Source organism: Bradyrhizobium sp. SZCCHNRI20481, assembly GCF_032485055.1.
Taxonomy (GTDB): Bacteria; Pseudomonadota; Alphaproteobacteria; order Rhizobiales; family Xanthobacteraceae; genus Bradyrhizobium.
This window is the reverse complement of sequence record NZ_JAUEUE010000006.1, coordinates 342246-398641: the sequence shown is the minus strand read 5'-3', so window position 1 is coordinate 398641 and position 56396 is coordinate 342246. Positions and strand designations below refer to the sequence as shown.

The 56396-nt window shown below is 66.4% G+C and carries 52 protein-coding genes and 1 tRNA gene (2 of these 53 cut by a window edge); 23 read left to right on the top strand and 30 right to left on the bottom strand.

Features of this window, described 5'->3' with window-relative positions:
* Together hpf and ptsN are read left to right on the top strand one after the other, a co-directional pair.
* A protein-coding gene (hpf, locus tag QX132_RS12630) for a ribosome hibernation-promoting factor, HPF/YfiA family (protein ID WP_315741249.1) crosses the window boundary here: on the top strand, positions 1 to 427 show its 3' portion. It extends 176 nt beyond the left edge of the window; 427 of the gene's 603 nt are visible here — the last part of the coding sequence; its start codon lies off the left edge, out of view; its stop codon occupies positions 425 to 427.
* Between the two features lie 328 nt (positions 428 to 755).
* Positions 756 to 1217, top strand: a complete 462-nt coding sequence (gene ptsN, locus QX132_RS12625) for a PTS IIA-like nitrogen regulatory protein PtsN (RefSeq protein WP_315716874.1) — start codon at positions 756 to 758, stop codon at positions 1215 to 1217.
* Here the strand turns inward: ptsN and QX132_RS12620 are convergent.
* From QX132_RS12620 to QX132_RS12575, 10 genes are all read right to left on the bottom strand, one after another.
* Positions 1178 to 2176 (bottom strand): sulfotransferase domain-containing protein, encoded by a 999-nt coding sequence (locus QX132_RS12620; RefSeq protein ID WP_316161341.1) that lies wholly within the window; start codon positions 2174 to 2176, stop codon positions 1178 to 1180. The genes ptsN and QX132_RS12620 overlap by 40 nt on opposite strands.
* A gap of 186 nt (positions 2177 to 2362) precedes the next feature.
* Complete coding sequence (locus QX132_RS12615; RefSeq protein ID WP_316161340.1) at positions 2363 to 2869, bottom strand: GNAT family N-acetyltransferase; 507 nt, start codon at positions 2867 to 2869, stop codon at positions 2363 to 2365.
* 169 nt (positions 2870 to 3038) lie between these two features.
* On the bottom strand, positions 3039 to 3302 hold the full coding sequence (locus QX132_RS12610) for a DUF1150 family protein (protein ID WP_009026315.1): 264 nt from the start codon (positions 3300 to 3302) through the stop codon (positions 3039 to 3041).
* Positions 3303 to 3360: 58 nt separating this feature from the next.
* Positions 3361 to 3786, bottom strand: a complete 426-nt coding sequence (locus QX132_RS12605; protein WP_006613108.1) for an Hsp20 family protein — start codon at positions 3784 to 3786, stop codon at positions 3361 to 3363.
* A 134-nt stretch (positions 3787 to 3920) separates the two neighbouring features.
* Complete coding sequence (locus QX132_RS12600) at positions 3921 to 5000, bottom strand: sn-glycerol-3-phosphate import ATP-binding protein UgpC (RefSeq protein ID WP_316161338.1); 1080 nt, start codon at positions 4998 to 5000, stop codon at positions 3921 to 3923.
* A 111-nt stretch (positions 5001 to 5111) separates the two neighbouring features.
* A complete protein-coding gene (ugpE, locus tag QX132_RS12595; RefSeq protein WP_315758163.1) occupies positions 5112 to 5960 on the bottom strand; it encodes a sn-glycerol-3-phosphate ABC transporter permease UgpE in 849 nt (282 codons plus the stop codon).
* Positions 5960 to 6841 (bottom strand): sn-glycerol-3-phosphate ABC transporter permease UgpA, encoded by an 882-nt coding sequence (gene ugpA / locus QX132_RS12590; RefSeq protein ID WP_315741244.1) that lies wholly within the window; start codon positions 6839 to 6841, stop codon positions 5960 to 5962. Before ugpA ends, ugpE begins: the two co-directional genes overlap by 1 nt.
* Before the next feature lie 49 nt (positions 6842 to 6890).
* A complete protein-coding gene (gene ugpB / locus QX132_RS12585) occupies positions 6891 to 8210 on the bottom strand; it encodes a sn-glycerol-3-phosphate ABC transporter substrate-binding protein UgpB (RefSeq protein WP_315758162.1) in 1320 nt (439 codons plus the stop codon).
* Positions 8211 to 8420: 210 nt separating this feature from the next.
* Positions 8421 to 9623, bottom strand: a complete 1203-nt coding sequence (locus QX132_RS12580) for a CaiB/BaiF CoA-transferase family protein (RefSeq protein WP_316161336.1) — start codon at positions 9621 to 9623, stop codon at positions 8421 to 8423.
* A 151-nt stretch (positions 9624 to 9774) separates the two neighbouring features.
* Complete coding sequence (locus QX132_RS12575; RefSeq protein ID WP_315741241.1) at positions 9775 to 10200, bottom strand: organic hydroperoxide resistance protein; 426 nt, start codon at positions 10198 to 10200, stop codon at positions 9775 to 9777.
* A 170-nt stretch (positions 10201 to 10370) separates the two neighbouring features.
* On the opposite strand from QX132_RS12575, the gene QX132_RS12570 reads away from it, so the two are divergent.
* On the top strand, positions 10371 to 10832 hold the full coding sequence (locus QX132_RS12570) for a MarR family transcriptional regulator (RefSeq protein WP_315741240.1): 462 nt from the start codon (positions 10371 to 10373) through the stop codon (positions 10830 to 10832).
* Between the two features lie 7 nt (positions 10833 to 10839).
* Here the strand turns inward: QX132_RS12570 and QX132_RS12565 are convergent, their stop codons facing one another.
* From QX132_RS12565 to QX132_RS12555, 3 genes are all read right to left on the bottom strand, one after another.
* On the bottom strand, positions 10840 to 11091 hold the full coding sequence (locus QX132_RS12565) for a GIY-YIG nuclease family protein (protein ID WP_316161333.1): 252 nt from the start codon (positions 11089 to 11091) through the stop codon (positions 10840 to 10842).
* Positions 11092 to 11338: 247 nt separating this feature from the next.
* A tRNA-Ala gene (locus tag QX132_RS12560) sits at positions 11339 to 11414 on the bottom strand.
* An 81-nt stretch (positions 11415 to 11495) separates the two neighbouring features.
* The gene (locus QX132_RS12555) at positions 11496 to 11900 is read right to left on the bottom strand and encodes a TIGR02300 family protein (RefSeq protein WP_315741238.1); all 405 of its coding nucleotides are present in this window, start codon (positions 11898 to 11900) and stop codon (positions 11496 to 11498) included.
* Between the two features lie 151 nt (positions 11901 to 12051).
* On the opposite strand from QX132_RS12555, the gene aroA reads away from it, so the two are divergent.
* The 12 genes from aroA to QX132_RS12495 all read left to right on the top strand — a co-directional run bounded on the left by aroA (position 12052) and on the right by QX132_RS12495 (position 24051).
* A complete protein-coding gene (aroA, locus tag QX132_RS12550; protein WP_315798614.1) occupies positions 12052 to 13389 on the top strand; it encodes a 3-phosphoshikimate 1-carboxyvinyltransferase in 1338 nt (445 codons plus the stop codon).
* The gene (gene cmk, locus QX132_RS12545; protein ID WP_316161331.1) at positions 13386 to 14024 is read left to right on the top strand and encodes a (d)CMP kinase; all 639 of its coding nucleotides are present in this window, start codon (positions 13386 to 13388) and stop codon (positions 14022 to 14024) included. Before aroA ends, cmk begins: the two co-directional genes overlap by 4 nt.
* 248 nt (positions 14025 to 14272) lie before the next feature.
* A complete protein-coding gene (gene rpsA, locus QX132_RS12540; RefSeq protein ID WP_315741235.1) occupies positions 14273 to 15982 on the top strand; it encodes a 30S ribosomal protein S1 in 1710 nt (569 codons plus the stop codon).
* A gap of 218 nt (positions 15983 to 16200) precedes the next feature.
* Positions 16201 to 17181 (top strand): signal peptide peptidase SppA, encoded by a 981-nt coding sequence (gene sppA / locus QX132_RS12535; protein WP_316161329.1) that lies wholly within the window; start codon positions 16201 to 16203, stop codon positions 17179 to 17181.
* A 169-nt stretch (positions 17182 to 17350) separates the two neighbouring features.
* Positions 17351 to 17668, top strand: coding sequence for an integration host factor subunit beta (locus tag QX132_RS12530; protein WP_315716888.1), 318 nt, complete (start codon positions 17351 to 17353; stop codon positions 17666 to 17668).
* A gap of 77 nt (positions 17669 to 17745) precedes the next feature.
* The gene (locus QX132_RS12525; RefSeq protein ID WP_315750462.1) at positions 17746 to 18138 is read left to right on the top strand and encodes a lipopolysaccharide assembly protein LapA domain-containing protein; all 393 of its coding nucleotides are present in this window, start codon (positions 17746 to 17748) and stop codon (positions 18136 to 18138) included.
* 77 nt (positions 18139 to 18215) lie between these two features.
* Positions 18216 to 18875 carry a phosphoribosylanthranilate isomerase gene (locus QX132_RS12520; protein ID WP_315778429.1) on the top strand — a complete coding sequence of 220 codons (660 nt, stop codon included), beginning with the start codon at positions 18216 to 18218 and terminating at the stop codon, positions 18873 to 18875.
* Positions 18872 to 20095, top strand: a complete 1224-nt coding sequence (trpB, locus tag QX132_RS12515; RefSeq protein WP_316161327.1) for a tryptophan synthase subunit beta — start codon at positions 18872 to 18874, stop codon at positions 20093 to 20095. The genes QX132_RS12520 and trpB overlap by 4 nt, the downstream gene beginning before the upstream one ends.
* The gene (trpA, locus tag QX132_RS12510; protein ID WP_316161326.1) at positions 20092 to 20928 is read left to right on the top strand and encodes a tryptophan synthase subunit alpha; all 837 of its coding nucleotides are present in this window, start codon (positions 20092 to 20094) and stop codon (positions 20926 to 20928) included. Before trpB ends, trpA begins: the two co-directional genes overlap by 4 nt.
* A 94-nt stretch (positions 20929 to 21022) precedes the next feature.
* Positions 21023 to 21961 carry an acetyl-CoA carboxylase, carboxyltransferase subunit beta gene (accD, locus tag QX132_RS12505; RefSeq protein WP_315741229.1) on the top strand — a complete coding sequence of 313 codons (939 nt, stop codon included), beginning with the start codon at positions 21023 to 21025 and terminating at the stop codon, positions 21959 to 21961.
* Positions 21958 to 23298: a folylpolyglutamate synthase/dihydrofolate synthase family protein gene (locus tag QX132_RS12500; protein ID WP_316161325.1), complete on the top strand. Its 1341-nt coding sequence runs from the start codon at positions 21958 to 21960 to the stop codon at positions 23296 to 23298. The genes accD and QX132_RS12500 overlap by 4 nt, the downstream gene beginning before the upstream one ends.
* 12 nt (positions 23299 to 23310) lie before the next feature.
* Entirely contained in the window at positions 23311 to 24051 is a 741-nt protein-coding gene (locus QX132_RS12495; RefSeq protein ID WP_315784858.1) for a metallophosphoesterase family protein, read from the top strand.
* Between the two features lie 2 nt (positions 24052 to 24053).
* Here QX132_RS12495 and QX132_RS12490 read toward each other — a convergent pair whose 3' ends face one another.
* The 13 genes from QX132_RS12490 to ubiE all read right to left on the bottom strand — a co-directional run bounded on the left by QX132_RS12490 (position 24054) and on the right by ubiE (position 43500).
* Positions 24054 to 25064: an ATP-dependent DNA ligase gene (locus QX132_RS12490; protein WP_316161362.1), complete on the bottom strand. Its 1011-nt coding sequence runs from the start codon at positions 25062 to 25064 to the stop codon at positions 24054 to 24056.
* 141 nt (positions 25065 to 25205) lie between these two features.
* Positions 25206 to 25526: a thioredoxin gene (gene trxA / locus QX132_RS12485; protein WP_015663255.1), complete on the bottom strand. Its 321-nt coding sequence runs from the start codon at positions 25524 to 25526 to the stop codon at positions 25206 to 25208.
* Between the two features lie 98 nt (positions 25527 to 25624).
* On the bottom strand, positions 25625 to 29098 hold the full coding sequence (gene addA, locus QX132_RS12480) for a double-strand break repair helicase AddA (protein WP_316161324.1): 3474 nt from the start codon (positions 29096 to 29098) through the stop codon (positions 25625 to 25627).
* Positions 29092 to 32238, bottom strand: coding sequence for a double-strand break repair protein AddB (gene addB / locus QX132_RS12475; RefSeq protein ID WP_316161323.1), 3147 nt, complete (start codon positions 32236 to 32238; stop codon positions 29092 to 29094). Before addB ends, addA begins: the two co-directional genes overlap by 7 nt.
* Positions 32239 to 32887: 649 nt before the next feature.
* Positions 32888 to 33031: a hypothetical protein gene (locus QX132_RS12470; RefSeq protein WP_316161322.1), complete on the bottom strand. Its 144-nt coding sequence runs from the start codon at positions 33029 to 33031 to the stop codon at positions 32888 to 32890.
* A gap of 288 nt (positions 33032 to 33319) precedes the next feature.
* Positions 33320 to 34042 (bottom strand): nucleotidyltransferase family protein, encoded by a 723-nt coding sequence (locus QX132_RS12465; RefSeq protein WP_315778422.1) that lies wholly within the window; start codon positions 34040 to 34042, stop codon positions 33320 to 33322.
* 156 nt (positions 34043 to 34198) lie between these two features.
* Positions 34199 to 34504 carry a PilZ domain-containing protein gene (locus tag QX132_RS12460; RefSeq protein WP_008963143.1) on the bottom strand — a complete coding sequence of 102 codons (306 nt, stop codon included), beginning with the start codon at positions 34502 to 34504 and terminating at the stop codon, positions 34199 to 34201.
* 348 nt (positions 34505 to 34852) lie between these two features.
* The gene (gene tsaE, locus QX132_RS12455) at positions 34853 to 36382 is read right to left on the bottom strand and encodes a tRNA (adenosine(37)-N6)-threonylcarbamoyltransferase complex ATPase subunit type 1 TsaE (protein ID WP_316161321.1); all 1530 of its coding nucleotides are present in this window, start codon (positions 36380 to 36382) and stop codon (positions 34853 to 34855) included.
* Entirely contained in the window at positions 36379 to 38886 is a 2508-nt protein-coding gene (locus tag QX132_RS12450) for a sensor histidine kinase (RefSeq protein WP_316161320.1), read from the bottom strand. Before QX132_RS12450 ends, tsaE begins: the two co-directional genes overlap by 4 nt.
* A 189-nt stretch (positions 38887 to 39075) precedes the next feature.
* Complete coding sequence (dut, locus tag QX132_RS12445) at positions 39076 to 39534, bottom strand: dUTP diphosphatase (protein ID WP_316161318.1); 459 nt, start codon at positions 39532 to 39534, stop codon at positions 39076 to 39078.
* Entirely contained in the window at positions 39531 to 40958 is a 1428-nt protein-coding gene (gene coaBC, locus QX132_RS12440; protein WP_316161316.1) for a bifunctional phosphopantothenoylcysteine decarboxylase/phosphopantothenate--cysteine ligase CoaBC, read from the bottom strand. Before coaBC ends, dut begins: the two co-directional genes overlap by 4 nt.
* Positions 40959 to 41167: 209 nt before the next feature.
* Positions 41168 to 42742: a 2-polyprenylphenol 6-hydroxylase gene (ubiB, locus tag QX132_RS12435; RefSeq protein WP_316161315.1), complete on the bottom strand. Its 1575-nt coding sequence runs from the start codon at positions 42740 to 42742 to the stop codon at positions 41168 to 41170.
* Positions 42739 to 43500: a bifunctional demethylmenaquinone methyltransferase/2-methoxy-6-polyprenyl-1,4-benzoquinol methylase UbiE gene (gene ubiE / locus QX132_RS12430; protein WP_315735623.1), complete on the bottom strand. Its 762-nt coding sequence runs from the start codon at positions 43498 to 43500 to the stop codon at positions 42739 to 42741. Before ubiE ends, ubiB begins: the two co-directional genes overlap by 4 nt.
* A gap of 105 nt (positions 43501 to 43605) precedes the next feature.
* On the opposite strand from ubiE, the gene mutM reads away from it, so the two are divergent.
* Complete coding sequence (gene mutM, locus QX132_RS12425; RefSeq protein ID WP_316161313.1) at positions 43606 to 44487, top strand: bifunctional DNA-formamidopyrimidine glycosylase/DNA-(apurinic or apyrimidinic site) lyase; 882 nt, start codon at positions 43606 to 43608, stop codon at positions 44485 to 44487.
* Between the two features lie 77 nt (positions 44488 to 44564).
* A complete protein-coding gene (locus QX132_RS12420) occupies positions 44565 to 45050 on the top strand; it encodes a cyclic nucleotide-binding domain-containing protein (protein WP_315775824.1) in 486 nt (161 codons plus the stop codon).
* Positions 45051 to 45118: 68 nt separating this feature from the next.
* Here QX132_RS12420 and QX132_RS12415 read toward each other — a convergent pair whose 3' ends face one another.
* Entirely contained in the window at positions 45119 to 45922 is an 804-nt protein-coding gene (locus tag QX132_RS12415) for a ParA family protein (protein WP_316161312.1), read from the bottom strand.
* Between the two features lie 451 nt (positions 45923 to 46373).
* Complete coding sequence (locus tag QX132_RS12410; protein ID WP_316161310.1) at positions 46374 to 47732, bottom strand: peptidoglycan-binding protein; 1359 nt, start codon at positions 47730 to 47732, stop codon at positions 46374 to 46376.
* 151 nt (positions 47733 to 47883) lie between these two features.
* On the opposite strand from QX132_RS12410, the gene QX132_RS12405 reads away from it, so the two are divergent.
* Positions 47884 to 48690, top strand: a complete 807-nt coding sequence (locus QX132_RS12405) for a molybdopterin-synthase adenylyltransferase MoeB (protein ID WP_315775821.1) — start codon at positions 47884 to 47886, stop codon at positions 48688 to 48690.
* 285 nt (positions 48691 to 48975) lie between these two features.
* On the opposite strand, the gene QX132_RS12400 is transcribed toward QX132_RS12405, so the two are convergent.
* The gene (locus QX132_RS12400) at positions 48976 to 49977 is read right to left on the bottom strand and encodes a D-glycerate dehydrogenase (RefSeq protein ID WP_315735614.1); all 1002 of its coding nucleotides are present in this window, start codon (positions 49975 to 49977) and stop codon (positions 48976 to 48978) included.
* 412 nt (positions 49978 to 50389) lie between these two features.
* Here QX132_RS12400 and QX132_RS12395 point away from each other — a divergent pair, with 412 nt between their 5' ends.
* Positions 50390 to 50875 carry an SH3 domain-containing protein gene (locus QX132_RS12395; protein WP_409997689.1) on the top strand — a complete coding sequence of 162 codons (486 nt, stop codon included), beginning with the start codon at positions 50390 to 50392 and terminating at the stop codon, positions 50873 to 50875.
* A 107-nt stretch (positions 50876 to 50982) separates the two neighbouring features.
* Here the strand turns inward: QX132_RS12395 and irrA are convergent, their stop codons facing one another.
* Complete coding sequence (gene irrA, locus QX132_RS12390; RefSeq protein ID WP_315758200.1) at positions 50983 to 51453, bottom strand: iron response transcriptional regulator IrrA; 471 nt, start codon at positions 51451 to 51453, stop codon at positions 50983 to 50985.
* Between the two features lie 449 nt (positions 51454 to 51902).
* On the opposite strand from irrA, the gene fabA reads away from it, so the two are divergent.
* From fabA to QX132_RS12370, 4 genes are all read left to right on the top strand, one after another.
* Positions 51903 to 52424: a 3-hydroxyacyl-[acyl-carrier-protein] dehydratase FabA gene (fabA, locus tag QX132_RS12385; protein WP_315735612.1), complete on the top strand. Its 522-nt coding sequence runs from the start codon at positions 51903 to 51905 to the stop codon at positions 52422 to 52424.
* Positions 52425 to 52500: 76 nt separating this feature from the next.
* The gene (gene fabB, locus QX132_RS12380) at positions 52501 to 53724 is read left to right on the top strand and encodes a beta-ketoacyl-ACP synthase I (RefSeq protein WP_316161309.1); all 1224 of its coding nucleotides are present in this window, start codon (positions 52501 to 52503) and stop codon (positions 53722 to 53724) included.
* 147 nt (positions 53725 to 53871) lie between these two features.
* On the top strand, positions 53872 to 54672 hold the full coding sequence (fabI, locus tag QX132_RS12375) for an enoyl-ACP reductase FabI (RefSeq protein WP_315735608.1): 801 nt from the start codon (positions 53872 to 53874) through the stop codon (positions 54670 to 54672).
* 224 nt (positions 54673 to 54896) lie between these two features.
* On the top strand, positions 54897 to 56396 hold the 5' portion of the coding sequence (locus QX132_RS12370) for an autotransporter outer membrane beta-barrel domain-containing protein (RefSeq protein WP_316161308.1). The gene runs 486 nt beyond the window's last position; 1500 of the gene's 1986 nt are visible here — the first part of the coding sequence; the start codon lies at positions 54897 to 54899; its stop codon lies off the right edge, out of view.

The following is a 56396-nucleotide window of genomic DNA, read 5'->3' as shown; positions in this document are numbered from 1 at the left end:
GGGCATCACGCTCGAGGCCGAATCGAACGCGCCGGACGCCTATGCCAGCGCCGACCAGGCGCTCCTGATGATCGAGAAGCGCCTGCGCCGCTACAAGAGCCGGCTGAAGGACCGCTCGGGGCGCAAATCCCACGCCGCCAATGCGGCGCTCGCCAATCTCGACGGCGCGGTGCTGGATGCGCCGAGCTACGTGATCGAGGCGCCGGCCGAGGGCGACGAGGAGATCACCGGCTACAGCCCGGTGATCATTGCCGAGAACACCACGGCGTTGAAGCGCCTGTCGGTGTCCGAAGCCGTGATGGAGCTCGATCTTTCGGGGGCACCCTGCATGGTGTTTCAGCACGGCTCCAGCGGCCGGGTGAACATCATCTACCGCCGCGCCGACGGCAATATCGGCTGGGTCGATCCGCCGGCGGTGAAGCCGTAGTCCCGCGGATGCGTTCCAGGGATCTTCCGGCGGCGCGAAAACCGGTTCCCGATCAGGCGGTTGGCCGGCCGGTTGCGACGTCACGCCACGGCAATGAATAGATGCGATCAAGCGGTTGGGGCGCTGGCGCCTTCAGGCCGCCACGCTCCGGCGATCTTTAAGGATAGGCTGCGGGAACACGCTTGCGGGTGTTGGCACGGCCGTTGCGTTGGGGTAGAAGCCCCACCCATCGGACACGGGTTAAGCCCGCCTGCCGCCTCAGCTTCTTGACGCCGGTCTGTCCCGACCTATTTCGCACCCTGACGGTTCAATCACCTCGGAACGCCCTATGCCGATTACCGATCTGGTCGCACCCGAGGCGATCGTGCCGGCTTTGAAGGTCATCAGTAAGAAGCAGGCGCTGCAGGAGCTGGCAGCGCGCGCGGCTGCGCTGACCGGGCAGAACGAGCGCAACGTGTTCGAAGTCCTGCTGCAGCGGGAGAAGCTCGGAACCACGGCCGTCGGCTACGGCGTCGCGATTCCCCACGGCAAGCTGCCGAAGCTGGAGAAGCTGTTCGGCCTGTTCGCCCGGCTGGAGCGGCCGATCGATTTCGAAGCCATGGACGGCCAGCCGGTCGATCTCGTGTTCCTGCTGCTGGCGCCGGAAGGCGCCGGTGCCGACCATCTGAAGGCCCTGGCCCGCATCGCTCGCCTGCTCCGCGACCAGGATGTCGCCAAGAAGCTCCGCGCCTCGCGCGACGCCCAGGCGATCTATTCGGTGCTGGCGCTGCCGCCCGCTTCCGCGGCCTGACGTCGTATCGCGCCGCCCTGCAACGACCGAGAAAGCCTGCTGACGAGCCTCCGCGCGGCACCGAACCCGTTCGTCCGCGCGGGCGTGTGCAACGGCGTCGGCTCGTAGCCGAACTCGACGACGAGCTCCTGGAATGCCTCGCTGCGGAGCAGGTCGAAATGATGCGGCATCATTCGCTCCTTGTAGATGCCGACCTTCCGGCCGCGTCCCGACGACGTCAGGCCGCGGCCGAGCACATCGAGCTCCGCGGCCGTCTTGCGCGGAAGTCCCAGGTAGTCGCAGATGCGGTTAAGGACAGGAAACGACGACCGCGCCACATCGTCGATCGCGAGCTCCGAATAGAGCTCTTCGAACTTGACGGTCAGGCAGGCTGGCGAGTCCAGCCAGCTCATGAACTTCTTGATGCCCGATCGGGGCAAAGAGAGGAGGGTCGATGTGATCCGGGAGGCGTCATCGGGGTGAGCGGCCGATCCGGCCGACCGCAGATAGGCGTTCCACTTCCGCATCTTCGGGTAGGCCGCCGAGTGGTAGATGAAGTCGACCCAGCTCACGACGATGTCGCGGGGGTCGCGGACGATGAACAGCATCTTGTGTTCTGGTCTGCCCAGGAGGTATTGCTCAAGATACGGACAATACTCGGTGTGCGAGGCGCAGGAGTAGCCGGAGCGCAGGGCCGACGCCCAGAGCGGGGCCGGAAGCGCGCGTCCGTAGTCGAGCGAACCGTCGGGATTCAGCTTGCTGATCGATGACGTGTAGGTGTGATAGCCGACATCGACATGACCGCCCAGCGCTCTCACGAGTTCGACCAGCAGGTACGTCCCCGCTTTCGGCACGCTGTTGCAGATGACGTAGTAAGGGCTCGGCCCCGGCGGAGGACTGTCAAGAAAGACGTGCCGGTTGGGTAGGGTCCCGAGTGCAAGTTCTCGAAAGACGCCTGCATCAAGCCGTGATCCATGCATTTGCCATCCCTACACATGCTCGTCACACAGCGGACTAGCGCGTGCCGCAACAGGGACAACTTAAGGATTGGACACCTTCGCCTTAAACCGGGTCGGATTGTATCTGGTTGTCAAATCGACCGTTACGGACATCGACGGAAACAATTTTCTCAAAAGCACTTCGGCAGCCGCTTCGTCCTTCCCCGGCTATCGCAATGATCTCGCCATGTAGCGCACCGTCTTGGCGCCGCCATGGATGCTGGCCGCCGCCAGCGGCGCGAAGCCGAGCGCAGCATGAAACGCGTCCGACTGCGGATTGGGCGGATCCAGATTGACCTCGCAGACGATGCGGTCGTGGCCCGCCGCGGTCGCTTCCCGAATCAGCTCCTCATAGAGCTGCCGCGCCAGGCCCCGGCCGCGGGCGGCCGGCGCCACCACGATGCGGTCGACATAGATGAACCGATCGTAGCGCGCGCGAAACCAGCGGTGATTGGGATTGTCATAGGCGGCGGCGTGGTCCAGCGCGATCATCAGCGCATCGGCCCCGCCAATCCGCCAGGCCCGCCATGCCTGATCGAGCAGCTGCATGAGCGTTTCGGGCGTGAGCCACGACAGCTCGGAGGCATGCGCGTTGTTGAGCGCGAGCAGTGCGTCCGCGAGCGCAGGATCTGCACGCAACCCGGCCGCGCTCATGGGTGTTGTCAGCAAGGTCATGTGCGGCGATCGTTCCGGGCAGCCCAGCAGAAAAAAGGGCCGTCCCCGTTTCCGGGGACCGCCCTCGTGTCAGTCCGTGAGCTGCATGCTCCTCATGAGCATCGCGTCTCAATGAGCATTGAGTCTCACGAGAAGCGGTCGCTGCAAGCGCTGCGGCTCGGCCTTTGCGTCAGTGGACGCTCACGGCCTGGAGTTCGTGGCTCCACGCATTCGCAATCGCTGCTTCGCGACTGTCGGTGAGCATGATCGGCGTGCCGTCGGCGGCATGCAAGGCGAACAGCTTCAGTCCCGGCGCGATGTGCGGCGCCTGCGGAAACAGTCCCGGTACGTCTTCGGAGCGGATCTGCTTCACATAAGCGATGTGGCCCTCGCCCAGGGTCGCCAGTGACTCCAGGGAGACGGGGGATTCCGACGCGACATTACCTTCAGTCATGGTCTCGACTCCTTCTGAGACTCAAGCGGTCGAGTCCGCTACTCGTTCCACCAAACCATTATTCGTGTTCATTGATAGCGATTGTCTTAACGATCCGCTCAGGCTCCGGCCTGGCCAGATCGACCGACAACAACCCGTTCTTCAGGTCCGCACCGAGCACATGCATTCCCTCCGCCAGCACGAAGGTGCGCTGGAAGTGGCGCGCGGCGATGCCGCGATGAATGTATTGCCTGGTCTTGTCGTCCTGCTGCCGGCCGCGGATGACGAGCTGGTTTTCCTCAATGGTGACATCGAGTTGGTCGCGGGTAAAACCCGCCACCGCCAGCGTGATCCGCAGACGCTCGGGCTGGCCATTGGTGCGCTCGAACCGCTCGATATTGTAGGGCGGATAACCGTCGGCACCTTTGACGACGCGGTCGAGCACGCGCTCGATCTCGTCGAAGCCCAGCAGGAACGGACTGGAGAGCGAAGGAACACGAGACATGGTTTACAAAGTCCTCTCGAAGCGACTTTGATGTATCAGGGCCCTGACGGCACCCCTTGAGCAGCAATATGGGCACGATCCGGGGCGCGTTCAAGCACCCCGAATGCGCCGGAACGGCCAGCCTGTGGAAGGGTTTAAACGGACAGCCGCTGCCGGCCGTCGGCCGAGAACAGATGCAGCTTGGCCCGCGGCGCCACGGCGCGAATCCGCGCGCCGATCTCCGGCGCGGCGGTGCCCGGCAGCCGCACGATGATGTCGTTGGCGGTCGCGGTGAGCCGACCATCGCTGCCCATATCCTGGCGCGCGCCATAGACATAGGTCTCGGCGCCGACATGCTCGATCGCCTCGACGCGGAGGTCGAGCCCGACCCCGCCCGGCGGAACGGTGTCGCCGAGCTGGAAATCCTCAGGCCGGATGCCGAGCTGGCCCGCCTCTGCGGGAACCGCGTCGGCGCCGTGCAACTGGGCGCGCACGCCATCGGTCGGCATCAGGTTCATCGGCGGTGCGCCGATGAAGGACGCGACGAAGGTGGTCGCGGGCTTCTGATAGATGTCGAGCGGATTGCCGATCTGCTCGACCTTGCCGCCGTTCATCACCACCAGGATGTCGGCGAGCGTCATGGCCTCGAGCTGGTCGTGGGTGACGTAGATCGCGGTGGTGTTGAGCCGACGCTGCAATTTGCGGATCTCGACCCGCATCGCGATGCGCAGCTTGGCGTCGAGGTTGGACAGCGGCTCGTCGAACAGGAACACCTTGGGTTGGCGCACGATGGCGCGGCCCATCGCCACGCGCTGGCGCTGTCCCCCGGACAGCTGCCGCGGCTTCCGCTCGAGCATGGAGCCGAGCTCGAGAATGCGCGCGGCGTCCTCGACGCGCGTCCTGATCTCCTTCTCCGCCATGCCGCGATTGCGCAGGCCGTAGGCCATGTTGTTATAGACGGTCATGTGCGGATAGAGCGCATAGTTCTGGAACACCATCGCGATGTCGCGATCGGCAGGCTCGATGGCATTGACGATGCGGCCGCCGATGTCGATCTCGCCCGACGTGATCGTTTCGAGCCCCGCGACCATCCGCAGCAGGGTGGATTTGCCGCAGCCCGACGGCCCGACCAGCACGCAGAACTGACCATCGCCGACATCGACATCGACGCCTTTGATGGCTTCGAAGCCGCCGGGATAGACCTTGCGGACGTTGCGGAGTGTGACGTTGGCCATGGGTTACCTAGCGAATAGCGAATGGGGAGTGGCGAACAGGGAAGGGGGACGAAGCGAGCCGTTGCGCGAACATCCCTGTTCGCCACTCGCCATTCGCTATTCGCCCCCTCGTCACTTTTCCGTCTCCACCAGCCCCTTGACGAACAGGCGCTGCATGACGACGACGACGAACACCGGCGGCAGCATCGCGAGCACGGCGGTCGCCATGACGACCGGCCACTCCGTCAGCGCGTCGGTCGTCGTGATCATCTTGCGGATGCCGATCTGGATGGTCTGCATGTCGTCGCGCGTGGTGATCAGCAGCGGCCAGAGATATTGATTCCAGCCGAGGATGAACAGGATCACGAACAGCGCCGCCATGTTGGTGCGCGACAGCGGCAGCAGGGTGTCCCAGAAGAAGCGGAGCGGCCCGGCGCCGTCGATGCGGGACGCCTCCAGGAGCTCGTCCGGCACCGTCATGAAGAACTGGCGGAACAGCAGCGTGGCGGTGGCGGACGCGATCAGCGGCAGCGCGAGCCCCGCATAGCTGTCGAGCATGTGCAGGTCGGCGACGATCTTGTAGGTCGGATAGATGCGCACCTCGACCGGCAGCATGAGGGTGATGAAGATCAGCCAGAAGATCGGCATGCGGAACGGGAAGCGGAAGTAGACGACCGCATAGGCCGAGATGATAGAGATCGCGATCTTGCCGACGGCGATCAGCAGCGCCATGACCAGCGAGTTCAGCAGCATGGTCGCCACCGGCTCGCGGGTCGAGCCGCTCGTGCCGACGAAGATGGTCTGATAGTAGGTCGACAGGAAGTGCCCGCCCGGCAGCAGCGACATCTGCCCGTTGGCGATGACCGCATTGTCCTGCGTCGAGGCGACGAACGCGAGATACACCGGGAACGCCACGATCGCGATTCCGATCCACAGGATGGCGTGCGCGACGTAGCGTCGAATGCCTTCTTGCTCGACCATCAGTAGGTCACCTTGCGCTCGACGAAGCGGAACTGGATCGCCGTCAGCACGATGACGATGACCATCAGAACGACGGACTGTGCGGCCGACGAGCCGAGATTGCCGCCGAGCAGGCCGTCCGTGTAGACCTTGTAGACCAGCGTCTCGGTGGACTTGCCCGGGCCGCCACGGGTCATCGTGTCGATGATGCCGAACGTCTCGAAGAAGGCGTAGACGATGTTGATGACCAGCAGGAAAAAGATGGTCGGCGACAGCAGCGGGAAGGTCACGGTCCAGAACCGCCGCATCGGCCGCGCGCCGTCGATCGCGGCGGCCTCGAGCACGCTGCGGGGGATGCTCTGCAGCCCGGCGAGGAAGAACAGGAAGTTGTAGGAGATCTGCTTCCAGGCGGCAGCGAGGATGATCTGCAGCGCCGCCTGGTCGCCGTCGAGCAGCGGATTCCAGTCGATGCCCATCGCGCGCAGATAGCGCGAGATCACGCCGAGCGACGGGTGCAGCATGAAAATCCAGAGCACGCCCACCACCGGCGGCGCGACCGCGTAGGGCCAGATCAGCAGCGTCCGGTACAGCGTGACGCCGCGCAGCGGCTTGTCCGCCATGACCGCGAGCAGCAGCGCGACCGAGAGCGACGAGAGCGCGATGGCGAAGGAGAAGCCGAAGGTGCGGAGAATGGCTTGAAAATAGTCCGGCTGACTGAGCAGGTCGGCGTAGTTCTCGAACCAGACGAAGCTCGTGGACAGGCCGAACGCGTCCTGCAGCAGGAACGACTGGATGACGGCCTGGATCGCGGGCCAATAGAAGAAAATCAGCACGATCGCGAGCTGGGGAGCGACCAGCACGAACGGCAGCAGTTTTGATTGGAAGATGGCGTTCTTCTGCATGGTCGGTCGGCGAGCCGGCAGGCCGCGGGTGGCCTGCCGGCTCTTGGCCTCACTTCACGGCCGTCTTTTCGAACTGGCGCAGCATCTGGTTGCCGCGCTCGACCGCGGCGTCCAGCGCCTGCTTGGCGGTCTTCTTGCCGGCCAGAGCCTGCTCGATCTCCTCCGACCAGACGTCACGCAGTTGCACCATGTTGCCAAGACGCAGGCCGCGGGAATTCTCCGTCGGCTCCTTGTTGGTCAATTCGAGCAGCGGCGTCTCCAGGTAGGGCTGATCCTTGTAGAAGCCCTCGGCCTTGGCCTTCGCGTAGGCCGCCTTGGTGATCGGCAGATAGCCCGAGGCCTTGTGGATATAGACCTGACGATCGGTGTCCGAGAGGAAGGTCAGGAACTTCGCCACGCCCTTGTATTCGTCCGCGCTCTTGCCGCCCATCACCCAGAGCGAGGCGCCGCCGATGATCGAGTTCTGCGGTGCGCCCTTGGCGTCGGGATAATAGGGCATCGGCGCAGCGGTGAAGGCGAACTTGGCCTGCGCCTTGACGTTGCCGAAGAACGCCGACGAGGTCAGGTAGATCGGGCATTCGCCCGAGGTGAAGCGGCCCTCGCCGGTGTTGGTGCGGCCGGCATAGTCGTAGGTCTTGTCCTTCTGCAGCTCGACCAGGTTTTCGAGATGCTTCACCTGCAGCGGACCGTTGAACTCAAGGACGGTATCGAAGCCGTCGAGACCGTTCGCCTTGCTGGCGAGCGGCACGTTGTGCCAGGCGGAGAGCTGCTCGAGATTGACCCAGGTGACCCACGAGCCGGAGAAGCCGCAGGTCGGATGGCCGGCCGCCTTCAGCTTCTTGGCGGTCTCGAACAGCTCGGGCCAGGTCTTCGGGATCTCGGCGTTGACCTTCTTCAGCTCGTCGAGATTGACCCACATGACGGTGGACGAGGAGTTGAAGGGGAAGGAGAGCATTTCGCCCTTCGAGGTCGAATAGTAGCCGGTGATGGCCGGCAGGTAGCTCTTGGGATCGAACTTCTCGCTGGCGTCCTGCATCAGCTTGTAGACCGGCTTCACGGCGCCGGTGGCGGCCATCATCGTGGCGGTCCCGACCTCGAACACCTGCATGATATGCGGCGCATTGCCGGCGCGGAAGGCGGCAATGCCGGCATTCATCGTGTCGGCGTAGTTGCCCTTGTAGGTCGGAACGACCTTGTAGTCGGTCTGCGAGGTGTTGAAATCGTTGGCGAGCTTGACGATGACGTCATTGTTGGCGCCGGTCATCGCGTGCCACCACTGAATCTCCGTCACCGCATGTGCGGGTGCGGCGGCGCCAAGGACCAGCGTGGCTGCCGCAGCGGCGGCGGTCCAGAATTGTCGAAGTGACATTAAAAAATACCTCCCATGGAACGTCATCGGCGTCGCGGCCGTAGCAGCGCGAGATGACAGTTTTGTGAATGTATAACCGGTTGGACCGTCAGCGGAAAGCGCGTTCGTCGCGGCTTCGCGGCGGAATGCCGCGACTTGCGCGAGACAGCGCGGCGCCGGGGCGATGCCCCAGGCGACGCTAGCGTGGGGAGACGACAGGCTGATGGCGCTTCAGCGCTTGCGCTCGGCGCACACCGTGCCCTGGGACAGCAGGGCCTGGATCTCGTGCTCCGAATAGCCGAACTCGCTGAGCACCTCCTGCGCATGCTGGCTGAACTTCGGCGGCGTGGAGCGCAGGGTCGGCTTGGTGCGTTCGAGCCGGATCGGCGACGCGACGCCCTTGTACCAGTCCTTTTCGATGACATCGCCGCGGTAGATCGTGTGCGGATTGGTCAGCGCCTGGTCGATCTTCTGCACGGGTCCCGCCGGCAGGCCGGCCGCGAGCAGCCGGTCGCACAGCGGCTCCGCCTCGAATTGGCTGAAGACGGCGGCGAGCTCGCCGCGCAGCGCCTCGCGATTGGCGACGCGATCCTTGTTGCGGGCGAAGCGCGGATCGGTGCCGAGCTCCGGCCGGCCGATCTCCTTGGCGAGCTTGCGGAAGGTGCCGTCATTGCCGACGCCGATGAAGATATCGTCCGTCTTGGTCGGGAAGATCGCGTAGGGAACGAGGTTCGGATGCTCGTTGCCGGTCAGCGACGGCGGCTTGCCGTGCATGAAGTAGTTTGCGGTATGCGGATGCATGATCGCGAGGCCGGTCTCATACAGCGTGACCTCGAGGAACTGGCCGAGCCCAGAGCGCTGCCGTTCCGACAGCGCCATCAGGATGCCGATCGCGGCATAGAGTCCGGTGGTGATGTCGACCAGCGGCACGCCGATCCGCATCGGTCCGCTCTGCGACGAGCCGGTCGCGGCGATCATGCCGGTCATCGCCTGGATGATCGCGTCATAGCCGGGATTGCCGCCGCGCGGACCGTCTGCGCCGAAGCCGCAGATGCGGCAGTGCACCAGCTTCGGGAATGTCTCGCGCAGCGTGTCGCTGCCGATGCCCCACTTCTCCAAGGTGCCGGGCTTGAAGTTCTCGATCAGCACGTCGGCGGTCTCGAGCATCCGCATCAGCACGACGCGGCCACCCTCGGAAGCGAGATCGAGGCCGATCGAACGCTTGTTGCGGTTGATCCCGACGAAATAGGCAGCGTCCTCGTCGTGGAAGGGAGGGCCCCAGTCGCGGACCTCGTCGCCGGCCGGCGGTTCGACCTTGATCACGTCGGCGCCGTGATCGGCCAGGATCTGTGTGCAGTAGGGCCCGCCGAGCACGCGCGTCAGATCGATCACGCGCAGTCCGGCCATGGCGCCGGGAGCAAATTGGGGTGTCATCGGATGTCGCGAGGTTGGTTTCAGCTCGCGGCCATTAAGCATTGCTGCGGCGCTGGTGCAAACGCGGCTCGCCGAATGGCGCCGTCGCGAAAACGCGAGGCCTGCCCTGCGGCGGACGCGGGAAAACGCTGCCGCAGGGCGGAATTCAGCCTCAGACGACGGTCAGCTTGACATCGACATTTCCGCGCGTGGCGTTGGAATAGGGGCACACCTCGTGCGCCTTGGCGACCAGAGCCTCGGCGTCGGCCTTGGCGAGGCCGGGCAGCGACACCGCGAGCTCGACGGTGATGCCGAAGCCGCCTTCTGAACGCGGGCCGATGCCGACGGTCGAGGTCACCGACGTGTCGGCGGGAACCTTCGGGCCGCCCTGCGAGCCGACAAACTTCATCGCGCCGATGAAGCAGGCCGCATAGCCGGCCGCGAACAACTGCTCCGGATTGTTGCCGGCGCCACCGCCGCCGCCGAGCTCCTTCGGGGTGGAGAGCTTGACCTTGAGCGAGCCGTCGAGGGTCGCGGCTTCGCCGTCGCGGCCGCCGGTCGCCTTGGCGCTGGTCTTGTAGAGCACGTTCACGGACATGGGGTGTCTCCCGGGTTGGATGGACGAATTCAGTGGCACAATATTGCATACAATTGAATTGTGAACAATATAATTGTTCGGTAGAAAATTCGTGATCGGGGCGCCGGGCCCGTTGTCGACCCGAGGCGTGCGGCTCAAGATGCCGATAGGATCGACCTGTGGTGACCTCGATGCGAAAGAAGTCCGCGGCAGACCTGCCGCTCCAGCTCGGCAACCAGCTCTGCTTCGCCGTCTATTCGACCGCCCATGCCTTCAACCGGGTCTACAAGCCTTTGCTCGACCGTCTCGGCCTCACCTATCCGCAATATCTGGTGATGCTGGTGCTGTGGGAGCGCGACGGCCTGTCGGTGAAGGAGATCGGCGAGCGGCTATTCCTGGATTCCGGCACGCTGACGCCGCTGCTGAAGCGGATGGAGGCGCTGCATTTCATCAGGCGGACACGATCGGCCGAGGACGAGCGTCAGGTGATCGTCACCCTCACCGCCCAGGGCGCGGGACTACGCGACAAGGCAAGGTCGATCGTGCCGCCCGCGATCCTGGATGCGACGGGCTGCTCGCTCGCGGAACTGGCCGACCTGCACGGCAAGCTGGTGCGCCTGCGGGAGCATTTGAATGCGGCGGTGGAGGGGTGAGGAGCGGTCAGACTGGACCGAGCAGGCGCTTCTTTGAGAATGCCCGCCCAGAATGCGATTTCAGGTAGGTCTCGAACGCCAACGCGCGATGCTTGTCCGGAAAGGCGCAATACCAGACCAGCATCCACGGCATGAACTTGGACGTGTGAACTGACCGGCCAGCGTTGTGATCCTTCAGGCGCTGTCTGATGTCCGCTGTCGCGCCGACATATTCCTGCTTGGGGAAGGCGAGGCTGCGGATGATGTAGACGTACCACATGCGAAGGCACTCGCCGCGAAGGACTGCGGGCCGGCATTCTGCAATCGGGAAGGGGGGTTGTCATCCCGGCTGCCTGCGTACGAAATCAAGTCGCAAACCGTAGGCAGGCGTGACTCGAGAAAACACCAGCTGGAGAAGATGACGGGCCTCTCAAAGCCCGGCTTCGCCAAGGGGCTTCGCCGGGCACCACGCTTCGCCCTTCGGGCTCCGTCGTGGCTGCGCCACGCGTAGCCCGAAGGGCGAAGCGTGGTGGAGCCAGGCGGGATCGAACCGCCGACCTCTTGCATGCCATGCAAGCGCTCTCCCAGCTGAGCTATGGCCCCTGAACCGAGCCGGCGGTCTGGGTGACCGCCGGGGAGCACCGTGAACCACAGTTCGCGGCTGATCTCAAGTGTCTTCGACGATTATTCTTCGTCGCCGCCGACATCGCCGATGATGTCGGTCACGTCCTCGTCGCCTTCTTCCTCGTCGGCGATGAAGGTCGAGTCATCATCCTCGTCGTCGTCGAGGGTCTCATCGATCTCGATGTCGTCCTCGGTCTCAGGCACGACGGCCTTGACCTTGCCGGTGTTCTCCTCGGCATCGGCCTCCTCGAGCGACACCAACTCCTCGGCCTCGGCGGGCTCGACCACGTCGGCCGCCGCAGCGGCACGCGCAGCCTCGCCGCGCATCGCTCGGGTCGGAGCCACCGGCGCGATCGGCACGACCTCGCCGGTGTAGGGCGAGATCACCGGGTTCTTGTTGAGGTCATAGAACTTTTTGCCCGTCGTCGGGCAAATGCGTTTGGTTCCGAGCTCGGATTTGGCCACGTGCAGGCGTCCTGGCAATGTCTGAAAAGCGGTGTCTCACTTGGCTAGTTGCCGCGCCGCTGTCAATAGCGCTGTCAACGGGAAAATCACCGCTCGTGACGGAGGGCGGGGGCTGTGATACCTGCCGCGTCCGAAACACGAGGATCCTGCCGTGAGCACGTCAATCGCCCCGACTTCCCTGGAATCACGCGCCTCCGGGCCCCTCTCGGGCACGATTCGCGTGCCCGGCGACAAGTCGATCTCGCACCGGGCGCTGATCCTGGGGGCATTGTCGGTCGGCGAGACCCGAATTTCCGGCCTGCTCGAGGGCGAAGACGTCCTCAACACCGCCCAATCGATGCGGGCCCTGGGTGCGAAGGTCGAACGCACCGGCGACTTCGCGTGGACCGTCCGTGGCGTGGGGGTCGGCGGCTTCGCCCAGCCGAGCGCGCCGCTCGATTTCGGCAACTCCGGCACCGGCTGCCGGCTGGTGATGGGCGCCGTCGCCGGCTGCCCGATCTCGGCCGTTTTCGACGGCGATGCCTCGCTGCGCAGCCGCCCGATGCGGCGCATCCTCGACCCGCTGGTGCTGATGGGCGCCAAGGTCACCGCCATCGCCGAGGGCGGCAAGCTGCCGTTGACCCTGCAGGGGGCCAGCAACCCGGTCCCGATCGAATACCGCACCCCCGTCGCCTCGGCCCAGATCAAGTCGGCCGTGCTGCTGGCCGGCCTCGCCGCGCCCGGCGTCACCACGGTGATCGAGCAGGAGGCGAGCCGCGACCATACCGAGCTGATGCTGAAGCATTTCGGTGCCGAGATCGTGACCACGCCGGAAGGCACCCACGGCCGCCGCATCGCGCTGACCGGCCAGCCGGAGCTAACAGGCGCGCCGGTAATCGTGCCGGCTGATCCGTCGTCGGCTGCGTTCCCGCTGGTCGCCGCGCTGATCGTCGACGGCTCGGATCTCGTGCTGTCGGACGTGATGACCAACCCGCTGCGCACCGGCCTGTTCACGACTTTGCGCGAGATGGGCGCCTCGATCGAGGAGGACGACGTCCGCGGCGATGCCGGCGAGCCGATGGCCCGCCTGCGGGTGCGCGCTTCGAAGCTGCGCGGCGTCGTGGTGCCGCCGGAGCGTGCGCCGTCGATGATCGACGAATATCTCGTGCTGGCGGTCGCCGCCGCCTATGCCGAGGGCACGACCGTGATGCGCGGCCTGCATGAGCTGCGCGTCAAGGAATCCGACCGGCTTGAGGCCACCGCGGCCATGCTGCGTGTCAACGGCGTCAAGGTCGAGATCACCGGCGACGATCTGATCGTCGAGGGCAGGGGCCATGTGCCGGGCGGCGGGCTGGTTGCGACCCACATGGACCACCGCATCGCGATGTCCGCGCTGGTCATGGGCCTCGCGTCTGATAAGCCGGTCACGGTCGACGACACCGCCTTCATCGCCACCAGCTTCCCCGATTTCATCCCGCTGATGTGCAAGGCGGGCGCGGATTTCGCATGATCATCGCCATCGACGGCCCGGCTGCCTCGGGCAAGGGCACCATGGCCAAGCGTCTCGCGGCGCATTACGGCCTCAGGCACCTGGATACGGGCGTGATCTACCGGGCCGTCGCGCATGCGCTACTGACCGCCGGCACCGACCTCAAGGATGAGACCCGGGCGGCGGACGTCGCCATGACCCTGGATCCCTCGACCTTCGACAACCCGGCGCTCAGGTCGCACCAGGTCGGGTCCGCGGCCTCCGTGGTCTCGGCGTTGCCGAAAGTGCGCGAGGCGCTGGTGGCTTTCCAGCGTCAGTTCGCGAGCCAGCCGCCCGGCGCCGTGCTCGACGGCCGCGACATCGGAACCGTGATCTGCCCGGACGCCGAGGTGAAGATCTACGTCGTCGCCGATCCCCGCATCCGGGCGCATCGTCGCACCCTCGAGGCGCTTTCGCGTGGGGAACCGGCTGACGAGGCGGCCGTTCTGGCCGACATCCTGGCGCGTGACGAGCGCGACCAGAACCGCGCCGTCGCCCCCTTGAAACAAGCCCCGGATGCTGTCTTGCTTGACAACTCCCATTTGGATATAGAAGGCGGAGTCCGGGCCGCCATCGATATCGTCGAGGCCGTTCGAGCGGGCCGTCAGCGGGTTTGATTTCCGCCGGCGTCATTGGAGGAATGCCCGCTCCCGCCCTTGACCATCGATAGCTCGATTGCGGTTCAATCGAGTCCGATCATCCGGACGCACTTCATACGTATCGCATGTGCAGGCACTGCCGGCCCGCGTCGTTTGCGCTTATCGCGCATCACGCGGACGTCTGGGGATTTGTGGACCTCCAGGCACTGTCCATTCGATGCGCCGATCAACCCAAGCTGGCGAGAATGTCCGCATCTGGAGAACAAATGGCTTCGAGTACCTCTGCTTCTTCCTACAATCCCAGCCGCGATGATTTCGCCGCGATGCTGGACGAGTCCTTCACGAAGGGCAACCTGCAGGAAAGCTCTGTCGTCAAGGGCAAGGTTGTTGCGATCGAGAAGGACATGGCCGTCATCGACGTCGGCCTGAAGACCGAAGGCCGCGTGGCGCTGCGCGAATTCGCCGGGCCCGGCCGTGACAGTGAATTGAAGGTCGGCGACGAGGTCGAGGTGTTCCTCGACCGCATCGAGAACGCGCTCGGCGAAGCCGTGCTGTCGCGCGACAAGGCGCGCCGCGAAGAGAGCTGGGGCAAGCTCGAGAAGGCGTTCCAGAACAACGAAAAGGTCAACGGCGTCATCTTCAACCAGGTCAAGGGCGGCTTCACCGTCGATCTCGACGGCGCCGTGGCCTTCCTGCCGCGCTCGCAGGTCGACATCCGTCCGATCCGCGACGTCGCGCCGCTGATGAACAATTCGCAGCCGTTCCAGATCCTCAAGATGGACCGCCGCCGCGGCAACATCGTCGTGTCGCGCCGCACCGTGCTGGAAGAGACCCGCGCCGAGCAGCGCCAGGAGCTGGTGCAGAACCTCGAAGAGGGTCAGGTCATCGACGGCGTCGTCAAGAACATCACCGATTACGGTGCGTTCGTTGACCTCGGCGGCATCGACGGCCTGCTGCACGTCACCGACATCGCGTGGCGCCGCGTCAACCATCCGACCGAGGTGCTCAGCATCGGTCAGACGGTGAAGGTCAAGATCATCAAGATCAACCACGAGACGCACCGCATCTCGCTGGGCATGAAGCAGCTGCTCGACGATCCGTGGCAGGGCATCGAGGCGAAGTATCCGCTGCAGGCCCGCTTCCACGGCCGCGTCACCAACATCACCGACTACGGTGCGTTCGTCGAGCTCGAGCCGGGCATCGAAGGCCTGATCCACGTCTCCGAGATGTCGTGGACCAAGAAGAACATGCACCCCGGCAAGATCGTTTCGACCTCGCAGGAGGTCGAAGTGCAGGTGCTCGAGGTCGACAGCGTCAAGCGCCGCATCTCGCTCGGTCTCAAGCAGACGATGCGCAATCCGTGGGAGGTCTTCGTCGAGAAGCATCCGACCGGTTCGGTGGTCGAGGGCGAGGTCAAGAACAAGACCGAGTTCGGCCTGTTCCTGGGTCTCGAAGGCGACGTCGACGGCATGGTCCATCTGTCGGATCTCGACTGGAAGCAACCCGGCGAGCAGGTCATCGACAACTACAAGAAGGGCGACATGGTCAAGGCCGTGGTGCTCGACGTCGACGTGGAGAAGGAGCGCATCTCGCTCGGCATCAAGCAGCTCGAAGGCGATCCCTTCGCCGAGCCGGGCGATGTCAAGAAGGGCGCGGTCGTCACCTGCGAAGTGCTCGACGTCAAGGACGGCGGCATCGACGTCAAGATCACCGGCACCGACTTTACCACCTTCATCAAGCGCTCCGAGCTGGCGCGCGATCGCAACGACCAGCGCACCGAGCGGTTCGCCGTCGGTGAGAAGGTCGATGCCCGCGTGATCCAGTTCGACAAGAAGGCCCGCAAGGTGCAGGTGTCGATCAAGGCGTTGGAAGTCGCGGAAGAGAAGGAAGCCATCGCGCAGTACGGCTCGTCCGATTCGGGCGCCACGCTGGGCGACATCCTGGGCACCGCGCTCAAGAACCGCGACTCGAAGTAAGCCTTCGGTTCGCGTGATCAGATCAAAGCCCCGGCGAAAGCCGGGGCTTTTTTTGTTCCAGCGAAGCAGAGATACGCGCTCTGTTCCGGGCGGATCGGCCGTCCGGCCGCTTCGCCGCAAGCCTTCCTTTCTTCAAATTGCGCCGCGATTGATGTAATCGGATAACGAGATATTCAGGCTGCGGATGCAAAACGCGCCGAGACTTCCAGGAGCTGTCCATGTCGCTTGATTCGGATGTGATCGTCGATCGCCGCAGGCTGCGCCGCAAGCTGACGTTCTGGCGCGTCGTCGCCGTGCTGATTGCGATTGCGGCTCTTTCCGCCATCGGTCTGGCGATGTCGCCGCGCGGCCGCACCGCGCTCTCGACCTCTGGCTCGATCGCCCGCGTCAATATCGAGGGCCTGATCCGCAGCGACCATGAGCGCGTCGCGGCGCTGGAGCGGCTGGAGAACTCCTCGGCGGAAGCCGTCATCGTTCACATCAATTCGCCGGGCGGCACCACCGCCGGCTCCGAGCAGCTCTACGACTCGCTGGTGCGGCTGAAGGCGAAGAAGCCGCTGGTCGTCGTCGTGGAAGGCCTGGCGGCTTCCGGCGGCTATATCGGCGCGATCGCTGCCGATCACATCGTCGCGCAGCAGAGCTCGCTGGTCGGCTCGATCGGCGTGCTGTTCCAGTATCCGAATGTCGGCGAGCTGTTGAAGACGGTCGGCGTGAAGATCGAGGAGGTCAAATCCTCGCCGCTGAAGGCCGCCCCCAACGGCTATGAGCCGACCAGCCCGGAAGCGCGCGCGGCGCTCGACGCCCTGGTCAAGGATTCCTATGCCTGGTTCCGCGGACTGGTGAAGGACCGCCGCGCCATGAACGATGAGCAGTTGGAGAAGGTGGCCGATGGCCGCGTCTTCACCGGCAGGCAGGCGATCGAGCTGAAGCTCATCGACGAGCTCGGCGACGAGAAGGCCGCCGTCGCGTGGCTCGTCGCCAACAAGAACGTCAAGAAGGACCTTCCGGTGCGCGACTACAAGCTCACGCCGCGGTTCGGCGATCTGACCTTCCTGCGAACGGCGACCTCGATCGCGCTCGATGTCGTCGGCCTCTCCGGGATCGCCCGCCAGATCGAGCGCACCGGCGTGGTCCAGGCGGTCGATCGGATTGGTCTCGACGGCATGCTCGCGCTCTGGACGCCCGCGCCGGGCAATTGAACCCGCCAAGACCATCCTCAGGGCGATCTTCCCGTTTTGCGTGTGCCATGGCGAGGCCCCGTACCGGGCCTCGCAACCCGATTCATGGCCGCGATGAATGATTTAGCGTCTTGACAGTCCAGCATATTTTCACGGAAATGGGACTTGTCTCCCCGGGTACATTTTCTCGATGATCAAATCCGAGCTTGTTCAGCGTATCGCCGAGCACAACCCGCATCTCTACCAGCGGGATGTCGAGAACATCGTCAATGCGATCCTCGATGAGATCGTCGCGGCGCTCGCCCGCGGTGACCGCGTCGAGTTGCGCGGCTTCGGCGCCTTCTCGGTCAAGCATCGGCCGGCCCGCGCCGGGCGCAACCCACGGACCGGAGCTCATGTCCCGGTGGACCAGAAAAGCGTCCCGTTCTTCAAAACGGGCAAGGAAATGCGCGAGCGGCTGAACCGGGACAATCCCGCCGGCGCCGCGGCTGACGACGCCGACGATTGAAGCATCTCGCGCCGGCCGTGCTAATCGTCTGCGGCTGATTTCGAGGCGAATCCGGCCTGACTGACACGAGCGAGCGCATGCGAAAATTCTTCACTGTCGTGGTCGTCCTTCCGCTGCTGGTGCTGTTCGTCATCTTCGCGGTCGCCAATCGGCATTTCGTTACCGTATCGTTTGATCCCTTCAACGCGACTGATCCGGCGCTCTCGGCGTCGGTCCCGCTGTTCGCCTTGATCATCGCCGTCGCGATCCTGGGCGTGATCGCGGGTGGCTGTGCCACCTGGATCGGCCAGCGCCGCTGGCGGCGGGCCGCGCGCCGCCATCAGGCCGATGCCGAAGCGGCCCGCGCGCAGGTGGCGCAGTTGAGCGCCGCGGCACGTGCAAAACAGGGCTCTGCGCAATCCCTGGTTCCGGCAGCGCCGGCGCGCCTTTTCGCCCCTTATGGGCGAGACAAGCAGGGCGCCGCGTTGTAGAAGGCGCCAAAGCTCGGCGGCCTTCGAAGCCGCGGGCTTCTGGTGATCCTTTCCGCCCGGACGTGCGTTGTTCATCGATGTCCCTGATCGTCAAAATCTGCGGCCTGACCACGCCCGACACCCTCGCTGCGGCGCTCGACGCGGGCGCCGACATGGTGGGCTTCGTGTTCTTTCCGCCGTCCCCACGCCATGTCGGTCTGACGGCCGCGCGTGAGCTGGGTCGTGACGTCAGGGGCCGCGCGCTCAAGGTGGCGCTGACCGTCGATGCCGACGACACGACTGTCGAGAACATCGTCGAGACCCTGCACCCCGATCTCCTGCAGCTGCACGGACGTGAAAGCGTCGCGCGCATCCGTGACCTCAAGCAGCGCTTCGGCCTGCCCGTCATGAAGGCCATCCCGGTCGCGACCGCCGCCGATCTCGTGCCGCTGGCGGGCTATGCCGATGTGTGCGATCGCATCCTGTTCGATGCGCGGGCGCCCAAGGATGCGACCCGCCCCGGCGGCCTCGGTGCCACCTTCGATTGGCGTCTGCTACAGGGCCTGAAGCTCGATCGCCCGTTCATGGTCTCTGGCGGCCTGAGCGTCGACAACGTCGCCGAGGCCGTGCGGATCACCTGCGCGGGCGGCGTCGACGTGTCATCGGGCGTCGAGCGGGCGCCGGGTGTGAAGGATTGCGACATGATCCGGGATTTCATTCGCGCGGCGCGGGCCGCTGAAGAGTTGAGCGTTCAATGACGACAGCCATTCCCAATTCCTACCGCAGCGGTCCGGACGACCGCGGTCACTTCGGCATTTTCGGCGGCCGCTTCGTCGCCGAAACCCTGATGCCGCTGATCCTCGATCTGGAAAAGGCCTATGCGGAGGCCAAGGCCGATCCCGCGTTTCATGCCGAGATGAACGGCTATCTGAAGAACTACGTGGGCCGGCCCTCGCCGCTGTACTACGCAGAGCGCCTGACCGAGCATCTCGGCGGCGCCAAGATCTACTTCAAGCGCGAGGAGCTCAATCACACCGGCTCGCACAAGGTCAACAACGTGCTCGGCCAGATCATGGTCGCGCGCCGCATGGGCAAGAAGCGCATCATCGCCGAGACCGGCGCCGGCCAGCACGGCGTGGCGACGGCGACGCTGTGCGCGCGCTTCGGTCTCGATTGCGTCGTCTACATGGGCGCGGTCGACGTCGAGCGGCAGCAGCCCAACGTGATCCGCATGGAGATGCTCGGCGCCAAAGTGGTGCCGGTGCAGTCCGGTGCGAAGACCCTGAAGGACGCGATGAACGAGGCGCTGCGTGACTGGGTCACCAACGTCCACGACACGTTTTATTGCATCGGTACCGTCGCCGGCCCGCACCCCTATCCGATGATGGTGCGCGATTTCCAGTCGGTGATCGGCAACGAGACGCGCACGCAGATGCAGGAGGCCGAGGGCCGGCTGCCGGACTCGCTGATTGCCTGCATCGGCGGCGGCTCCAATGCGATGGGCCTGTTCCATCCGTTCCTCGATGATCCCTCGGTCGAGATCTATGGCGTCGAAGCGGCGGGCCATGGCCTGACGCATCTGCACGCCGCCTCGATCGCCGGCGGCCGCCCCGGTGTGCTGCACGGCAACCGAACCTATCTGCTGATGGACGAGGACGGGCAGATCGAGGAGGCGCATTCGATCTCGGCCGGTCTTGATTACCCCGGCATCGGCCCAGAGCATTCCTGGCTGCACGACGTCGGCCGCGTGAACTATTTGTCGGCGACCGACGAGGAGGCGCTTGCGGCGTTCCAGTTGCTGTCGCGGCTCGAGGGCATCATTCCCGCGCTGGAGCCGGCGCACGCGATCGCCAAGGTGATGGAGCTCGCGCCGAAGAAGCCCAGGGACCATCTGATGGTGGTCAACATGTCCGGCCGCGGCGACAAGGACGTGCCGCAGGTCGGCGATATCCTGCGAGGAAAGGCGAAGGCATCGTGACCAGCCGGATGGATGCGCGCTTCGCGCAGTTGAAGCAGGAAGGCCGCTCGGCGTTCGTCACCTTCGTCATGGGTGGTGATCCCGACCCCGAGACGTCGCTCGCCATCGTCAAGGCGCTGCCGCAGGCGGGCGCCGATATCATCGAGATCGGCATGCCGTTCACCGATCCGATGGCCGATGGTCCGTCGATCCAGGCGGCGGGTCTGCGCGCGCTCAAGGCGGGGATGACCCTGAGGAAGACGCTGCGACTGGTGCGCAGCTTCCGCGAGAGCGATGCTGACACGCCGATCGTGCTGATGGGCTACTACAACCCGATCTACATCTACGGCGTCGACAAGTTCCTCGATGATGCGAAGAGCGCCGGCGTCGACGGCCTGATCATCGTCGACCTGCCGCCGGAGGAGGACACCGAGCTGTGCATCCCGGCGCTGAAGGCCGGGCTCAACTTCATCCGGCTGGCGACGCCGACGACCGATGACAAGCGGCTGCCCGCCGTGCTCGCGAACACCTCCGGCTTCGTCTACTACGTCTCGATCACCGGCATTACGGGTGCGGCGGCGGCGGATTCGTCCGCTGTTGGAGCCGCCGTGGCCCGGATCAAGCGGCATACGGAGCTGCCCGTCTGCGTCGGCTTCGGCATCCGGACACCAGAGACGGCCCGCGCCATCGCCGCCAATGCCGATGGCGCCGTGGTCGGCACCGCCCTGGTCGATGCGCTCCGCGCCAGCCTCGATGCCGAGGGACGCGCGACTGCCAAGACCGTGAGCGCCGTTGCCGATCTGGCCGCTGCGCTGGCAAGGGGCGTGCACGGGGCGCAACAGGCCGCGGAATAGGCCGTCAACCACTATTCGACCAGGCGTCGCGGCCGTCTTGCCGTGACCCCGCCGTCCCGCCATATATCCGGGCGACCGCAACACGGAGCGACACATGAACTGGCTTACCAACGTGGTCCGGCCGAAGATCCGCAACATCCTGCGCCGCGAGACGCCGGAGAACCTCTGGATCAAGTGCCCGGATTCCGGACAGCTCGTGTTCTATAAGGACGTCGAGGCCAACCAGTTCGTCATTCCCGGCTCCAACTACCACATGCGCATGGGCGCGGTGGCGCGGCTGAAGTCGATGTTCGACAACGAGACCTGGTTCGACGTCGCCCTGCCCGAGGTGACGCCAGATCCACTGAAATTCCGTGACGAACGCCGCTATGCCGACCGCATCAAGGATGCCCGGGCGCGGACCGGCATGAACGATGCGGTCAAGGTCGGCTTCGGCAAGCTCGAAGGCATGGGCGTTGTCATCGCCGTGCAGGATTTCGATTTCATGGGCGGCTCGCTCGGCATGGCCGCGGGCGAAGCGATCGTGCGTGGCCTCGAACTCGCGGTCGAGAAGAAGTCGCCGTTCATCGTGTTCGCGGCCTCCGGTGGTGCGCGCATGCAGGAAGGCATCCTGTCCTTGATGCAGATGCCGCGCACGACGGTGGCCGTACAGATGCTGCGCGAGGCCAAGCTGCCCTACATCGTCGTGCAGACCAATCCGACCACCGGCGGCGTCACCGCGTCCTACGCGATGCTCGGCGACGTCCACATCGCCGAGCCCGGCGCGCTGATCGGGTTCGCCGGCGCCCGGGTGATCGAGCAGACCATTCGCGAGAAGCTGCCCGAAGGTTTCCAGCGCGCTGAATACCTCCTGGACCACGGCATGGTCGACATGGTCGTGCATCGTCATGACCTGCGCCCGACCCTGGCGCGGCTGTGTCGCCTGCTGACCAAGGCGCCGGCTGTCGAACACGCCAAGCCCGCGCCGCAGCTGCCGCCGCCCGCGAAGGCCGTTGAGGCGGCGGATGCGCCGGCGGTCGCGCCGACCGCGTGAACGATCTCGCCAAGTCACCGCCCTCGCTCGACGAGTTGATCGCGCGGCTGTCCGTGCTGCATCCGAGCAAGATTTCGCTCGGGCTCGAACGCATGCACCGGCTGCTCGGCCAGCTCGGTCATCCCGAGCGCAAGCTGCCGCCGGTGATCCACGTCGCCGGCACCAACGGCAAGGGCTCCACTGTCGCCTATCTCCGTGCCATGCTCGAAGCGGCGGGCCTGCGCGTCCACGTCTTCACCTCGCCCTGGCTGGTGCGCATCAACGAGAGCTATCGGCTCGGCAAGGTCGGCGGCGGCGTCCTCGTCGACGACGAGGAGCTGATCTCCGCGCTGCTGGAATGCGAGCGTGTCAATGCGGGCGCGCCGATCACCTTCTTCGAGGTCAAGACCGTCGCGGCGTTCGTGCTGTTCGCGAAGCATCCGGCCGATGTCGTGCTGCTCGAGGTCGGCCTCGGTGGCCGGCTCGATTCCACCAATGTGCTCGAGCAGGTCGCAGCGTCGGTGCTGACCCCGATCGGCATGGACCACATGGAATTTCTCGGCGACACCCGCGCGCTGATCGCGGCCGAGAAGGCCGCCATCATCAAGCGCGGCTGTCCGGTGATCTCGGCCGCGCAGGAGCCCGATGCCATGGCCGTGATCGAGCGTGAGGCCAGGCGCCAGCGCGCGCCGTTGTTTGCCGCCGGCGAGAGCTGGCACGTCGGTGTCGAGCGCAACCGGCTCGTCTATCAGGACGACCGTGGTCTTCTTGATCTTCCGGCGCCAAAACTGTTCGGCCGGCATCAGTTCGACAATGCGGGCCTCGCGATCGCGACCTTGCGCGCGGTCGATCAGTTCAAGCTCACCACCAAGGCGTTCGAGGACGGCATCGTCGGCGCTGAATGGCCGGCGCGCATGCAGCGGCTGTCGAGCGGTGCGCTCACCGCCATCGCCCCGCAGGGCGCGGAGATCTGGCTCGATGGCGGCCACAACGCGGACGGCGGCCGCGTCGTTGCGGCGGCGATCGGCGACCTCGAGGAACGCGTGTCGCGGCAGTTCGTCGTGATCGTCGGGATGATGGGCAATAAGGATGCGGCGGCGTTCCTCGCCAATTTCGCGGGCCTGACGCGGCACATCATCGTCGTGCCGATACCCAATGAGAGCAAGGCGATGGCGCCGGCTGATCTGGCCGCCGCCGCGCGCACGCTCGGCATGCGCGTCGAGATCGCCGATGGCGTCGCGTCCGCGCTCGCCAGCATCGCGCGGCTTGCCTATGAGGTCCCGCCGCGTATCCTGATCACGGGGTCGCTCTATCTCGCAGGGCACGTGCTCGACCTCAACGGCACGCCGCCGACCTGAGGGGAATAGCGCATGCGCTTTGCCGCGATCGCAGACGTCCACGGCAACCATCTCGCGCTCGAAGCCGTGCTGGCCGACATCCGGGCGCAAGGCGTGACTGATATCGTCAACCTCGGCGACATGGCCAGTGGTCCGCTCGACGCGCGCAAGACAATGGACTTGCTGATGCCGCTCGAGGCGATGCATGTGCGCGGCAATCATGACCGCTGGCTGATCGATCGGCCGCCGGAGAAGATGGGGGCTTGGGAGCGACCCGCCTACGCCCAGCTCGAAGCTGATCATCTCGACTGGCTGCGCGCGATCCCGGCAACCGCCGTCTATCGGGACCAGGCCTTCCTTTGTCACGCGACGCCCGACGACGATAACGTCTACTGGCTCGAGAGCGTCGCTCAGGACGGTGCGATCACTTGCGCGCCGCTCGATGCGATCGAGAAACTTGCCGCTGATATCTCGCAGCCGCTGATCCTGTGCGGCCATACGCACACGGCCCGCGCGGTGCGCCTGCGCGACGGGCGGCTGATCGTCAATCCGGGCAGCGTCGGCAGTCCCGGCTATTCCTACGACGTGCCGCATCCGCATGTCGTCGAAGCGGGCACGCCCGATGCGCGCTACGCGATCCTGGAGCAGCGGTCGGCCGGCTGGAGCGTGACCTTCCGCCACGTGCCCTATGATCACCAGGCCATGGCCGCGCTCGCGCGCGCCAATGGCGACGGCGAATTCGCCGCTGCGCTCGCGACCGGCTGGATCCGCTGACCTCACGCGAGCAGCTTCAAGGGATCAGCAACCTTCTGCTTGAGCTGCTCGAAGGTGCATTGCTTCGGCGCCTTGTCGGGGCGCCAGCGCAGGATCGAGGTGCCGTGGCGAAAGCGCTCGCCGGAGAAATGGTCGTAGCAGACCTCGATCACCAGCTTCGGCTTCAGCGGACACCATTCCGCCGAGCGCTCGGTCGACCACCGGCTCGGCCCGCCCGGCGCATTGCCGGTGAAGCCGGGCGGCGAGATCAGCGGCTCGAGCTTGTCGGTCAGCGCGGGCTTCTCCTCCTTCTTGAGCGCGGAGGTGAAGCCGACGTGGTGCAGCAGGCCGTCATCGTCGTAGAGCCCGAGCAGCAGCGAGCCGACCAGCTTGCGCCCGTTGGCGCCCTTGTTGGTGGCGTAACGGAAGCCGCCGATCACGCAGTCGGCTGAGCGGTAGCGCTTGATCTTCTGCATGCCCTCGCGGTTGCCGGCCTGGTAGGGCAGGTCGAGGCGCTTGGCGATCACGCCATCCGAGCCGCCGCCGGACTGCGCCAGCCAGCTTTGCGCGGTCGCGAAGCGCGTCGTCGCCCGCGACAGCCGGAAACTCGGATGCCCGGCGAAGTTCGCCTTCGCGAACGCTTCCAGCGCCGGCCGCCGCTCGTGCAGCGTGTGCGTCACTAGCTCCTTCTTGCCACTCGCCAGCAGATCGAAGGCCAGGAACAGCGCCGGCGTCTCCACCGATAGCTTCTTCACCCGGCTAGCGGCGGGATGAATCCGCTGCAGCAATGCATCGAACGAGAACGACTTCGCCTGCGGCACCACCAGCTCGCCGTCGAGGATGAAGCTCGTCGCCTCGAGCTCGCGCGCCGCAGCGACGACCTCGGGGAAGTAGCGCGTGAGGTCCTCGCCGGCCTTCGACTGCATCGTCACCGTTGCGCCGTCGCGCGTCAGCAGGCAACGGAAGCCGTCCCATTTCGGCTCGTATTGCCAGTCCTCGCCGCGCGGGATTGCATCCACCGAGCGCGCCTCCATGGCCAGCAGGCCGGATTTGCGGGACGGCGAGCGATGGGCGCGGGCGGGCATGACGACATCCGAAACGCTGACTCACACCCATCAACGCGAACGGCCGGCGATTCCGCCGGCCGCTCGACAAAAATCATGGTTCTCGACGCGTCACACCGCCGACGAGATCCACTGCTGCAGCTTCGCCTTCGGCGCGGCGCCGACCTGGCGCGAGGCCATCTCGCCGCCCTTGAACACCATCAGGGTCGGGATCGACATCACGCCGTACTTCGAGGCCGTCTTCGGGCTCTCGTCGACGTTCAGCTTCACGATCTTGACCTTGTCGCCCATCGCGCTCGAGATCTCGTCGAGGGCCGGTGCAATCATGCGGCACGGGCCGCACCACTCGGCCCAGAAGTCGACCACGACCGGACCGTCGGCCTTGAGCACTTCGCTTTCGAAATCGGCGTCGGAAACCTTGCCAACGGCCATGGGATTACCTCGTTCGGTTGGAGGGAGCGGCGCGGACGCGCCGCCTCAGCGTGGGTGTCAAAGTAGGAATGGCGTGATGCCGGGTCAAGCGGGCTCACTCAGACGTGCTGGGATGGCAGCATGGCGTCCAGCGCGGAGGCCGGAAGCTCCATGAATTCAGCGGCTTCGGTCCAGAGCAGGGCGGCCCGGACGGCGCGCCCGGGGTACAATTGGCCGAGCACGGCGCGGTACAGCGCGAGCTGCCGGACATAGGCTGGGGGCACCTCGGCCAGCTCCGCGGGCGGCTGCTGGTTGGTCTTGAAGTCGACGATCAGCACCTCGGCCTCGGTCACCACCAGTCGGTCGATCTGGCCGGAGACCAGCGCCGGCGGCTGGCCGGCCAGTGCGAGGCGGCCCACGATCGAGACTTCCGCCCGGCTCCCGGCCGCGAACACCGCGGCAAAGCGCGGGTCTTCGATGACGGCGAGCACGCGGTCCGCGAGACCCGCACGGTCATCGTCCGGCCAGTCGGCGGCGTTGCGAATCAAATATCGCAGCGCGGCGTCGCGGCGCCGCTCCGGCAGCACGTCGGGCAGCGACTGCAGCAGGCGATGCACCAGCGTGCCGCGCTGCATCGCAAGACTGCGCGCCGCCAGCGATTCGCCCGTGCGCACCGGCCGCTCGTCGGCGGATGGATCGGACGGCCTGAGCACGGCGACCTCGCCGGGCGCCTCCACCGCCGCCGTGCGCAGCCAAGCCGGCAGCTCGACCGCCGTCTCGACCATGCGCCGCGTTTCGTCAGCAGCGGTTTCCGCGATGTCCTCGGCCCGCGCATAGCGTTTGACCGGTCCGTCTTCGGTTTCGATCACCTCGATCTGCAGCCCCGCGGCATCGAGCCCGCGCGCCATCAGGTCGTACCAGCTGCCGCCGCGGACATTGTTCATGTTGCCCGGCATGCAGCCGCCGATGACCAGCCGATCCGCGGCGCGGGTCATCGCGACATAGAGCAGCCGGCGATATTCGTCCTCGGTCTCCTTAAGCATCGCCACGCGTGCCGCCGCGACGGCTTGCGGATCGTCGGCCTTGCGCCCGGCCCAGACCACGATCTCCTGCTCGCCATGCGGCACGTGGATCAGCCGCAGCCGCTGCGAATCCGCCGGCGACGAGGTGGTGTCGACCAGGAAGACGACGGAGGCCTCGAGGCCCTTGGCGCCATGCACGGTCATCACCCGCACTTCGTCGCGCGAGATCTCCATGTCGCGCTTCACCTCGGTGTCGGCGGCGCGCAGCCAGGCGATGAATCCCTGCAGCGAAGCCGGCGCCTTGCGCTCGTAGGACAGCGCGAGCTCGAGGAATTCGTCGAGGGCGTCATTGGCCTCGTGACCCAGCCGCGCCAGGACGCCTCGCCGGCCGCCATCGCCGCCGAGCAGCCAGGCATAGAAGGCGAACGGCGTGTCCTCGGCGGCACGGCGCTCGCATTGCTGCAGCCGGCGCACCACGCCCTGCAGCCGCTCGTCCGTTGTCGCGTGCGCGACGAGCGCATCTCGCAAGGACCCGCGGCGCTGCCAGGCGAGCTTGAACAGATCGTCGTCGTCGAGCCCGAACAGCGGGCTCTTCAGCGCGGTTGCCAGCGCCAGATCGTCCTGCGGCAGCAGCAGCGCGTCGGCGAGGTTCATCAGGTCGATGATCGCGATGTGCTCGGTGAGCTTCAGCCGGTCGGCGCCCGCGACGGGGATGCCGGCATGCTTCAGCGCCTGGATCACCGCGTCGAACGCGTTGCCGCGACGGCGCACCAGGATCAGCATGTCGCCATAGCTCAGCCGCCGTCGCGCGCCGTCATGGCCGGTCATCGTGCCCGTCGAAATCAGCCGCTTGATCTCGGCCTGGATGCGCCTGGAAAGCTTGACCTCGGGGCTGGTGACGGAGACGCCGTCGAACGGCGCACGCCAGCCCTCGATCTCCTTGCGGTCGTCGCGCTCGCACAGGCTCCATAGCTCGACCATGCTCGGTCCGGCATCGGTCAGCGCGTTGTGGATGGGATGGCCGATGTCAGGCGAGTGAATGCTGCTGTAGACGTCGCGCTCGCGGAACACGTGGTCGACCGCGTGCAGCACCGTCGGCCCGGAGCGGAACGAATAGGTGAAGGACACCGGGTCGAACAACAGCCCGGCGTCGGTGAAGCGCTTCTGCAACTGTCGCCGGCGCGCATCGAACTCGTGCGGGTCGGCGCCCTGGAACGAGAAGATCGACTGCTTCTCGTCGCCCACCGCGAAGATCGTACGCGTGAGTCCGTCGCGCGCCCCGGCGCCGGCGGTGAACTCTTCGATGATGTGGGCGACAATGTCCCATTGCCGTGGGCTCGTGTCCTGCGCCTCGTCGATCAGCACGTGATCGACGCCGCGGTCGAGCTTGAAGTGCACCCAGCCGGCGGAGACTCGGTTGAGCATTGCCAGGGTCTTGTCGATCAGGTCGTCATAGTCGAGCAGGCCGCGTTCCTCCTTCTCGCGGCGATAGTTCGCAGCCGCCGCGGTGGCGATCTGCAGCAGCGCCTCGGTGCGGTCGCGCACGACCGCCGCGCGGCGCTTCTCGATCAGGCGGTCGAGCCGGCGCGCTTCCGATTCGAATAGGCCGGCGATGCCGGGATTGGCGTCGGCGAACTTCTTGGTGAGCAGGGACTTCCGCGGCTCCTTGTCCTCGGTCAGGAATACGCGGAGATATTCATCGACCTGATCGGCGCCCGAGAACGCCAGCGCCGCGCGCAACTGCTCGGCCTGCTTCTGATCGGTCTTGGCGCCGCCGTCGAGCCGGCCGGCGATGTCGGTCCAGTCCCTCAGTGGCAGATTGGGGCCGTCGACAATGTCGCGCTCGATGGCTTCCAGCGTCTCGTCGGCGCTGATGCCGAGCACCTCGCCGAGCTGTTGCGCCGCGACCTCGACGCGCCCCGCGCCATCGGTCCAGGCCATGAAGTGATCGCGGCTGAGACAGGCGTCGCGCACGACCTCCTTGAAGGTCGAGTCCGCCGCATTGGCCATCGCCACCTGCAGCGCGCGGCCGACCGCGCTGTCGGGCGCCCGCGCGGCGTCGAGCAGCACCTTGAGATTGGCGCGCTCCATCATCTCGGTCTGGTCGCGCTCGTCGAGCACCGAGAACCGCGCCGGCACGTTGGCTTCGAACGGGAACTGTTGCAGAAGCCGCGTGCACAGCGCGTGAATGGTCTGCACCTTCAGCCCGCCCGGCGTCTCCAGCGCGCTGGCGAACAGCTTTCGCGCCGACGCCCGCAGCTTCTTGTCGGGGTTTGGGATGCCGGTGGATTGGATCGCGCTGTCGAGCGCGTCGTCGTCGAGCGTCACCCAATGGCCGAGCGTCGAGAACACGCGCTCGGCCATGTTGGCGGCGGCGGCCTTGGTGAAGGTGATGCAGAGGATCTTCTCCGGCGGCACGCCGTCGAGCAGCAGCCGGATCACGCGCTGCACCAGCACATGCGTCTTGCCCGAGCCGGCATTCGCCGACACGAAGGCCGACGCCGCCGGATTCGACGCGCGCGTCTGCGCCTCGCGCACGGCCTGCGGAATGGGGCGGGGCGCCTTCACCATTCTTCGACTCCCAGTCCGCCGGCCGCCGACCATTCCTTGATGCGGGCGAGGTCGTCATAGCTGCCGTAGCGGTTCGCCCACATCGACAGGTTCAGCGAGGTGTAGCCTTGATTGACATCCTCGAAGCTGCGGATCAGTGCTTCGAGCTTGGCGCGCGCCTCCTGCGCGGCCTGGTCCGGGTGCTGCGGCGTGTCGCTCTTGTTGATCTTCAGCTCGAGGATGCGCTCTTCGCCTGGCGGATTGTTGCCGGACAGCCTGACATAAACGAGCTGACTGATCATGCTGCCGGCCGGGATGCCCTCGAAGCCGCCTTCGCGCAGGATCGCGGCTTCGAGTGTGAGCTGCGGCGACAGCCCCATGCGCACCTGCTTGGCCGTCGGCGGCTGGCCAGTCTTGTAGTCGAGAATGGCGTAGGTGCCCTCGGCACGCTGTTCGATGCGGTCGGCGCGCGCCGACAGCATGAAGGTGCGGCCCTGATCCAAGGGAATGCCGATCTCGCCGCGGATCTCCGCGGTGATGGCGCCGATCTGCGCGCGCCGCGCGGTCTCCCACGCCGCGAACCAGCCGGCGATGCGCTGGAAACGCGGCCACCACAATGCCCGCGCCTCGGGCCGCTCCATCAGCGGCGCAAAGTGTTTCTCGCCGATGACGCGCAGCGCATGCGCCGGATGCAGCGGCAGGGCATCAGCATAAGTCTGCGTGAACTCGCCGATCGCCTCGTGGATCGCCGAGCCGCGATCGGCCGCTGACAGCGGCATGTCGACGGGATCGAGCGGATCGAGCCGCAGGATGTAGCGCGCAAAGATGGTGTAGGGATCGCGCAGCCAGTCCTCGATGGCGGTCACCGACATATGCAGCGGGCGCACTGCCAGCGGCGGCTTCGGCGCCGGCTGCTCGATCGGCTTCACCGCGGCGGGCTGGTCGAGCACCTCGGCATAGCGGACGTAAGTCTCGCCGCGCGCGGTCGCCGCCTTCCAGCGCTCGGCGCCGGCGACGGCTTCGAGACGGTGCAGGAAGCGCGAGGCCACGGCCGGCGCGCCGCCCGACTTGGCGGCGTGCGTCAGGATCACCTCGGGCGCGCCGAGCAGTTGTGCGAAATCGTGTGCTGATAGTCCGATGCGGCGCTCCGGCAGGTCGAGGCCGAGCTGATGCCGCATCGGGCGGCTGAGCCAGGGATCGATGCGCGGCGCCGGTGGCCACACGCCCTCGATCAAGCCGCCGATGATCATGCGATCGGCCTGCATCAACCGGGCTTCGAGCGGACCATAGATCTGCAATTGCGCACCGTGGCGCTCGGGGCGGCGCACCGCGCGATCGGAGAAGGCGGTATGGAACAGATCCGGATAGTCCGACAGCGGCGCCATCAGGCCGCAGCGCTCGCCGGACGCGAGCAGGTCGTCGAAGCAGCGCGCCAGCGCGGCGCCGTCGCGATCGGTGAAGGCGGTGCTGAGACCGACATCGTCGGTCGACAGCGCGATCAGCACCTCGCGATGCCGCGCGGCGAGCTCGGCGAAATCCTGCGGGCGCGGCGAGGCGAGGTTTTCGAGCGGCGCCAAGGCCGTCTGCAATTGCGCAATCAGCGCGCCGGCGCGGTCGAGCTGCTCGGGACTGAGACGCGCGCGCGGCTCGGCCTTGTGCAGCGATGATGCTTCGTCCTGGTGCAGCTTGGTGTGCTCGTCGCGGAAGCGCGCGAAGTCGCGCGCAAGCCCGCTGCTTCCGGCTTGTGGCCGGGTGCCGCGGAGCATGGCGAGCTCCAGCGTCTCGATGGCACTCTTCCAGCCATTCGCGGCGCGGCCGAGCCGGCACAGCGGATGCTTGAGCAGAGCCAGCAAGGTCGGCGGCTCCAGCCCGCGCGCTGCAGCTTCCGCCGCGAGGCGGGCGAAGATGCCGGCCGGCGTCTCCAGCAGCGCGTCACCACCGGAATCGTCAAACGTCAGGTGCCAGCGCGTCAGCGCCGCCATCACGCGGCGCGCCAGCGCGCGGTCCGGCGTCACCAGTGCGGCCGACTTGCCGAGATGCCGCGCCTCGCGCATCGCGATCGCAATCGCCAGCGCCTCCATCTCCGGATTGGGGGCCGCGACGACAGCGAGATTGTCCATTGCTTCGGCGATGTTGGCGGCGATGTCGAACTGGCGCAGCCGCTCGTGCCACATCGCCGTCGCTTCCGACGGCCGCATCGCTTCTGAGATCAGCACCTCGCGGCCGCCGCGGCCGGTTGGGGCGAGACGGACCACGTCGCGCCGCTCTAGGCCGAAGCGTTTGAGCAGCAGGTGCATCGCATATTGCGGATGGTTGACGGCGGGTGGCGTCAGCACGCGGCCGCCGCGATCTTTGCTGCCGCCGATCGAACTCCACGCGGCTTCGTCGAGATCGGTGTCGAGCCCCGGCAGCACGACAGCACCATGCGGCAGCTTCGCCACCGCCAGCAGGAATTTTGCCGTGGCCGGCATCGAGCCGGTGGAGCCTGCGGCAATGACGGGACCATCGGGATGCGCCGACAGCCGCGCCGCTTCGGCCGCGATCAGCAGATCGCGCCGCGCCGCCGGCTCGATGCGCTCGATCTCCTGCAGATAGGCCGGCCACGCGGTCCGCGCGATGCGCAGGAACTCGAGCGAATACTGCCAGTATTTGTCGAGCTGATCCGGCACCAGCGCATCGAGCGCATCCCAGGACACGCCGCGCGTCACCATGTCGTCGATCAGCCGCGCCAAGTCGCCGGCCAGGGCCAGCGTCGAGGCCGGGCCGCCGATCACCAGCGGCGCCGAGACCGGCGTCTTGGCCCAGGCCGCGACCAGCCGCGCCAAGGTGAGCCGGCGCTGCAGGTCGTCGAGCCGTTCCGGAATCTCCAGCGGCGCCGGCCCGAGGAACGCGTCGCGATCCTCCGCGAAGGCGAGCTCGTCCTCGTCGATGTCGCCGAGCGCGACGAGCCGCGGCAGCACCGCGGCATCGGTCTTCAGCTCGTCGAGGAACATCTCGCGCGCCACCCGCAGGGAGCGCCGTGTCGGCAGATACAGCGTCGCGGTCGCGAGCCGGGCGGGATCGCTGCGCGCCTCGAAGCCGTCGACCAGCCGGCCATCGACCAGCGCGGCGATCACGCTGCGCAGGAACGGTGCCGAGATGGGAACGGTGAAGACGCGCATGGCCTGCGATTCGGGTTGCTCGAGGCGTCTATATAGGGAGCGATCGGCCGCAGGTCATATCGGGGGTGTGGATGGGTGTTGATAGGTGCGGCTGCGCTCGGCTGCCTAGAACTTGCGGGTGGGGCAGTTCGCGGCGTGAAGCGGCGGTCCGGGATGACGTTCGCCACTCGGATGAAGTGAGGTGATCACGCGACCTCCGCATATTCGCCGTCGTCCCGGGCAAGCCTCTGACGGCGCGTCAGCGCTGTCGGAGGCGCCGACCCGGGATCCATAGCCCAGGCTGATGTTTGTGGCGCGATGGTCATGGCTAGCCTACGCAACACGCCCCCCTGTGGATATGGGTCCCGGCCAAGCCCTGGCCTCGCTGCGCGATGCCAGGGCTTGGCCGGGACGACACTGAATATGAGGAAGCAGTTTCGCCCGATTCGCCATCTTAGGCAGGCCACCGACCGCGCCTCATGCGTCCTCATTCCCGCGACGCCGTCGCGCCCGAGTGATGCAAATCGTTCGCCCTCATCCGAAGCAAGGGCGCAGGGAAGGCCGGGCCTCGGCTGAGGCCCGTGGCCCCCGTGCGTGAAAGAGTGCACGGGGCAGGAACCACAGGTTCAGCCGGAACGACCCGGCCTTCCCTGCGCGATGGGTTGACGGCTTATACGTCCTCTCCTCGGTGTGCCGGCTTGTAGCCACCGTCGCCCGCGCGCGGCGTCAGCAGCGGCGCGAGCTTGGCATCAGCATCGGGATGCCGGGACCTTACGATTTCGCCGTCCTGCCAAAACCGTTCGTCGGCGCGCATGAGCGCGCTGCGGTTCTGACAGGCCATCGCATCCCGCGCTCAACGTTCGTGACGACCGCGATACGCCCCTCGCAACGAGGCGGGATGCGCATGAGAGAACACGAATTCTGTAAAAGCGAAAGAAGAATTTTGTGCGCGTCGAATGCGACGAGCGGGATCGGGTTGAATGTGCGGACGAAAATAGTTTCTCGACGCAGATAACTTGAGCGATGCCAGCGCAGGGTCGGCGCCGACGAGGCGGAGCAAATCGCGCAATGCACCGACTTGATTCGCCCGTCGGGCAGTCCGCTACGCCGCACTCTCCATCAGAGCCTCTTCCGCTTCCGCCACCGCGGCCGGCGTGCCGACATGCATCCACACGCCTTCGAGGCGGAGGCCGAACAGGCGGTCCTGCTCGTTCGCCTTGTCGAACATCTTCGTCAGCGAGAACTCGCCCGACGGCGCGCCATCGAAGATCGCGGGCGAGATGATGGCCGCTCCCGCATAGACGAACGGCACCACCTGATGCTCCCGGCGCTTGCGCAAGGTACCGTCGGCGAGCATCGCGTAGTCGCCTTGACCCGCGTAGCCGATCGAGGTCGCGGTCGGCGCCATCAGCAGCATGATGTCCATGCGCTCCGGATCGAACGCGTCGGCGAGACGCGAGAGGTTCTGGCGCACGCCCTCGATCCACATCGTGTCGGAGTTGACGTGGAAGAACGGCTCGTGGCCGAGCAGCGGCAGCGCCTTGACGACGCCGCCGCCGGTGCCGAGCACCTGGTCGCGCTCGTCGGAGATGATCACGCGGGGCGTGCTGCGCGCGGCCGTGTGCGCGATGATCTGGTCGGCGAGATAGTGGACATTGACGACGGCTTCGGTGACCCCGGCTTCGGCGAGGCGGTCGAGCACATGGTCGAGCAGCGGGCGGCCGGCGACGCGCACCAGCGGTTTGGGCATCGTCTCCGTCAGTGGGCGCATGCGCAATCCGAGACCGGCGGCGAGGACCATGGCTTTGTGCGGCTTGACGGGCATCTCAGGCAATCTCGATCAAAGGTGGTACGCACGAATCATACCACGCAAAAACATCTATCGTCTCGGTCGGTTGCGATAGCCCGGCGCGATGACGAATGTGCGACGGCGGCGCCGTCGTCCCGATGCAGGATGCCGCAGGTGTCTCCCGGTGCGCCGTCAGGCCTCCGCTGTGGCGCGCTTGTTGGTCTTCTTCTTGCCCTGCTTCAGGAAGGTGACGCCGATCTGGTCGCCATTGACCCAGGCCAGCTCGCAGCGCCGGTAGGCCAAGCCGGTCGACGACAACAGCAGGAAGAACTCCTTCAGGTGCAGGCCTTCGACCGAGCCCTCGACCGTCAGCTTCGCCCCGGTCTCCGAGACGTCCTCAATGGTGCAGTTGCGCCGCCAGGTGCCGTCGATGCCCATCATGAAAGCCGGGATGCCGCGCTCGAAGACGACGCGTTCGCCCTTCATCCGCTCTGCCATCGCAACCTCCATTCATGCGCGGCGCGCAACCGGCGCCGCGGGCGCAAGGTAAGGGGGGATGGCTAAGAACCGGTAAAGCGACGCGGGTGGGTGGTTTTGGCGCGTCCTCTTCCCACAACGGCGGTCCGCTCCCCTCCCCCTTGCGGGGAGGGGTTGGGGGTGGGGGGGCCACGGATGCTGAATTTGTTGGTTTACTCGGACCGGCAGCTGACAGCCGCCGGCGGTCATGATTGCCGCTGATGGCTAGAGGTCTGCGCTCGTCACTTTGAGTCTCGCCCGGAGACCCCCACCCCGACCCCTCCCCGCAAGGGGGAGGGGAGCGCACCGTCGGTGCCGTGAGAGGGTGCCTCAAGCTACGCCAGCCGGTGGCGGCACATTCGCCGCGTACCAATCGCGTAGCGGCTCCAGCGCCGCGTGCGCCAGCGCGCGGTGGAGATAGTCCCAGATGCGAGGCTGGTGCTTGAGGTAGTGCGGCTTGCCGTCACGGCGGTTGAGGCGGGCGAAGGTGCCCAGCAGGCGGGTGTTGCGCTGGGCGGACATGATTGCATAGTGCGTGCCGAATTCGTCGGCGTCGAAGTCCGTCGGCGCAGCTTGGCGTGCGGCGATGTAGCGCTCTCGGAGCGCCTGCTCGATCTCCGCCGACACGTCGATCCGGGCGTCCTGCGCCAGGGAGACCACGTCGTAAGCCGGCGGGCCCATCACCGCGTCCTGGAAGTCGATCACGCCCACGCGCGCGATGCCTTCGCGCGACGGCAGCCACAGCAGGTTCGGCGAATGATAGTCGCGGATCACCCAGGTCGGCTTAGATGCGAGCGGCGCCTCCAGCAACTCGCGCCATATTTCCAGGAATTCGGCGCGCAGCACCTGCGACAGCTCCACGCCACGGTCGGGCAGGTACCATTCGAGCATCAGGCCGATCTCGATCAGCATAGCGTCGACGTCGAAGGTCGGGACCTTGTAGGTCACCTGCGGTGCCAGCGGCAGCACGGCGGGCACGTCCTGCCCATGCAGCGACGCCAGAACATCGACTGCGGCCTCGTAGCGCTCCACGACCGGCCGTGGCGGGTCGCCCTCGATCACGCCCTCGCGTCCGAGATCCTCGGTGACGAGAAAGCCGTGGCCGAGATCGGCGTCGTTGATCTTCGGCGCCGAGATGCCGCGTCCGCGCAAGGCGGCGGCGATCGCGACGAACGGGCGAACGTCCTCGGCGAGATGCACGGCGCCGCTATAGGGCTTGCCGTTGTAGCTCGCCGGGCCGTCGGGCCGCTTCGGCGAGTTCATCAGGATGTAGACGCGCTCGCCCTTGTGGAGCCGCGCATAGGAGCGGGTCGAGGCGTCGCCGGCCATGTGCTCGCGGCGCGATCTGGCGTGCCCGGCCTCGGCGAGGAATTCGCGCAAGGCTTTCAGCCGTGCAACCACCGCGGCCGCCTTGCCGCTGCCGGTGATCTCGGCGCTGCGGGCGGTGTCGCCCTGCGATGGATCGTGGCGCAGCGCGATGTCGACGCGGTCCAGCGGGAGAGTGCCGCCGGCGCGCTCCGGCCATTCGATCAGCACGACGGTCGCCTCCGGCAGCGGCGACAGGCCGATCTCCTCGAGCTCCGATGCGTCGCTGATGCGATAGAGATCGGCATGCACCAGCGGGAAGCTCGGCAGATCGTAGCTCTGCGCCAGAGTGAAGGTCGGACTCGGCACCTCCAGCTCGTCGTCGCCGGCGAGGTACCGGATCATCGCCCGCGCCGCCGCCGTCTTGCCGGCGCCGAGATCGCCGGTGAGCGTGATCAGTGCACCCGGGCCGATCAGCAGCGCGAGATCGGCCATCAGGGCGGCGGTGGCGGTCTCGTCCGCCAGCGCGGTGGTGAATGTCAGCTGGTCCGTCATTCCGCGGCGTTGCGTTGCGCGACGTGGTCGGTCGGGAAGTCACAGGTGACCGTGGTGCCCTTGCCGACCACCGAATCCATCCGCACCCTGCCACCATGCAGCTCGACGAAGGAGCGCACCAGCGACAGGCCGAGGCCGGCGCCGCGATGGCGCGAGCCCTGCGAATGGCTCTCGAACCATTCGAACACCTTGTCCTTCACCTCGGGCGGAATGCCGGGGCCGGAATCGGTGACCGCGAAGATGACGCTGTGATCAGTGCGGCGGGCGCTGACGGCGACGCTCGAATCCGGCGGCGAGAAGCCGACGGCATTGGCGAGCAGATTGTAGAGGACCTGGACGACGCGGCGCTCGTCGCCGACGAAGGAGCCGACATCGGGGTCCACCGCGATCGTCAATCGGATGCGATCCGTGGCAAGCCGGTCCTGCACGCCTTCGGCCGCGGCCTCGATCGCCTTGGCGGCATCGACCGGCCCGAGCTCGAGCTTCATGGCGCCGGCATCGATGGTGGCGAGGTCGAGAATGTTGTTGGTCAGCGCCAGCAGCGCGTTGGTGGATTTGGTGACGTAGTCGAGATACTCGGCCTGCTTCGGCGTCAGCGGCCCGGTCGACGGATCGGACAGGAAATGCGCGAAGCCGATGATCGTCGTCAGCGGCGCGCGCAGCTCGTAGGACACGTGGTGGACGAAGTCGATCTTCATCTGGCCGGCGGCTTCGAGCGCCTCGTTGCTCTCGCGCAGCGCCCGTTCGACATTCTCGGTGTCGGTGATGTCCTGGAAGGTGAGCATGGTCGCGCCGTCGGGCAGCGGCCGGCTCATGCAGTCGAGCACGCTGCCGTCCTTGCGCTCGAGCTTCAGCGCAACGTCGAGCCGGTTCTCGATCGACGTGATGGCCTCGCGGATAGTGCGCCAGGCGACCGCGTCGTCATAGAGCTGATGGCACCAGGATTCCACGGTGTCGATATGCGGATGCTCGCGCAGCTGATCCGGCGACAGCCGCCACATCTTGGCGAAGGCCGGATTGAACAGCTCGACCCGGCCGTTCGAGCCGAACACCGCGACGCCTTCGGCGAGGCTGTCGAGCGTCTCGCGCTGGACCCGGATCAGGCCGTCGAAGCGGCGCGCAAGCGCGAAGCTCTCGGTGACGTCGTCGAACAGATAGGTGACGCCGCCTTCCGGGTTCGGCGTGGTGACGACCGACAATGCGCGGCCGTCGGGCAGGAACCAGGTGTCCTTGGCGGCCTCGACGGCGCGATAGGCCTCGTGAAGCTTGGCCTTCCAGGCCCGGAAGTCGGCCTGCTCGGGCAGCTTGCGCGCGGCGCGGAGACGGTCGAGCACCGACGAGTCATCCGGCTGGCTGTCTAGGAAGGCGGGATCGAGACCCCACAGCCGGCGATAGGAGTCGTTGTAGAAGGCGAGCCGGCGCTGGCCGTCGAACACGGCCACGCCCGAGGACAACTGATCGAGCGTGCGCCGGTGTGCTTCCCGCATCCGCACCACGGCCGCATCCAGCGCCGCCGCCTCGCTGGCGTCGATGGCGACGCCGGCGCTGCCGTGGCCCAGCATGAAGGCGCGCACGTCATACATGCGGCGCTCGCCGCCGGTCACGATCGGCAGCCGGCCCTCGAAACGGCCGTTGGCGCCGAGTGCGCGCTGCAGGTCGGTACGGTCGGCGGAGTCGAGCAGCTCGATGTTGCGGCCGATCGCGTCCGGCACGTCGCGGGCATCGGCGGCACGGGCATAGGCGGCGTTGACGTAAGCGAGGGCGCCATTGGCCTGCCGCGCCCAGATCGGCCACGGCAGCGCCGATGCCAGCCCGCGCAGCGACTCCGTCTCCTCGCCGAGCGCCTTGAAGCGGAGCTGCGTCTCGGCGAGCTCGCGGCGCAGACCGGACAATTCGCGGATGCGCACGATGGCCTGGCCGCCGATGGCGCGGCCCATCGCCTCGATCGCATGGCCGTGCGAGGTGGTGAGATTGAGCATGAAGCCCTCGCCCGCCTCGCGCAGCGCGTCGACGGCGCGGTCGAGCTGCAGCGCGGGCTCCGGCGGCAGCCAGGTTCCGAAGGCGAGAATGCGCTGCGGCTGATCCTGCGGGACCAGCATCGAAGTGTCGCCGGAGATCTGCGGGCGGTGGCCGCCGGCCGGCCAGGCGATCAGGATCTGCGGCTCGGCGAACAGCAGCGCGCGGTAGCGATCGGCCTGCAATTGCAGCTCGGCGATGTCGGCGCGCAGCCGCGCTTCCTTCCGGCCGGCCGCCAGACGCGTGCGCACCAGCGCGACCGCGGCGACGACGGAGAAGCCGAGCAGCGCCAGCATCGCCGTCACCTCGGCGACATCAGGACGGCTCAGCTCGAACAGCGTCGTGATCGCATCCGCCGGCACGCCAACGCCTGCGAAGCCCGGTGTCGCCGGCGCAAGCGCAGTCGCAGCGAGACCCATCAGGCCCTTGCGCGCGAGTGACGTGCACGACAGCAGCGTCTGACGCATCACCACGATCACGCCCGACATATTTGCCCCAAACCGCACGAAGTTTCGGGCGGCGCCGATCGCGTCGCCCGCGCCGTCTCACGAATCAATCAACCATAACCGCTTCAGGACTCCAGCGGTAAGAGTCCAGACCGTGAACGATGGTTGCGCCTGAGGAAAATGCGTCCGCCGATCGACTCTTTCGAGTCGGAACAGTGGCAAGCCCGTAGTTCAACGGCCTGTCGAGCCGAAGCCGCCGCTGCCGCGCGCGGTGGTCGGCAAGGTTGTCGCGAGGCTGAGCTCGGCGCGTACGACGGAGGCGATCACCATCTGTGCGACGCGCTCGCCGCGGCGAATCGTAAACGGTTCGTTGCCGTGGTTGATCAGCAGCACGCAGATCTCGCCGCGGTAGTCCGCGTCCACCGTGCCCGGTGCGTTCAGCACCGTGACGCCGTGACGCGCAGCGAGCCCCGAACGCGGCCGCACCTGGGCCTCGTAGCCGTCGGGCAGCGCGATCGACAATCCCGTCGGCACCATCGTATGGCTGCCTGACCCAAGGACGAGCGGTGCATCGGCCGGAACGGCGGCGAGCAGATCGAGCCCCGCGGCATGTGCGGTCTGATAGGTCGGCAGCGGCAGGCCCTCGCCATGCGGCAGGATCTGCACGTCGATCGCGATGGTCTGTGTCACGCAACGGGTCCCATGGTTCTGGCGATCTCGGCGACGAGCGCAGTCGCGACCTCGTCCTTGGTCATGATCGGCCAGGACGCGACATGGACGCCATCGGCATCCCTCGTCAAGAGATGCACGGTGTTGCGGTCGCCGCCCATCACGCCGGTCGAAGGCGAGACGTCGTTGGCGACGATCCAGTCGCAGCCCTTGCGCGCGAACTTGGCTTTGGCGTTGTCGATCAGATGTTCCGTCTCGGCGGCGAAGCCGATCACGAGTCCCGGCCGCTTCTCCTTCAGCTTCGAGATCGTGGCGAGGATGTCGGGATTCTCGACCAGCGTCAGCGGCGGGATCGCCTTGTCGGTCTTCTTCAGCTTCTGGCCGCCTTCATTGGCGACGCGCCAGTCGGCCACCGCTGCGGCGAAGATCGCGACGTCGGCGGGCAGCTCGGCCTCGACGGCGTCGAGCATCTGCCGCGCCGATTCGACGTGGGTGACGCTGACGCCCTTGGGGTCGGCAAGCTCCACCGGTCCTGCGATCAGCCGCACGTCGGCGCCGGCGGCCTGCGCGGCGGCGGCGATCGCAAAGCCCTGCTTGCCGGAGGAGCGGTTGGCGATGTAGCGCACCGGGTCGATCGGCTCGTGGGTCGGGCCCGCGGTGATCAGCACGCGGCGGCCGGCGAGCGGGCGCGGCGTCGGCGGCTTGAGCATGGCGACGACGGCGTCCGCAATCTCGGTCGGCTCGGCCATGCGGCCGACACCCGCCTCGCCCTTCTCCGCCATCTCGCCGGCGTTCGGCCCGATCATCTGGATGCCGTCGCGCTGCAGGGTCGCCGCGTTGCGGCGCGTCGCCGGGTTGCTCCACATCATCGGGTTCATCGCCGGCGCCAGCAGGATCGGCCGGCTCGCCGCGAGCAGGATGGCGCTGGCGAGGTCGTCGGCGGCGCCGTGCGCCATCTTCGACATCAGGTCGGCGGTCGCCGGTGCCACCACGATCAGGTCGCAGTCGCGCGCGAGCCGGATGTGGCCGACGTCGAACTCGCTGCGTGCGTCGAACAGATCGGTGAAGACACGATCTCCCGACAGCGCCGATGCGGCGAGCTCGGTCACGAATTGCGTCGCCGCCTTGGTCAGCACGCAGCGGACGTGAATGTGGCGCTCCTTCAGCCGCCGGATCAGGTCGAGCGATTTGTAGGCGGCGATGCCGCCGCCGATGATCAGGGTAACGCGCGGGTCGCGCACGTGGCCGGGCTGGGGGACGAGCGGGGCAGACGGGTTGGCTGGAGCTGGCGGCGCCATTGGCGGCTCGGACGGATCGACCGGCTCGATCAGCGCGCGCAGGATGACCCGGACTTCCTCCTCGACGGAGCGCCCGTTCTGCGCCGAGCGCAGTCGCAGATAAGTTTTGAGAGAGTCGTCCAGCTTGCGGATGGTCAGGCTCGCCATGACCGCCTCCCCAGCATTGCCCTTGTGAGGGCAATGCTAGCAGAAAATGACAGCAGTGCAATCAAGCCGTAGGGTGGGCAAAGCAGCCGCCGTAGGCGGCAGCGTGCCCACCGTCGATGCGCATGCATCGGTAGGACGGTGGCACGGCGCCACTGCGATCTCGCACGCGGAAACGGTACGGCTGCGCCTCTGCCCACCCTACATCTTCGTCACAGCCTCAGCACCGCGAACAGGATGCCGATGAAGGTCAGCGCGATGACCCACAGCGCGATGGCGCGCCAGCGGCTCTTCTTGCCTTCGGTGCGGCCCATGGCGGCGATGGTTTCCGGCGACAGGCGCAGGCCGTCGCGGGTCATGGTCTCCATGTGCTCCAGCACGGCGGCGGCGCGGGCGGCGAGCACGGGCAGGGTCGCGCTGAGCCGGACCAGATCGCCGACGCCGGACACGGCGCCCTCGATCCGGCCGATCGGCCCGAGATTGCGCTCGATCCATTCGCGCACCACGGGATCGGCGACCTTCCAGATGTCGAGCTTGGGATCGAAGCCGCGCGCGACACCCTCGACCACCACCATGGTCTTCTGCAGCAGGATCAGCTCGGGCCGGGTGCGCATGTCGAACAGGCCGGTGACCTCGAGCAGCAGGGTCAGCAGCTTGGCCATCGAGATTTCTTCGGCCGTGCGGTTGTGGATCGGCTCGCCGATGGCGCGGATGGCCTGGGCGAAATTCTCCACCGAATGATGCGGCGGCACGTAGCCGGCCTCGAAATGCACCTCGGCGACGCGGCGATAGTCGCGGGTGATGAAGCCGAGCAGGATTTCGGCCAGGAAGCGCCGCTCCTTCATGCCGAGCCGGCCCATGATGCCGAAATCGACCGCGACCAGTCGTCCCTGCTGGTCCAGGAACAGGTTGCCCGGATGCATGTCGGCGTGAAAGAAGCCGTCGCGCAAGGCGTGGCGCAGAAAGCTCTGGATCACCTTGCGGCCGACGTCGGGCAGATCGACATTGGCCTCCGCGAGTCGGGCGTGATCGTTCAGCGCGATGCCGTCGATCCACTCCATCGTCAGCACGGTGTTGGCGGTGCGATCCCAGTCGACCGCGGGCACGCGGAAGTCCGGATCGTCCTTGATGTTTTCCGCCATCTCCGAGAGCGCGGCGGCCTCCAGGCGAAGGTCCATCTCCATCGCGACCGAGCGCGACATCGTGTTGATGACCTCGACCAGCCGTAGCCGCCGCGCTTCCGACGAATGCGCCTCGGCCTTTTCGGCGACGAAGAAGAAATCGGAGAGGTCGCGGCGGAAGCGCGCGGCGACGTTGGGCCGAAGCACCTTCACCGCGACCGGACGACGAATGCCGTCGTGTTCGACCTCGCCGCGATGCACCTGCGCGATCGAGGCGGCGGCGACCGGCGGGCCGAGATGCGTGAACAGCTGGCTGATCGGACGTTCGAGGGCGGTGGCGATGACCGCCTCGGCCTCGGCCTGCGGGAATGGCGGCAGCCGGTCCTGCAGCGATTCGAGATCGCGAGCCATGATGACGCCGACGACATCGGGCCGGGTCGCCAGGAACTGGCCGAGCTTGAGATAGGCCGGGCCCATCCGCTCCAGCGCGCGCGACAATCTTGGTCCGGACTTGGCGCCGGGGCGCTCGACCAGCCGCGCCAGCTTGAGCGCGAGCTGGCCCGGCGGCGGCGCCAGGCTCGGATCGACAGCGCCGAACACGCCCTCGCGCGCGAACACGAAGGCGGCCCGGGCGAGCCGCGTAATGTGGGTGAGTGCGGAGATCACAAACGCCAGCCGGAATGAAGCGCGACGATGCCGCCGGAGAGAGTCTGCCAGGACACGCGGGAGAAGCCGGCCGCCGAGATCATCTCGGCGAAGGCGCTGGGGCGCGGAAACTGGCGGATCGATTCGACGAGGTAGCGGTAGGACTCGGCATCGCCGGTGACGGCGCGGCCGAGCTGCGGGATCACGTTGAAGGAGAACAGGTCGTAGAGCTTGTCGAGCCCGGGGACCTCGACGGTCGAGAACTCCAGGCACAGGAAGCGGCCGCCATGCTTGAGCACGCGATGGGCTTCTGCGAGCGCCAACTCGATCTGCGGCACGTTGCGGATGCCGAACGCGATCGTATAGGCGTCGAAGGAGCGGTCGGGGAAGGCGAGCTTCTCGGCATTGCCCTCGACGAACGAGACCTTGTCCTCGAGAGCCTGCTTCAGCGCGCGCTGGCGGCCGACCTCGAGCATGTCGCCATTGATGTCGCAGACGGTGGCATGGAAGCCTGAGCCGGCCTTCCTGGCGGCGCGGAAGGAGATGTCGCCGGTGCCGCCGGCGACGTCGAGCAGCGCGAACGGCGCATCGCTCTTCGGCGGGTTGAGCGTGTTGATCATGATGTCCTTCCAGACGCGGTGCAGTCCGCCCGACATCAGGTCGTTCATCAGGTCATAGCGCGAGGCCACGCTGTGAAACACGTCGTTCACCAGCGTCTGCTTCTCGCCCAGAGGCACATCCCTGAAGCCGAAATGAGTGGTTTGGTCCGGCTGATCCATCACCCTTACTCCGATACAGCACCATAGCGCCGATGCGGCCAAGGCGCTATCACGTCAGCCGGACAAGGTGAATGGTCGCGGATGCAAAAGGTGAAATGAACAGGAATGCCTGAGCTGCCCGAAGTCGAGACCGTCCGGCGCGGGCTGCAGCCGGTCATGGAAGGCGCGGTCATCGTCAAAGCCGAGGCCCGGCGTGGCGACCTGCGGTTTCCGTTCCAGCCCGATTTTGCGAAGCGCCTGCAGGGCCAGACCGTCAGGGGTCTCGGCCGGCGTGCCAAATATCTGCTGGCCGATCTCGGCTCCGGGGACGTGCTCCTGATGCATCTCGGCATGTCCGGCTCGTTCCGGGTGATCAAGCCGGAGCACGAGGAGACGCCCGGCGAGTTTCACACTCCGCGCGGCAAGGACAGCGTGCACGACCATGTCGTGTTTCACATGTCGTCAGGTGCCGACATCGTATTCAACGATCCGCGCCGCTTCGGCTTCATGAAGATCATCGCCCGCGGCGAGCTCGAGGCCGAGCCGCATCTCAAGGGTCTCGGACCCGAGCCGCTCGGCAATGAATTCGATGCGGCGATGCTGGCGCACGCCTGCGCCAACAAGAAGACCAGCCTCAAGGCGGCGCTGCTCGACCAGCGCGTCGTCGCCGGGCTCGGCAACATCTATGTCTGCGAGGCGCTGTTCCGCGCGCACCTGTCGCCGCGGCGGCTGGCGGCGACGCTCGCCACGAAGAAGGGCGAGCCCACGGATCACGCCAGGCGTCTGGTGGAAGCGATCTACACCGTGCTCAACGAGGCGATCCGCGCCGGTGGCTCATCGCTGCGCGATCACCGCCAGACATCAGGCGAGCTCGGCTATTTCCAGCATTCGTTCCAGGTCTATGACCGCGAAGGCGAGCCGTGCCGGACGGATGGCTGCAGCGGCGTGGTGAAGCGTTTCGTGCAGAACGGACGCTCGACCTTCTGGTGTCCGAAGTGCCAGAAGTGATGTCGCAGCCGACGAGCCGGCACGGCCGGCTGCGCCGGTCCGCTTGTGACGGACGAGGGTGGGCGTATACTGCGGCCATGGCTGTCAGCTCGCCCGATCTGAAAGCATTCCTGCTCGCGACGCCGTTCTTTGGCGGCCTGCCTGACGCGAGCCTTGATCTGCTGGTCTCGATGCTGGTCGAGCGTCGCTTCGACAGGGGCGCCGTGGTCGTCGCCGAAGGCGAGGCGGGCCGCTCGATGTTCGTCGTGCACAGCGGCACGCTGGAGGTGAGCGAGCGCCTGGAGACGGGCATTGCGATCCGCATGTCGTCTCTCGCGCCCGGCGATTTCTTTGGCGAGATGACCTTGCTCGAAATGCAGAACAGGTCGGCCACGGTGGTCGCGGAGACGCCGACCATCTTGTATGAGCTGACGGCACAGAATCTCTACGCGTTCTACAAGGCCGACATCCAGGCCTATGTGATCGTGATGCAAAACATCAATCGCGAGCTGTGCCGCCGCCTGCGTCGCGCCGATGCGCGGATCAAGGCGCTGGAGACGGGCGCGCGGTCGTCGGGTTTCTGAACCTCTCCCAGCCTTGCGGGGAGAGGGAGCGCACCGCCCGCGCCGTGAAAGCTCAGAGCAAATTCCAACTACAACCCAGCCTTCCAGTTGATGCCGTTGTCGGCCCAGGTCGGATAGGCCCGCGCCACCGGCACCTTGGCCTCCTCGACCTGCGGCGTCAGCATGATCGGGAATTCGACCTCGGCGTGCTCGCTCGCGTCCTTCAGCTCGCCCGCGTCGTGCATGACGTGGTCGCCGGCGAGCTTGCCCGCGGTCCAGCGCCACAGGCTGCGAATCTCCTGCGCCGACTTGCCGGCCGCGTCGAACTCGCTGACGCCGAGACCGGCGGCGAGCGCGTCCTGGTGGTCGTTGCGCATCATGATGAAGGGTTGCGCCAGCACCTCGGCGATGTCGCGTGGAGCGTCGGCGTCGAGCGCGGTCGTCGCGTCGGTGACGCGGTGGCCGCCGCGGATCGGGGCCTGGTTGAGCACGAAGGCGAACGGCTTGCGCCAGGCTTTGACGACGCTGAGCGTCGGTGCCGTCGCCTCGATGTCGGCGACGCTCGGCCGCGCCGGAATGAGGCACAGATCGCAGTGGCGGATCGCGGCCGTCGTGGATGCCGTGATGCCGGCCCCGGTGTCGATCACGCAGAGGGTGACGCCGTCGCGGGCCAGCGCATCGAGGCGAGGCTCGATCGTCTTGGCATCGTAGACGGCTTCGACGATCGGCTCGCCCGCGGCGCGGCGCGCCTGCCATTTCGTGAGCGTGCCCTGACGGTCGGTTTCGATCACGCGCACCTTGTGGCCGGCCTGCTGGGCCGCTACGGCCAGACCAATCGCCAGCGTGCTCTTGCCGCTGCCGCCCTTCTGCGTGGCCAAAACGATCGTGTACATCGGGAGACAGTCCTTCGGATGTTGACGGAACTTATGAGAACGCCAAAGCTGAGTGCATCGCGATCGCGGTGCAGAGCTATTCTCGCTCAGGACAGTCCCGGCCCGATCCAACTCATGAAGAGCGATCGCGGTGGTCCGAATCAGCACGCCGACAAAACTGTTCGAACCATCTCACGCTCGGCCTGTGCCTGCACAGACCGGTTGACTACGGCGGGAGCCGTTCCGAGTTGATAGCAAGGTGCTAGGAAGTTGAGTGGCAGCGAGCCGCGGGCAAGCGATCGGCATCGCCGAGCATCATCCCATGCAGTCGCGATGCTGCACGTCCGATCCCCGCCGGCCGCCGTTGGGCCCTTAATTTTTTCTAAAACGACATGCTTAACATTGCGTAAACGCTGCCGCGCCGCAGTGCGCAGCGGCATGATCGCGATGCCGAACCGGTTTGGCGCAGGCTTTACTTCCGCACGCAGATCACGCGCACCGTCGCCGCCTTGGCGTCGAGCGAGGTTCCGTCGGGCTTGACGCCATGCGTGGCGAGAAAGGCGCGCGTCGCATCGGCGCTCACCATCACGACCTGTGTGGACGGGATGAGCGCCGTGCCGGCCATGATTCCTGGCTTGAGCAGGGTGACGCCGGCGAACTTGCCATCGCCGTCGAGCGCCGCCGCGCCGGAGAAGCCGAGGCCCGGCGCCGGCGCCAGCGAGGCGTCACCCGCGCCGTTGGCGGCGAGCTGGGCCTTGACGGTGCTGATCGCGGCACCGCCGCCCTGGCTCTGCGGATCGGCGATGCCGACGATGTCGACCGACGATTTCGCACGGCCGCCCGACAGCGCCAGCGGCTTCAGGCCGCGCGCGCCGTAGATGCGCAGTAGCGCGAGCCCGCGCTCCTTGTCCTCGGCGACGCGCTCGGCATGGCCGAAGCCGGGAACGGTGATCGCGACGCAGCTGTCGGTGACCTCGCGATCGGCGATGATGGCGCCGTCCTGGCTCGCGATGATGCCGGTGCCGTAATCGACGCTGCGCCGTGGCGCGGGCTGCGCGGCCAATGTCGACGGAAACGCGGTGAACGCGCTCGACATCGCGATCACCACCGGGTCGACCGTGTTCTCGGTGGCCTGATCGTAGAGGATGGTCAGGATACGCACCTCGTCGCCCCGAAAGGTGCCGCGAATGTAGAACTTCTTCAGGTTCTGTAGCCCGGACAGCACGAAGAAGTCGGGCTTCACCACACTGTAATCGACGGTGCGGCCGGGCTCCTTCTTCTCGCGGTCGGCGAGCGTCGCGGTGGTCGGGTTGGCTTCCTTGCGGCGTGACAGCGCCACCTGCACGGTGCCGGTGGGCGAGGTCCATTTCGAGCCGGTGCCGTCGCTGGTCTGTTGCGGCACCAGCTTGGTGGGAATGCCGAGCCGCGCGCCGCTGACCGGTTCGGTCACGAGCTTCCAGCCGACGCCCTCCTGCTTGCGGCGCGCGGTGTCGGCGAGCACGGCGCGCTCCTGCGGGTTCAACACGCCGGTCGGCTTGCGGCCGGCGAGCTTCTGGTACTCCTTGATCGCGTTGACCATGCGCTCGCTGACGTCGCCGGTGATCGCGCCATTGTACTGGCCGACCCAGGCGAGATCGGATTGCAGCGCGAGCCGCTCGGCCTGGCTCATCGCATTGGCGGTGTCGGCGGGAGCCTGCACGCCCGGGCGCACCGGCTGGGTCGCGACCGGCTTGGGCTTGGCGCCTGGCAACGCGCCCTGCGGCGTCTGGGCCTGCGCCGATGCGCACGCGGCGATGGCGCAGATGAAGGTTGCCGAGGCCAGCCGTCTCATGACAAATCCCGATGCTCTTGCCGCTGACATAAATAAGCACATCTGCTTGGTCGGTCACAATCCGGCGAGGGTTCAGTGCGGAGATCCGCCGTCTTCGCTACGGGCCGACAATGGGCTGACAGCGGTGCGGCAGCGGAAGGACGGTGCAACGATGCTGAGCGACGAAGAACTGGAGCGCTATGCCCGTCACATCGTGCTGCGCGACGTCGGCGGTCCCGGTCAGGCGGCGCTGAAGCGCGCCGCGGTGCTGGTGGTCGGCGCAGGCGGCCTCGGCGCGCCGGCGCTGATGTATCTCGCCGCTGCCGGCGTCGGCACGATCGGCGTCGTCGACGATGACGTGGTGTCGCTGTCGAATTTGCAGCGCCAGGTCATCCATGCGACCCCCGACATCGGCAGACCCAAGGTCGAGAGCGCCGCCGAGCGCATCAACGCGCTCAATCCGCATGTGAGCGTCATGGCGCATCGGACCTGGCTCAATGCCGACAACGCGCTCGATCTGATCGGCGCTTATGATCTCGTGCTCGACGGCTCCGACAATTTCGACACCCGCTATCTCGTCTCCGATGCCTGCTTCCTGGCCGCGCGGCCGCTGATCACCGGCGCGCTCGGCACCTTCGATGCGTCGCTGACGACGATCCGGGCGCATGAGCGGGATGAGAAGGGCCAGTTTAATCCGACCTATCGCTGCCTGTTCCCGGAGCCGCCGCCACCCGGCACCGTCCCGGCCTGCGCCGAGGCTGGCGTGATGGGGGCGCTCGCCGGCATGCTGGGGTCGATGATGGCGCTGGAGGCGATCCGCGAGATCGTCGGCTTCGGCGAGGGCCTGGTCGGCCGGCTGCTGATGCTGGACGCGCGGACGATGCGCTTCGAGACCCTGCGCTATGGCCGCGATCCGACGAATCCGCTGAACGGGGATGGGCCGGTGATTGCGGATTTGGGTGCGCATCAGAAGCCGTAATGCGGTGAGAACCGCGCCAAGTCCTCCGTTGTCGTCCCGGACAAGCCCGGCGACGCGAGAGCGTCGGCGGGCGCCGATCCGGAACCCATAGCCACCGTATTCGGTGATATGCGCGGAACGTGCGGCCTGCCTGTTTCAGATATCACGCGGTATGGGTCCCCGCGTTCGCGGGGACGACACATGTGATGAGGTGCCGGGCTTGACACCCACTCCGCTGCCGTCGTGGACAAGGTGCAGCGCGATCGCGTCGGGGACACCGACTAAGAGGCTGGCGGATCGATCGGCCTACAGCATGCTCGGCAGCACGCGGTCCGGCGGGCGGTGGTTGTCGAGGAAGGTCTTGATGTTGATGATGACCTTCTCGCCCATCTCGACGCGACCCTCGATGGTGGCCGAGCCCATGTGCGGCAGCAGCGTCACCTTGCCGGCCTTGGCGAGCCGCACCAGGCGCGGATTGACCGCGGGCTCGTGCTCGAACACGTCGAGACCGGCGCCGGCGATGTCGCCGGCCTCGATCTGCCGCGTCAGCGTCTCCTCGTCGATCACCTCGCCGCGCGCGGTGTTGACGATGTAGGCGTCCTTGCGGATCAGCTTCAGCCGACGCGCCGACAAGAGATGGAACGTCGCCGGCGTGTGCGGACAGTTCACCGAGATGATGTCCATCCGCGCCAGCATCTGGTCGAGGCTTTCCCAGTAGGTGGCGCCGAGCTCGTCGGCGATCACGGGAGCAACGGGGCGGCGGTTGTGATAGTGGATCTGCAGGCCGAAGGCGCGGGCGCGCCGCGCCACGGCCTGGCCGATCCGGCCCATGCCGATGATGCCCAAGCGCTTGCCGCCGATGCGGTGGCCGAGCATCCAGGTCGGCGACCAGCCCGCCCAGTTCTTGCCCTCGGTCAGGATCGAGGCGCCCTCGATCAGCCGCCGCGGCACCGCGAGGATCAGCGCCATGGTCATGTCGGCGGTGTCCTCGGTGAGGACCTTCGGCGTGTTGGTGACGGTGATGCCGCGCGCCACCGCCGCCGCAACGTCGATATTGTCGACGCCGTTGCCGAAGTTGGCGATCATGCGCAGCTTGCAATCGGGCTGATTGAGAATGTCGGCGCTGATGTGGTCGGTGACGGTCGGAACCAGCACCTCGGCGGTGCGCACGGCGTCGGCGAGCTGTTCCTGGCTCAACGGCTCGTCGTCGAGATTGAGCCTGGCGTCGAACAGCTCGCGCATGCGGGTCTCGACCGAGTCCGGCAGCTTGCGTGTCACCACGACGAGGGGCTTTTTCCTACCTGACATGTGCTGCTCTCATGAGATCCTTCAGACCTCATTAACCGGGTTCGCCGAAACTACCGTCGTCGCCTGAGAGCGGCGCTTCCCTGGACTGGTCGTGTCGGATCTCGCAGGTGGCCGATCCGTTCCTGACAGGGCTTCGCGAGCGATTCTCAGGCGCTTCCTGGCCGCTTGTGTTCGGTCCTGTCTAGCAGAAGGCCGGGCCAAGACAAGAAGCCAACGGCGGGTCGGGACTGGCGCTTTCGGCAAGCCCTCTCTGTGCACGAAGGGGGGCAGCCGGGCAGTTCGATGGGGATCGGGCGAAGGATCGCAACGCAATCCGCTTTGATCGGAGCGCGCGTCGGTCCTTTCGAGGGAGAGTGAGTTGAGTAAATTGACGTTGTGGCGTTTCGGTGCAGTCGTGGTGCTGCTGGTCTGTCTGTTCGACGTTGCCGTCGGCAGAGGGGGCGTTGCGGCGAAGGACTCCGTTCTCACCACCAGTGGCCTGCCGGTGCCGCGCTATGTCAGCCTGAAGTCGGATCATGTGAACGTTCGCGCCGGTCCGACCAAGGACAACGACGTGGCTTGGGTCTATACACGCTCCGGCCTGCCGGTCGAGATCACCGCGGAATATGAGAACTGGCGCCGCGTGCGCGACTCCGAGGGCTCGGAGGGGTGGGTCTATCACTCGTTGCTGTCGGGGCGCCGCACGGCGGTGGTCACGATGAAGAACAAGGACGATCTCGCCCCGATCTATGAGAGCGCCGACGCGGCGAGCGCGGTCACGGCGCGGCTGCAGGCCGGCGTCGTCGCGCAGGTGAAGAAATGCGGCAATGGCTGGTGCCGCGTGCTCGGCAATGGTTTCGAAGGCTGGATCCAGCAGCAGCGGCTGTGGGGCGTCTACGCCGACGAACAGGTCAATTGAAGGCCCAGGTCCGCGCAATGCGCTGACCTCTATCCTGACGCGCTCCCGACACAAAAATGCCCGCAGCGGGCGCGGGCATGATGCCTCGATGAAGATGTTCCGGAGGCTCAGCGCTTCTTGCGCAGCCGGACGACCATATCGATCCGGGCGATCTCGTAACCTTCGGGCGCCTCCGGCAGCTTCGACAACGCCAGATGCTGGTCAGGGATATCGACCAACTCGTGGTTGTTCTCGAGATAGAAGTGATGGTGGGCCGTGACGTTGGTATCGAAATAGGTCTTGGTGCCGTCGACGCTGACCTGACGCAACAGGCCGGCATCGGTCAGCTGGTTCAACGTATTATAGACCGTGGCGAGCGAGACCGGAACCTTGGCCAGCGTCGCTTCCTCGTAGAGCATTTCCGCCGTCAGATGCCGCGCACCCTTGCCGAACAACAGCCAGCCAAGGGCCATGCGCTGGCGGGTCGGGCGCAGCCCGGCCGCCTGCAGCATCTCGTTGACGTCGTGCCATGGGCAGCCGTTGAGCGCTGGCTGCCGGCCGTTCCCGAGATCCGGGCTGCCGCGGTCATGACCACTCATCGAGGCGTTGTTGCTGACATCCACTTCAAGCACCGCACAATTCGCTCTCATCTATAACCGATATAGGAAGAAACCCATTCAGATGCAAGCTTATCGCAACTAACGTATCTAGAACGCCCCTAAACTGCATTTACCGCCCGGTTCGGGCGCGGGCCCCGCGTCGATTTACCTGGATACGCGCATTGACGCCGCAATCCTCTATGTTAGAGAGCGCCCGGACCCGATTTGCCCTGCCATGGTGAGCGCCGGCGGCCGTGATGGCCATGTGCGCGAATCCAGGCGTCGTTAGGCCCGCCGCTGACAGCGGTCATGTTCGCCAGGTGCGATGGCCCAGCCTTCGTGCCGGCGCGATGACCGGCCAGCGCGGCGCGGAAGGGGGCGGCGCGCGGGAAGGGTCCATGTCGCGCGGCACAAATTCCACCGGGGATCGTTGAGAAAGGCCACCAAGCATGCTGGATCGGCGCAGCGCATATGAATACGAGGACCTGCTGGCCTGCGGCCGCGGGGAGCTGTTCGGCCCCGGCAATGCGCAACTGCCGCTGCCGCCGATGCTGATGTTCGATCGGATCGTCGAGATCTCCGAGACCGGCGGCGAGTTCGGCAAGGGTGTCGTCCGCGCCGAGCTCGACGTGAAGCCGGATCTCTGGTTCTTCGGCTGCCATTTCAAGAATGATCCGGTGATGCCGGGCTGTCTCGGCCTCGATGCGATGTGGCAGATGGTGGGCTTCTACCTCGGCTGGACCGGCGGCGCCGGGCGCGGCCGTGCGCTCGGCCTCGGCGATCTCAAGTTCTCCGGCCAGGTTCTGCCGACCGCGCGCAAGGTTGTGTACAATGTCGACATCAAGCGCGTGATGCGCTCAAAGCTGGTGCTCGGTATTGCCGACGGGTGGCTTTCGATGGATGGCGAGATTATCTATCGCGCCAAGGACCTGAAGGTCGGGCTGTTCAAGCAGGACGCCGCGCCGACTTGAACCAGCGGGCTGCGACCACAGACAGTGCAGCAGGCACGGCTGCAACAGAACACACGAGCAAAGTGAGGCGGACATCATGAGGCGGGTTGTCATCACGGGCATGGGCATCGTCTCATCGATCGGCAACAACACCCAGGAGGTGCTCGCCAGCCTGTACGAGGCGAAGTCCGGCATCTCCCGTGCTGAGAAATATGCCGAGCTTGGTTTTCGTTCGCAGGTGCAAGGTGCGCCGACGCTGAATCCCGCCGACGTGGTCGACCGCCGCGCCATGCGCTTCCTCGGCGAGGGGGCGGCGTGGAATCATGTCGCCATGGAGCAGGCGATCGTCGATTCCGGGCTGGAGCCGACCGACGTCTCCAACGTCCGCACCGGCATCATCATGGGCTCAGGCGGGCCATCGACGCGCACGCTGGTGGAAGCGGCCGACATTACCCGCACCAAGGGCCCGAAGCGCGTCGGTCCGTTCGCCGTGCCGAAGGCGATGTCGTCGACGGCCTCGGCGACGCTGGCGACCTGGTTCAAGATCAAGGGCGTCAACTACTCGATCTCCTCGGCCTGCGCGACCTCCAATCATTGCATCGGCAATTCCTACGAGATGATCCAGTACGGCAAGCAGGACGTGATGTTCGCCGGCGGCTGCGAGGAGCTCGACTGGACGCTGTCGGTGCTGTTCGACGCGATGGGCGCGATGTCGTCGAAGCACAACGACACGCCCGCGACCGCGTCGCGGCCCTATGACGTGACGCGCGACGGCTTCGTGATCGCAGGCGGCGCCGGCGTCCTCGTGCTGGAAGAGCTCGAGCATGCCAAGGCGCGCGGCGCCAAGATCTACGGCGAGATCGTCGGCTACGGCGCGACGTCCGACGGCTACGACATGGTTGCGCCTTCCGGCGAGGGTGCCGAGCGCTGCATGCAGCTCGCGCTGTCGACCGTGAAGACCAAGATCGACTACATCAATCCGCATGCGACCTCGACGCCCGCCGGCGATCCGCCGGAGATCGAGGCGATCCGGAAGGTGTTCGGCCGCGGCGAGAAGTGTCCGCCGATCTCGGCGACCAAGGCGCTGACCGGCCACTCGCTCGGCGCCACCGGCGTCCAGGAGGCGATCTATTCGCTGCTGATGATGAAGAACGGCTTCATCTGCGAGAGCGCCAACATCACCGAGCTCGACCCGGCCTTCGCCGACATGCCGATCGTCCGCAAGCGCATCGACAACGCCAAGCTCGGCACCGTGCTGTCGAACTCGTTCGGCTTCGGCGGCACCAACGCGACACTGGTGTTCAAGCAGCTCGACGCTTAAGATTTCCAACAGCACTGGTTTCGTCGGCATCATGGCCGGGCAGCAGCGCGAAGCTCATTCTTCGCACCGATGTCCGGCCATCGGCGTCTCGAAGGCGGAACGATCATCCTGGCTGGGCCGATCCCGGCATGACGAAGGAGAGACATCATGCAGGGTCTGATGGCAGGCAAGCGCGGCCTGGTCATGGGCATCGCCAACGACCATTCGATCGCCTGGGGCATCGCCAAGACGCTGGCGGCGCATGGCGCCGAGATGGCCTTCACCTATCAGGGCGACGCGCTCGGCAAGCGCGTCCGTCCGCTGGCCGACGAACTCGGCGTCAAGCACGTGCTGTCCTGCGACGTCGAGGACATCGCCAGCGTCGACAGTGTATTCACGGCGCTCCGGGAGGCCTGGGGCGGGCTCGACTTCGTCGTCCACGCCGTCGCCTTCTCCGACAAGAACGAGCTCAAGGGCCGCTACGCCGACACCTCGCGCGAGAATTTTGCGCGCACGATGCTGATCTCCTGCTTCTCCTTCACCGAGATCGCCAAGCGCGCCGCCGAGCTGATGCCGGAGAGCGGCGGCAGCATGATCACCTTGACCTTCGACGGCTCCAACCGGGTGATGCCGAACTACAACGTGATGGGCGTTGCCAAGGCCGCGTTGGAAGCCTCGGTGCGCTATCTCGCCGCCGACTACGGCCGCCGCAGCATCCGTGTCAACGCGATCTCGGCCGGACCGGTGCGCACGCTGGCGGGCTCGGGCATCGGCGATGCCCGCTTCATGTTCGCGTTCCAGCAGAAGCACTCGCCGCTCGGCCGCGGCGTGACCCTGGAGGAGCTTGGCGGCTCGGCGCTCTATCTGCTGTCGGAGCTGTCCGGTGGCGTCACCGGCGAGATCCACTACGTCGATTCCGGCTACAACGTGATCTCGATGCCGCGCCCCGAGGATCTCAAGGCGGACTGACCTCCGCGCGCATCGGCGGTATCAGGGGAACGCGAGACTCCGTCCCCCGATCGACCCAAATTTTCCCAGTTGAAGACAATGTTCCTGAACGGCTAATCAGGAAGCATTGGCGCAACTCCTGTTGGTTGTTGCGACGACGCTGCGATGCATCATGACCGGTGCATCGGCCGCGGCCGTCAACCAGCCGCTCGCGCCGGCAGCAAGACAAGTCGTGGGGGCGATTGATGCTGCATTCGAAGGCCCGTGTCATCGCTCTCTGCGCGATGACCGGCATTGTGCTTGCGGCGGGGAACGCCGGGCCGGCGCAGGCGCAATCGAGCGTCTGGGACTCCACGATCTCCAACACGAACTGGTATGTGCCGACGGCGCAACTGCTCGCCTACATGTCGCCGAAGACCGGCTTCTCCAATCCGGTCCCGATCGGTGACCAGACGTTGTGGACCTTGGGCACCGCGACCAACGGCGCCTTCACCGGGACCAGCGTCGCGCAGCTCAGGATCGGCCTGGCGCTGCTGACGGACACCTCGACCATCCAGGGCTTCGTCACCACCAGCGGCCAGATCACCATGCTGTTCACGCCGACCGGCGGCGGCACCGTGACGGTCGGACTCGGCTATATGCGCAACGTCAACGGCGTGACCAGCATGGAAATGCAGATGATCACCGGCGACAGCCTGCTGGTGACGCATTGGGCCTACATGCTGCCCTATGATCCCGCGACCTTCACGCCGCCGCCGTCGGCGCCGGTGCCGGCCAATTCCGTGCCGCAATGGGCGTGGACCGCCGGCACGCCCTGGCGGATCGTCAGTCCCACATTGTTCGGCACGCAGGCGCCGGGCCGTTTCGTCATCACCAACTATCAGAACGGCTATTTCTGGGGTGCGGGCGTCGCACCGCCCGGCAGCGCCGCGGCGGGCTTCACGCTGCTCGGCTCGGTGACGCCCGAGGGCAGCGTACTGTTCAACACCCTCTCGCGCGGCACCCTGACCAGCCTCTATGGCACGGCGAGCGGCAACGCCGCGGGCGCGCAGATGCTGGTGTCGACCTACGACCTTACCGGGAATTTGACTGGAGGACTGGCGACGATGTCGCTGATCCAGCCTTACGCGGAAACGCTGCGGTCTGCAGGCGGCCGCGTCGGCCTGGAAGCGGCTGACGTGTTGTACCGGCTGTCGATGACCTCGGCCGGCTGGACTGGATCGATGGTCTCGGGCTTTGCCGAGCTCGATAATCTCAGCGGTCCATCTCTCAGCGCTGCCGTGAAGCAGACGTTGCCGGTGCTGACCGGGGCGGCCTCGCAGGCGACCCATGTCAGCCAGCAGGTGTTCCGGCAGACGATGACCAACAGGCTCGATGATGTCAGCAGCGTCGGCTGGGCCGCTGGTCGCAATGTCTGGATGCAGCCTCTCGGCGGCACCGCGCAGCAGGCGGGGCGCGATGGCGTTCCCGGCTATGACGCCTCCGGCGGCGGTCTGGCGTTCGGCGCCGACGTCGCAGTCTCGTCCCGCGCCATCATTGGCGGCGTTCTCGGTTATTCTCATCACACGATCGCCGGAAGCGACGCCGCCGTGCCGAACCGTCTCGGTCTCGCTTCCTATCAGCTCGGGCTCTATGGGGCCTACGCGATCACCCGTGATGTCACCTTCGACTATCAGCTCGATGGCGGATTGAGCGATAACGGCGAAAACCGGTCGCTGAGCTTCATGGGTACATCCGCCGGCGGC

What these genes read in the sequence shown, in the direction of transcription:
- ptsN (WP_315716874.1), top strand. Translation starts at nt 756, where the DNA reads ATGCCGATTACCGATCTGGTCGCACCCGAGGCGATCGTGCCGGCTTTG.
- QX132_RS12620 (WP_316161341.1), bottom strand. Translation starts at nt 2,176, where the DNA reads ATGCATGGATCACGGCTTGATGCAGGCGTCTTTCGAGAACTTGCACTC.
- QX132_RS12615 (WP_316161340.1), bottom strand. Translation starts at nt 2,869, where the DNA reads ATGACCTTGCTGACAACACCCATGAGCGCGGCCGGGTTGCGTGCAGAT.
- QX132_RS12610 (WP_009026315.1), bottom strand. Translation starts at nt 3,302, where the DNA reads ATGACTGAAGGTAATGTCGCGTCGGAATCCCCCGTCTCCCTGGAGTCA.
- QX132_RS12605 (WP_006613108.1), bottom strand. Translation starts at nt 3,786, where the DNA reads ATGTCTCGTGTTCCTTCGCTCTCCAGTCCGTTCCTGCTGGGCTTCGAC.
- QX132_RS12600 (WP_316161338.1), bottom strand. Translation starts at nt 5,000, where the DNA reads ATGGCCAACGTCACACTCCGCAACGTCCGCAAGGTCTATCCCGGCGGC.
- ugpE (WP_315758163.1), bottom strand. Translation starts at nt 5,960, where the DNA reads ATGGTCGAGCAAGAAGGCATTCGACGCTACGTCGCGCACGCCATCCTG.
- ugpA (WP_315741244.1), bottom strand. Translation starts at nt 6,841, where the DNA reads ATGCAGAAGAACGCCATCTTCCAATCAAAACTGCTGCCGTTCGTGCTG.
- ugpB (WP_315758162.1), bottom strand. Translation starts at nt 8,210, where the DNA reads ATGTCACTTCGACAATTCTGGACCGCCGCCGCTGCGGCAGCCACGCTG.
- QX132_RS12580 (WP_316161336.1), bottom strand. Translation starts at nt 9,623, where the DNA reads ATGACACCCCAATTTGCTCCCGGCGCCATGGCCGGACTGCGCGTGATC.
- QX132_RS12575 (WP_315741241.1), bottom strand. Translation starts at nt 10,200, where the DNA reads ATGTCCGTGAACGTGCTCTACAAGACCAGCGCCAAGGCGACCGGCGGC.
- QX132_RS12570 (WP_315741240.1), top strand. Translation starts at nt 10,371, where the DNA reads ATGCGAAAGAAGTCCGCGGCAGACCTGCCGCTCCAGCTCGGCAACCAG.
- QX132_RS12565 (WP_316161333.1), bottom strand. Translation starts at nt 11,091, where the DNA reads ATGTGGTACGTCTACATCATCCGCAGCCTCGCCTTCCCCAAGCAGGAA.
- cmk (WP_316161331.1), top strand. Translation starts at nt 13,386, where the DNA reads ATGATCATCGCCATCGACGGCCCGGCTGCCTCGGGCAAGGGCACCATG.
- rpsA (WP_315741235.1), top strand. Translation starts at nt 14,273, where the DNA reads ATGGCTTCGAGTACCTCTGCTTCTTCCTACAATCCCAGCCGCGATGAT.
- sppA (WP_316161329.1), top strand. Translation starts at nt 16,201, where the DNA reads ATGTCGCTTGATTCGGATGTGATCGTCGATCGCCGCAGGCTGCGCCGC.
- QX132_RS12530 (WP_315716888.1), top strand. Translation starts at nt 17,351, where the DNA reads ATGATCAAATCCGAGCTTGTTCAGCGTATCGCCGAGCACAACCCGCAT.
- QX132_RS12525 (WP_315750462.1), top strand. Translation starts at nt 17,746, where the DNA reads ATGCGAAAATTCTTCACTGTCGTGGTCGTCCTTCCGCTGCTGGTGCTG.
- QX132_RS12520 (WP_315778429.1), top strand. Translation starts at nt 18,216, where the DNA reads ATGTCCCTGATCGTCAAAATCTGCGGCCTGACCACGCCCGACACCCTC.
- trpB (WP_316161327.1), top strand. Translation starts at nt 18,872, where the DNA reads ATGACGACAGCCATTCCCAATTCCTACCGCAGCGGTCCGGACGACCGC.
- accD (WP_315741229.1), top strand. Translation starts at nt 21,023, where the DNA reads ATGAACTGGCTTACCAACGTGGTCCGGCCGAAGATCCGCAACATCCTG.
- QX132_RS12495 (WP_315784858.1), top strand. Translation starts at nt 23,311, where the DNA reads ATGCGCTTTGCCGCGATCGCAGACGTCCACGGCAACCATCTCGCGCTC.
- QX132_RS12490 (WP_316161362.1), bottom strand. Translation starts at nt 25,064, where the DNA reads ATGGAGGCGCGCTCGGTGGATGCAATCCCGCGCGGCGAGGACTGGCAA.
- trxA (WP_015663255.1), bottom strand. Translation starts at nt 25,526, where the DNA reads ATGGCCGTTGGCAAGGTTTCCGACGCCGATTTCGAAAGCGAAGTGCTC.
- addA (WP_316161324.1), bottom strand. Translation starts at nt 29,098, where the DNA reads ATGGTGAAGGCGCCCCGCCCCATTCCGCAGGCCGTGCGCGAGGCGCAG.
- addB (WP_316161323.1), bottom strand. Translation starts at nt 32,238, where the DNA reads ATGCGCGTCTTCACCGTTCCCATCTCGGCACCGTTCCTGCGCAGCGTG.
- QX132_RS12470 (WP_316161322.1), bottom strand. Translation starts at nt 33,031, where the DNA reads ATGCGCGCCGACGAACGGTTTTGGCAGGACGGCGAAATCGTAAGGTCC.
- QX132_RS12465 (WP_315778422.1), bottom strand. Translation starts at nt 34,042, where the DNA reads ATGCCCGTCAAGCCGCACAAAGCCATGGTCCTCGCCGCCGGTCTCGGA.
- QX132_RS12460 (WP_008963143.1), bottom strand. Translation starts at nt 34,504, where the DNA reads ATGGCAGAGCGGATGAAGGGCGAACGCGTCGTCTTCGAGCGCGGCATC.
- tsaE (WP_316161321.1), bottom strand. Translation starts at nt 36,382, where the DNA reads ATGACGGACCAGCTGACATTCACCACCGCGCTGGCGGACGAGACCGCC.
- QX132_RS12450 (WP_316161320.1), bottom strand. Translation starts at nt 38,886, where the DNA reads ATGTCGGGCGTGATCGTGGTGATGCGTCAGACGCTGCTGTCGTGCACG.
- coaBC (WP_316161316.1), bottom strand. Translation starts at nt 40,958, where the DNA reads ATGGCGAGCCTGACCATCCGCAAGCTGGACGACTCTCTCAAAACTTAT.
- ubiE (WP_315735623.1), bottom strand. Translation starts at nt 43,500, where the DNA reads ATGGATCAGCCGGACCAAACCACTCATTTCGGCTTCAGGGATGTGCCT.
- mutM (WP_316161313.1), top strand. Translation starts at nt 43,606, where the DNA reads ATGCCTGAGCTGCCCGAAGTCGAGACCGTCCGGCGCGGGCTGCAGCCG.
- QX132_RS12420 (WP_315775824.1), top strand. Translation starts at nt 44,565, where the DNA reads ATGGCTGTCAGCTCGCCCGATCTGAAAGCATTCCTGCTCGCGACGCCG.
- QX132_RS12415 (WP_316161312.1), bottom strand. Translation starts at nt 45,922, where the DNA reads ATGTACACGATCGTTTTGGCCACGCAGAAGGGCGGCAGCGGCAAGAGC.
- QX132_RS12410 (WP_316161310.1), bottom strand. Translation starts at nt 47,732, where the DNA reads ATGAGACGGCTGGCCTCGGCAACCTTCATCTGCGCCATCGCCGCGTGC.
- QX132_RS12405 (WP_315775821.1), top strand. Translation starts at nt 47,884, where the DNA reads ATGCTGAGCGACGAAGAACTGGAGCGCTATGCCCGTCACATCGTGCTG.
- QX132_RS12400 (WP_315735614.1), bottom strand. Translation starts at nt 49,977, where the DNA reads ATGTCAGGTAGGAAAAAGCCCCTCGTCGTGGTGACACGCAAGCTGCCG.
- irrA (WP_315758200.1), bottom strand. Translation starts at nt 51,453, where the DNA reads ATGAGTGGTCATGACCGCGGCAGCCCGGATCTCGGGAACGGCCGGCAG.
- fabA (WP_315735612.1), top strand. Translation starts at nt 51,903, where the DNA reads ATGCTGGATCGGCGCAGCGCATATGAATACGAGGACCTGCTGGCCTGC.
- fabB (WP_316161309.1), top strand. Translation starts at nt 52,501, where the DNA reads ATGAGGCGGGTTGTCATCACGGGCATGGGCATCGTCTCATCGATCGGC.
- fabI (WP_315735608.1), top strand. Translation starts at nt 53,872, where the DNA reads ATGCAGGGTCTGATGGCAGGCAAGCGCGGCCTGGTCATGGGCATCGCC.